Genomic DNA, 55596 nt, shown 5'->3' with positions numbered 1-55596 from the left:
GCCCAGGCCGTCGAACACGCCCTCCTCGTCCAACTGCTCAATGAGGGAGCGGGTGAGAACGATGAGCATCCGGAGACGCGTGACGGCGAACGCCCCGTTCGCGCTGGTCGCCCACCAGGCGAGCGCGTTCCCCGCGGACCACTTCTCGTGGTCCGGGTGCAGCACGTGCCCGTAGGCGACCTGCTCCCATGCCTGGGCCGCAGTGGTAGTGGTCCCGTCAGCGTGGGACACGTCCGGGCCGGTGGAGTACAGGTCGCGCAGTGCCGCGCTGACCTGCTGCACGGTTGTGCGGACGGGCCGACGAAGGGCGAACGGGATGCGCTCCTTGCGTTCGGTGTAGACGCGCTCCAGCAGCCCGGGAAGGTAGGTCGCCTCTCCAGGCGTCATGAACTTCCGGCCGAGGGAGAGGGCCAGCACGAGGACGCGGCGCGTAGTGCGGACATGGCTCACCGGTGGGGAGGCGCGCGCCGAGAGGCCGGTGGTGTAGGTCTGAAGCCGCGGTACGAGTTCTAGGAACTCCTGGCTCAGGCTCATGAACTGCTGCACGGCGTCGTCGACCGTGGGCGGTCGCCGGGGGTCTGACGGCGTGGTGGTCATGGGGCACAGCGTAGGGCGGACCGTGGGCATGGCGGCGCGCGCTGGGGCACTGCCGAGTTGCCCACAGGGTGTTCCCGCGCGCTCTCGCTGCCCGTAGCCTGGGCGTGCGTCACCGGCCCATCCCCCCTCCGAGGTCGGGGCGCGCGGGCCGCGATCCCACCGCCTAGCGGTGCGGTCCCACAGGCCGCCGGCACCATCCCGTTTCTGGTGCCGGCGGCCGCCTCACTTCGCCCCTCGTCCTATGCCTGGCACTTGCGCATAGTCTGCACTCGTGATCGGAGCGAGCGGAATGACGGACCCGGTACGTGTGCAACTCGTTGAGGCGGGAGGTCCCAACTGGATTGCTATCGGGGCGCTTATCGTCTCGGTCATCTCACTGGGACTAACGCTATGGTTCCGGTTCGACGATGGGCTCAGGCTGAAGGCGGACTTCACCACTGACGGCCGCAGGGTCCTCATCCGCAACATGAGCCGAACGCTCGAGGCGGAGGTGTATGCCGTGAGGCTCGAGCGGATCTCCTGGAGAGGGTCCCGGCCGAAGACGGTCAACGTGCGCCTCGAGACCCTTAGCAATCATCACGTCCGGGGCAAAGGGAACGGTCTTCCCTTCACGCTCGGTGTCGGCAAACGCGAGCAACTCCTTCGTGTCGATCAGCATGGCAGAGAGGTCGCAGGATCGGTGTTCAAGTGGGCGCGAGAATCACCGGGTGGCGCCCGGTGGGTTCGGGCTGTCGTTGAGCACGGGCACGGCACTAAGCGTGGCCGCTGGGTGCGAGTCGTAGAGATGCTGGCTGACTCGCAGGGCGCCTCGACGGCGACCTAGCCCGCCTCTTCGTGAGTCGAATGGACGCCGGGGCGGGCACCACTCAGGCTGCCTCATCCATGTGCAGTAGTCGGTACATGGTCGAGACGGACACGCCGGCGGCGTCCGCGATCTCGCGCGGAGTCATGTCGCCGGCGCACTTCCCGCCCCCGTGTGGCCCATGCACATCGCCTCGCCACTGCTGCTCATCCCCCGAACGGAGCCGCCCCTGATCCAGGCCCAGAGGGGGTCTCTGGGGCGTGGATCAGGGGCGGCTCGCTGGCCTGGATCTGGCGGGCCTACCTCGAGGTTCCCGTGGATCTGTGGCCCGGCAGTGGCGGCAGACTCCCCTCCCTCTGGCCCTCGTGCGGCTTGGTTTCCGCCGGGCCCCTGGCTGCCTGCTCCCGGTCTGCTCGCCCGCGCACGGCTGCGCTCTGGCTCCCGTCTACCTTCGGTGCTCCTTGGATGCTCGCCGGTCGCTGGTGCTCGTATGGCACGGCTTCCCGCTGGGGAGCTCGCGTGAAGATGTCGCAGCCGCTGGTCTACGTGTCGTGGGGCCTGGCCGGGGGGCGTCTCAGAGGCCGCCGTGCGGGGTCATGTCGATCTGTTCAACAACCCGGTTCTGGGTGGTGTCCACGACGACGGTCATGGGGCGCTCGGTCCGCGGCGCGGTGACCCAGGGGTCCTCACCGGTGGTCTCGGTGGCCACCATGAGCGCGACGTCGACGCGCTCGCCCTGAACGGTCTGCGCGCGCGACTCGAGCACCTGCACCGACGTGCTGGCCTTGGCCTGTACGAAGCGGTGCTGGGCGTCGGATTCCCAGTCCCGATCGACGTCGAGCGTCTTCAGCAGCTCAGGGCTCACCGTGGGCGCCAGCGCCTCCCGCCACTGCTGCCGGCTGGTCTGCCACGTGCGCGCGTTCATGGCCTGCGCAAACCGGCTGGCCACGTCCTCGGCACGCTTGCGGGCGTCGGGGTCCAGGCCTTGCACGGCTCGCTCCTGGGCGGCCTTCTCCACCTCGATCTGGGAGCTGCGCGCCGCACTGACCGATGACGGGCTGACCTGGGCGTTTCCAGATTTCGACGGCCCCGTGGAGGGGGTCGTTTCCCGATTCGTTTCCTGACTCGCGGCGCTGGCCGGGGCGGTGCTGGCCGACGGCTGAGGCCAGGCTCCGGCCGTCGAGCTCGCGGCCGCCGTGGGGGTGGGGGCCGGTCCCTCCGGCGCCTGCTCGCTGGGGGTGCCGGTGAGCAGCCACGCGCCGGCGCCTGCCGCGGCGAGAGCGCCGACCAGGAAGGGCCAGGCCCGCCCCGTGCGGGGCTGGGGGTCCTGGGGGTGGCGGGTGGTGTCCGTGCGGCTCACTTCTTCTCCTGGATCACGTCGAAGTAGACGGTGTCGGTGCCGGTCTGGGTGACCGGGTGCTTGCGGGTGCCGGCGGACTCGTTGATCGCGGAGATCATCATGCCGTCGCCGACGTAGATGCCCACGTGCTCCCACCGCCCGCGGGTGGGGTCCCACTTCTGGGCGACGATGTCGCCGGGCTGCGGGGTCTCGGTGCGCTTGCCCACGGTCCACGGGGCCTGGCGGGGCATGTCGATCCCGTTGTCCTGGTAGACGCGTGAGACCAGCCCAGTGGCATCCCAGGATCGGAACTCCGCGGCACCGTAGGTGTAGGTGCCGCCGATGCCGGCTTCGGCGCGGGAGACGATCTTCGAGCGCGAGAAGTCGGCCGGGATCTCCAGGCGCTTGGTGTCCTCGTCCAGGGCGTGGTTGCCCTCGGGGGCGGTGCTGGAGGTGGCGCCGGCTGCGGCCGCAGCCCCGCCGGCGCCCTGGCACATCATGGGGGTGGTGCCGGTGACCTGGCCCAGGATCTGGTTCGCCGCGTTCTCCCACTTGTTGTACTCGTCGGGGTGGCGCGAGTTCTGTACGGCCTGGGCAGCCGACCCGGGGGCCATGCCCTCCCAACCGGGGATGTCCAGCAGGCCCGGGGGCATGCCCTTGTTCGGGCCGGTTGGGCCGCCGAAGAACGCTCGTGCGGCGTACTCGGGGTTCATCAGCTCCGGCACGCTTCCCCAGCCGGCCACGGTGCGCTGCTGGAAGACGTTGACCGAGTCCTTGTTGGTGCCGGTCTTCTGGTGCGGGAAGTTCATGGACTCCGGCAGGGTCGGGTTCGCCATGTTCTGGAGCATGGTCTCCTGGAGCCCGGTCATCAGCGCCACCTGGATCCCCTTGTCCGAGATGTTGAGCTCGCGCGCCACCCCGATGATCAGGGCCGCGTTCTCCACCTGCTCCGGGGAGAGCGTCCACTCGCTGCCCTCGGGCAAGGTGATCCGCACCGGCCCGTTGACCTTGGGGGGCTGCCCGTCCGAGGCGGCGGCGCCCGCGGGCGAGGATCCGCTGGCCAGCTTGGCCGAGGGAGCCGAACTTGAGGAGGCTGCCGCCGAGCTCGAGGACGCCGCCCCCGCGGCACCGCCGCCGGCCGGAGAGGTCAGCCGGGGCATCTGGCCCTTCTCCAGGATCAGGCCGCGCTCGGCCAGCCAGGTCTGCGGGTTGGACCGCTCGCCGTTGACGTAGAGCATCAGGTGCAGGTGAACGCCCGTGGCCACGCCGGTCTCGCCAGCTCCGGCCAGGTGGTCCCCGGCCTTCACCTGCTGGCCGGGCTTGACCACGGTGGTGCCGTTGGCGATGTGGACATACCGCCACTCGATCCCGTTGCCCGAGTCGATCTTGAGGATGTTGCCGCCCTCTTCACCCTCCATGTTGGTGCCGATGACCGTGCCGCCCATGACGGCGTTGATGGGGGTGCCCTCGGGGATGCCGCCGATGTCCACGCCACCGTGGAAAAGCAAGGGCGCCTCGCTCGTGGAGCCCGGGGGGATGTACCCGGGCCCGAAGGGGTTCGGGCGCGGCCCGTAGTCGGAGGTGACCCGGCCCATCAGCGGGATGGCCAGGGACCCGTCCGCGGCAGTCAGGCCCCCCACGACACAGGAGAGAGAGGACTGCTGCATCTTCAGCTTCTGCTGGGCGCCACCGATCATCAGGATGATCAGCAGGATCAGCACCACCACGAAGGCGACGACGGCCACCACGGCGCCGGCCCCGATGAAGACGGCGCGGCGCTTCATGCGTGCTGCCCCCGCGGGCCCTGGGCGGCCCGGAGGCGCTCGCGCATCCGCTGGGTGGCCTCCGTGCTGTCCGACCGCGGCCGCCGCGGGGGCTGCTGGGGGCCCTGGCTCGAATCCACGACGGTGCCCTCCACGACCTCGGGCCGGCGAGGGGTCACGGTGGCCTTGCCGTCGCTGCCGACGGTGATCCGGGACTGGCGAGGCACCCGCTGGGGCTTGCCGGGGCCGGTGAGCTCCTTGCGGTTCTGGCGCTCGATGGACCAGGCCGCGCCCTGGGCAACGACGTTGACCGCCCCACCCATCGGACCACCGATGGCAGCCGCCCCGACGCCGACGGCACGCACCAGCGGAGCCGGGGGCAGCTGCCCGCCCGGACGGCGCCGGCGCGCAGGCCCGCTGCCGCCGTCGGCGCGCGCGGCACGGCCGAAGACCTGGGGGCCGCGGGGATCCGGCCGGCGCGGTCCTCCGCTGGGCGTATCGGAGCCGCCCGAGGGGCCGGCGCCGCCGCCGGTCGGCCGGGAGCGCGCAGGCCCGTCCTGGCCGCCGCCCTTGGCCAGACCGAGGCGACCGAACTTGTAGCCGCCCAGGGCCGTGCCCGCCATGCCCACCAGCGACTTCATCGGCACGCTGGACTTCTTCTCCTGGCCAGCGCCCAAGCGCGAGAGCCAGCGGGCGGTCTGGTCGCCCTTCTTCATGATCCCGTGACGCACGCGCAACACCAGCCAGATCAGCGCGATCAGCATGAGCACCAGCAACAGCATCTGGAGGGTCACACCGAGGGCTGCGGTGGTCAGCAACATGCTGGCCACCAGGCGCAGGGACACGGCCACGAGCACGATCGCGGCCACGATGACCACACCGCAGGCGATCACGCCGACGAACGCGCCGAAGAACTCCTTGCGGGAGGTGCCCGGCAGGATCGAGATCATCACGGCCAGCGCCTGGTAGACCCCGTAGAACAGGGCGATGAGCACGGCCAGGAACAGCACCACCGCCATGGTGGCCACGAGCACGGCGAAGGCTGCCGAGCCCAGGTTGGTCATGAGCATGGGGGCGACCTTGGTGAAGGAGGTCGACTCGGACCAGCTCTTGGCCGAATCACTGCACCCCTTGACCGGGTCCATCACCGACTTGGACTCCACGTCCATGGGGTCCGCGGCCTTCATCGTCTCGGTGAAGGTGCTGGCGCAGCTGCCCTCGAGCAACTGGCCGAAGGCGACGGCCTGGGAGGGCCCGCGCAGCATCGCGTCCGTCAGGTCGGCCATCACGGACTGGCCCAGGGCCGAGGAGGCGTCCGCGCCGCCGTCCATCGCGCCCTTGCCTCCGGTGGCCTCCACGGCGATCTGCGCCGCGGTCTGCTGGGAGGTCTGGAGGACGCCGTCCGGGCCGGTGATGTAGGCGACCGGGTTCAGCGCGATGTTCGTGGCGACCACGACCATCATCACGGAGACGAACATCTCCCCCCAGGCCGCGCCGCGCTTGCGCATGAAGAACAGCAGGCCGATGGTCGTGCCGGAGATCATCGCCGCCAGCGGGATCCAGTGGATCTGCGCGACCAGCTGCCCGAAGTTCTGGCCGAGGACCTCCATCGGGCCGGAGAACCAGGAGACCCACTGGAAGCCGAGCAGGGTGTGCAGCAGCCACATGCACGTGGTCACGCACATGTAGTGCAGGCCCCAGAAGAAGTCGAGCACGGAGACCAGCGCGTCGCGGGCGGGGTTGATGTCAATGCCGCCGGCGCCGTGGTCCAGGGGCAGTGCCTCGTACTTGGAGATGGGCACACCGGAGGAGTCGGTGACCTGCTGGGACCACTCCTCCAGGCCCATCACCCCCGACTGCGCCGGGGCTGCCGGGGCCGCAGAGGCGGCCGGGGCGGCCCAGAGCATGGTCAGCAACACGGCAGCGCTGACGCCAGCTCGTCGCATCCATCCGCGTGCGCTCATGCGTGCACCAGCTCCTTGGCGGTCTCGGTGGAGGCTCCGCGCTTGGGCGGGGAGCTCATCACGGCCTTGAAGCGGGCCGGCGAGAGCGGAGGAAGCACCTTGATCTTGGCGACGTTTCCGTAGGCGTCACGCATCAGCGCCTCACCGCGGCGCTCGGGGGCCACCTCCTCGTTGTCGTCCAGGGGGGAGAGCCCGGAGGTGACCAGCTCGACCCACTCGTCCTGCCCCATGTCGGCCATCCAGTCGAGGTTGCGCTGGGCCATCTTGGAGTCGCGGGAACGGCAGACGATGCGCACGGGGATCAGCGCCTGGAGCTGCTGGGATCCGAAGTCCGTTGACGCGTCATGCGAGCCCAACGCCACGGCGGCCTTGTGCTTGCGGCCGTAGCGGACCACGTTGGACAGCTCCAGCTCGGTCTCCGGGGAGCCGGTGGCGTGGTGGGCCTCGTCGACGATCATCAGCGACTCGATGGAGTCGTCGGCGTAGAGCACGACGCGGCTGATGGCCACGATCAGGGCATAGAGGGCGCGGCCGATGACCTTCTCCACCGGCAGCTCCGCCTTCAGCGCGGCGGACTCCAGCTCGTGGCGTCGGGGCAGCTCCACGCCGCGGGTGCAGAAGGTGAGGAAGCGCGAGGACAGGTCCAGGGTCGGCAGGGACTCGTCGAAGAGCAGGGGCCCGAACTCGGTGGACTGCACGTTCTGGAGGCCGAACGCGATCGCGCGGGTCTGTTCCGGCTCCTCCCCCGCCAAGCCCTGGCCGGAGAGCAGGTGGGCTACCAGGGACCCCATGGAGGTGATCTGGTGCTCCTGCGCGTAGTCGGGGTGCAGCAGCTGGCCGAGCAGCCGGCCCTCGGCGGAGTTCGAGCCGAAGCCCAGCAGCACGGAGACCAGGGAGCGGGTCACGCGCGCGGCGACCTTGCCCGGGAACAGGCGCAGGGGGTCGATCGACCAGCGGGTGTCGCCGAGCTCGACGACGGTGGGCTGGGAGCCTTCGCGTTCGGTGAGCAGTCGACCCAGGGCCGCCCACTCGGTGTTGTCGGAGCGGTCGATGGCCACGATCTGGCCGCCGCGGTCGAAGACGTTGCCGGCCACGATCTTCAGCAGGGTGGACTTGCCGGAGCCGTTCTCGCCGGTGACGGCGAACGAGCCGGACATGTCGGCCTCCATGAGGCCGCCGATGTTCATGAACACCGGACTGCGGCGCGAGGAGGAGATGTTCGTGCCCAGCCGGAATCCGGTGCGGGTGCCCAGCGCGTCGGTCACCAGGGGCACGCCGAAGGCCAGGTGCCGGCCGGTGACCAACAGCTCGAGCTTCTTCACCACGGAGGAGGCCGGCGTGCCTGGCAGGCACGCCCACCACAGCGACTCCTGGTAGCCCAGGGGCGTGATCACCTTGAAGTCGCGGGCCGAGTAGGCCGCCTGGATCATCTGGGCCTGGTCCTGGGCCTGTTCGGGGGTCTCGGCGCCGACGATGAACATCACCGCGACGTCGACGGAGACCTCGGCCTCCGAGGAGTTCAGTGCGGCGTGGTAGGCCTTGAGGTCCTCGGCGATCGCGTCCAGGCGGGTTGATCCGCCGGTGATCGCGTGGGAGTCGCCCTCCTGCTGGTTGTACTCCTCGTTGAGCTTCTCCTCGGCACGCTTGTTCCGTGCGGCGGCGCGCTTGGCCGGCAGCACGTTCATGCGCATGATCCAGTCCGCGTTGACGCTGAGGGAGTCGATGTAGGAGACGTACTCGTCGTCGGGGAAGGTGAAGCCCTCGCGGGGGCCGGCGGTCAGGGCCATCACCACCTGGTACGAGGCCTGTCCTGCGGTGGTCTCGGAGGCGATCTTCACGTACCGGCGGCCGAAGGGGTTCAGCCGTTCCTTGGCGCTGACGTCGGACTGGCCGCCCTCGTCCACGAGCGGCTCGGGAATGCTCGCCCCGGAGGTGAACGCCTGCACGTCCTCTCCGCCGGCGGGCGCGGTGGGATCCGATCCCAGGCCCCGGCTCTGGGAGTGGGCGTAGATCCATGCGACCTCGGCCGGAGAGGAGGGGATGGCCTTGAAGGCGGCGGGGATGGCCCGGCCGATGTGCTCGGCCGTGCGCCCCAGAGCCTGGATCTCCGCCTCCGTGGGTCGCCAGGTGGGCAGGGCCAGCTGCTCGCGCAGCTTGCCGTCGACGGAGCGGATCAGGGTCTGGAGGCGGTCGGTGATCGACTTGGACGGTAGCGGCACGGCCAGCCAGTAGGCTCGCTCGCCCACGGGGATCGTCTCGAGCTCGTCCAAAGAGAGCTCGACCTCCTCGAGGTAGTTGGGGCACTGCTCCAGGTCGACACCGTCGAGCATGCGCTCGACGACGGCGGCGGGGTCGAGTTCGGCGCACAGGCCCATGAGCATGGCCTCCCCCCGCAGGCCCTGGAAGAGGGCCTGGTGGGCGAGCATGGCCCGCTCCTTGTGCTCGCCCTTGCCGAAGCCGTAGGGCAGCCCGTGCACGCGCCACATCGCCCACACCGTGCCCGTGGAGGTCCACATGAGGTTCTCGCGCAGGTACAGGAGGGAGTTCTTCATCGCTGGGTGTCCTTGTTCTCGGTCGTGCTCTGCTGGAGGAGCCGGGCCACGGAGGAGGTGCCCATCGGCCGATACGTCGGCGCGGGCTCGCCCTGCGGTTCGTCGGTGGCCGGCGCGCGGGCGGGAGCGGTAGGGGTGGAGGGCTTCTCGGGCATCCCTGCGGGAGCCTTCTTGGGGGCGAACGTCTCGCCGCGGTAATGCCCGTGGGACGGCTTGGACCAGGCCAAGAAGGCTCCGGTGATGACCAGGCCCAGCTCGTGGAGGTTGTCCGGGGCGAAGCGCAGCAGCCAGGTGACCGCCAAACCGGCGGCCAGGGCGCCCGCGAAGTCGAGCAGGTCGAAGCCGGTGGTCCAGGCCCCCCGGATGGCCCACAGCAGCGCCACCGTGATGGCCCCACCCACGCCCTGCACGAGGGTGTAGGGGCCCCCGGGCACCCGGGTGCCGTCGGGCAGCCGGTAGAGCGTGGTGGGGATGCGGCGGATGCTGCTGTAGAACCGTCCGGTCTCGGTCATGGCTTACTCCTGGCCGATCACTTGATGGTCGCGCCAGCCGAGTCTGCGGCCCACTGCACGCCCTGGAGCCCGCCCCAGACGAACAGGCCGGCCGCCAGCAGGCTGAGGAGCACGGCCGGCAACGTCCACTTGCTGCGGGCCGAGCCGATCAGGAAGATCACGGCGCCGATGAGGACGACCAAGAGGTTGAAGGTGCCCTGAGCCTTGGCGATCAGGTTGTTGATGGAGGTGAAGAGGTCTGCCCCGAGGACGGTGGTGTCCGCGGCGCGCACGAGGATGGAAGTAGACATGTCCTGGATCAGGGAGCTCACGTCGGTCTCGCTTTCAGGTAGGAGCTGAGGTTCAGGGGGTCGGGGTGTTCTGCGGGGTTGAGTCGTCGATCAGGGGGGCCGGATCAAGGGATGTCACCTCCCATCGGTCTTCTCGGAACTGCACGGTGACTGGCACCGTCACGGCCATTCGGGATCCGTTCTCGTCGGGCAGTTCCGCCTCCGCCTGGATCAGGGCACGCACCGAGGTGCCGGGTCGGACGGAGTCCAGGGCCTGGTCGGTGCGGATCTCCTGGACGTACAGGCGGGTGTAGGGGGCGGGGTCGATGGCGGCGAGCTTGTAGTCGGGAGCCAGGAAGCGGGAGACATCCGAACGGCCGGCGCCGTAGGCCTGGAGGAAGCCGTCGAGCATCTTTCCCAGGTCGGTATCCGGGCCGACCCGATGGGAGTAGTTCAGGGTGACGGGGTCTCCATGAGCCGGCCCCGGCACCGGGGTGGGATAGCCGATGACCTGCAACTGGCCGGGGGCCTGCTCGTGGACGGCCACTTGGTAGTACCGCAGCGTGTAGGAGACCGGCTTGGTGGTGGCCGCGGCCGCCGGAGACGGACTGGCCGCGGACGGGGACGGCGACGGCGAGGCGGAGGACGTCGGCGAGGCGGTCGCCTGCTCCAGCAGGGACAGGCTCTTGGTCGCCTCCGCTCCCTGCGGAGCGCTCGGCGCCCCGGAGCGCTGCTCCACGTGGGCGGCGACGGTCACGGAGGTGATGCTCGGGTCCTGGCCGCGCTGGACGCCGGCCACGGCGACGTCGAGCACGCCCAGCGGCTCCACGGGCAGCTGGGGGATCTTCGTCCCACCGATGTAGGGCTCCAGCAGGCTCTGGTCGTCGCGGGTGGCACGCAGCCACGCCGAGACGTAGGACGTCGCCACGCCCTCGGCTGTGGACGTGTCGGGCACCTCCACCGTCGGCGCCGGCTGGGAGGCCGTCGAAGCGGCCAGCACCACGGCCAGGCCGGACAGGCCCAGGCACAGCACCATCGCCCCGTAGAACCCGTAGAGCAGGACCCGGGAGGCCAGGCTGTTCACCTTGGACTTGGCCGGCGTCGGGCTGTTCTGCTCCGGCGCCTCCGCGGCGGGCTCGGTCTTCTTCTTGCGAGAGAGCAGTTTCACCGATCCTGCCCTCCCATCCGCCGGGCGATGAGGGTGGCCTCGCGCAGCTGGTCGGAGTCCAGGAGGCGACGCATCTCCTCCTGGCTGGCCTGGTCGAACGGCCGCGCACACAGGTCCGCCAGACCCGCCTCCAGGACGGCCTCGGCCTCCCGCATGGTCTGGCCCTCACGCACGAAGCTGGCCAGCTGCTCATCGGTCACGATCTCGGGGGTCTGCTCGGACATCACGGGGGCTCCTTGGACGGGCGATCTCTCACCGGACTAAAGGCCGCCCGCGGGAACCGATGTCCCTCCCGTGCGGGAACTTTTTCTCCGCCCCTCCCCCACATCCGCATGATTACGCCGATCTCCTGCGGTCCAGGTTCTGGAAATCCAGACGATCGGCAGATCCAGATCCAGATCCAGATTCGTTTCCCGACCTGCTCGTTTGGCTGGTCAGTGACCCGTCCGGGACGCCCGGACACCACTGATGGAGGGACCGAGTCCGATGAGCACCACCACCTACGCCCCGACCGTGATCGACCGCCTGAACGCCGAGTGGGCCGTGCGCTACGCCGAGACCTCCCACCCCTGGCCTCACGGCGCTCAGACCGGCATCGAGCTCGTCCAGACGGTGGCCCGCAGCACCGTGGAGGTCCGCGAGCAGATCATGCGCGGCCTGCTCGAGCAGGCCGCGGTCGGCGACGAGGACTGCGCCCGCGCCGTCCTCCAGCTGATGCTGCCTCGCTTCACCCTGATCGCCGGCCGTCACACCCGCATGCGCATGGCCACCATGCACGGAGACCACTCCGCCCGCGAGGAGGTCTCCGCCGCCGTCATCGCCGCAGCGTGGAAGTGGATCCGCAGGCCCTCCCTGCACCGGGCTGGCTCGTGCATCGGCAACCTCGCCATGGACGTGCTCAAGGACTCCCTGCTCGAGCGCAAGCTCTACGACGGCCAGTCCGACGTCGAGGCCCTGCCCTCCTGGCTGCCGCAGCTGGCCGAGGAGCCGGCCGACGATGAGGCCGCCGACAACGGCCGTGCCACCCGGGACCTGTGCGCCCTGATCGCCTGGGCGCGAGACAACGCCGTCTTCTCCAGCCGCGACGCCGCGGTCTTCCTGCGCTACCAGCTGGCCGACGAGGCCGAGCGCGCAGCCCTGAGCGACGAGTACGGCTACAGCGGCCGCGGCCTGTGCAAGCGCATCAACGTCCTGCGCACTCGCCTGACCCAGGCCGTGAAGGACTACGCCATGGAGCGCAGCGGGCTGGCTCCCGACTACGCGGCCCTCATGGAGCAGGCCCCGGCCGCCTGAACCCCAGACCGCGACCACCTCACCGAACGGCTATCCACGGATGCACAGCGAAACCGCCCCCCACTACAGGAGGAATACATGTGGTTTTACTACATGGGGACCCTCCAAAATCGTTGCAATCATGCCGATTCTGGCGGGGTGGCTGTCACAAGATGCACACACTGGCCGTCACAAGATGCACGTGGATAACCTCCGGCCCGACCGGCGCACCGTCACAAGATGCACACACGCGATCGGCTTGATCCCGCCGATTTCGCCCCCAATCTGCGTCCACTCCGCCGACTATGAGCCCCCGTCACAAGATGCACGTGGATAACTCCCCGGCGACCGCAGTTCTCCACACCCGCTCCGTCCCTTCCACGCCCACCCGTCATCGGGTCCGAAAGGTCACCTCAGCCATGAACCAAACGCCGGACATCACCTCCATCGACGCGGCCACGCGCCCGGCCCTCTCGCCCAGGCGCCTGCGGCTGCTCGAGCTCAGCGAGGAGATCGAGCAGAACCCCGGCGAGGTCGCCTTCTCCACCCGCATCTGGGCCCAGCTGAGCCTGCCCTACCGCGACCCCGGAGCCACGGTCCCCCACTGGAGCCGACGCAACGGAGACACCACCCTGACGCTCTCCCCCGGCCCGGCTGGCTTCCCCTTCGGCGTCCTGGCCCGCTCCCTGCTCATCTGGATGTCCACCGAGGCCGTGCGCTCCCGCTCCCGCCACCTGGACCCCGGCCCCTCCCTGCGCGCGTTCCTCTCCAGCGTCGGCACCTACCCCTCCGGGGCGAATCAGCGCCGTGTGATGGACCAGCTCCACCGGCTCAGCACGACCTCGATCATCATCGAGACCAGCCGCGAGACGCCCGGCCGGCGCACCCTCAGCGGCCAGAACATGCACGTGGCCCACCGCTACGAGCTCACGTACCAGCGTGGGGCCGACCACGCGCGCATCGAGCTCAGCGAGCCCTACTTCGAGGAGGTCATGCGTTCCCCCGTCCCGGTTCTCTCCTCCGCCCTGGCAGCCCTGGGCGGCTCCCCCATGCGCATGGACCTCTACGTCTGGCTCTCCTACCGGATGTCCACGCTCCAGCGCACCACCACCGTCTCCTGGCGCCAGCTGGAGACCCAGTTCGGCGCCCAGTACGCTCAGCCGCGCCAGTTCAAGGCCGCCTTCTTGAAGAACCTCGAGCCCGTGAAGCTGATCTACCCCCAGGCGAAGGTGGCCGTGGTGGACTCCGGCCTGCGCCTGCACCCCTCCGCCACCCACGTCCCGCGGGCAGCCCACCAGCGCCCCCGGCACCTGCGCGTGGGCTGATGCACCACGAAGGGGGGCGGCCCTGCCGGGCCGCCCCCCTGCTCATGCCGGCTCAGCTCTTCGGCAGCCAGGCGTCGTACACCGAGGCGACCATGGCGCTCCGGGAGGGGGCGCCTAGACGGGCCACCTGCTCATCCAGCCAACCCCGCTGCTCCTGATCCAGGCGCAGCTGCACCTGCACGCCCCCCTGGCCGCGCGCGGCACCTCGGCGCCCACGCGGCATCCCCCCGTCCCCACGCGGCTTGTGCCCGCAGGCCGCCAAGAGCTGATCGTCGCTGAGCTCGTCGAACGCGTCGATCAGCAGGTCCGTGTAGGTCCGATGCCGCTTGGCGGCCGCGGTCCGCAACCGATCCAGGACCGGGACGGGGAGGTAGACGGCCGTGTTGCGCACGACCAGCTCTTCCTCTTCGGGGACGTCCACACGGTCCAGCTCGACCACCTGCGCGCCGTCCTGCGGGACCGCGCGCCTCACGTCTGGCATCAGTTCCGGTGCGGTCTCCCGCGTGGCGACAGGCACCGTTTCCGGTGTGGTGTCCTGCGTGGATTCCGGTGTGACATCTGGCGTGGTTTCTGGCATGGCGTATGGCACAGAGTCGACCTTCTCCGCCGGCTTCTTCTTGCCCCGGCCACGCGCGTTGAACACAGCGCCGAGTCCGTCTGCTCGATTGGGGGTCTCCATCTCAGGCGTCCTCCTCCTCGTCCTGGCCCAGGGCGCTCAGGCGTCCCAGAATCTCCTGGGCCAATGCGGCGTAGTCCCCTGCCAGGCCATCCATGGTCGACGCATGGAAGGTCGAGGCTTCACCGGCCTTGATGCGCGCGAAGCGCTCTCGGTGAGCGCGGGCCACATCGCTCTCGAGCTCGTGCACCAGACGTCCGCTCTTGCGCAGGTCCTGGGCGGCGCCGGCGGCGTGCCGAATACGGGCGGTGAAGACGGCCTCGTCGAAGGCCAGCCCCTGGAGCATCTGCTCGAGCGCCTGGCGGGCCTCTCGCTCGATCTTCACGGCGCGCGCCTCCACGTCGAACAGCGCCAGGCCCAACAGCTGCACGTCGGGGTTCGTGGTCTCGTGAACGGCCTGGAAGCGCTCGGCCGTCACAGCGACGCCGTCAAGGGAGCGCAGATCCGTCTTGGAGACGATGACCACGCCCTCGGCGACGCTGAAGGCGGCCTCGACCAGGGCGCGGTCTCCCGGGGGCGTGTCGATGACGACCAGGTCCCACTCCTCCATGACCTGGCTCAGGCTCCGGTGCAGAAGAGCCCCGAGGGGCGGGGCGTCGTAGCCGCGTGCCACCAGCAGGCTGATGATGTCGGCCAAACGAGGGCCGCCGCGAACGACGCCCAGGCCCGGGCGCATGGGATCCGTGGAGATCGGCAGCGGCGCCCCATCTTCGAGGGCTCGACGCAGCTCGATTCCGTCCGACTTCTCTAGACCGAGGTCGGGGGAGAGGTTGCCCTGGGGATCCAGGTCGATGGTGAGGGTGCGGATGCCGGCGGCCGCGGCCAGACCGGAGAGGTTGGCGACCAGCGACGTCTTGCCGGTACCGCCCTTGCCGTTGGCGACCGCCAGGACGCCTGGGATGGCGTATGAGCGCGCAGGGGTGGACATGAGGACCTCCTAGGTTCCCTGTGATCTGACTCCTCCAGTCTACTGCATCTCTCGGGAAATACCGAGAGATTTCCCGCATTGTTATGGCGTGCAACTGGTGTAGCGGACGGTGGGGGACTGGCGTGCATACGGCGGTGGTATGGCATGAACGGCACTCCTGATGTGGTGCCGGTATGGCATGAGGTCACCGCTCGACGATCGCGCCCAGGGCCTCGATCATCGCGCTGTAGGCCTCCCGGTTGAGGCGGTAGGTCAGGCGTCGGCCCCGGCGCGCTTCGGAGGTGTCGCTGGAGGTCAGCAGGCCGGCCTCCTCGAGGGTGCGCAGGTTCAGGGAGAGGGTTGCGCGGGGGATGTCCAGGGACGTGGCGAGGTCGTGGGCGCCGAGGCCGGGGGAGCGGGCGATCAACACGAGGATGCGTATGCGCAGCGTGGAGTTGAACGCGACGACGGCCATGTCGAGGGGGGATGCGGGGGCGCTCATGCAGAAATGTCTACCGTACAGAGGGACATGAGGGGGCGGTCCGGGCTTTATGTCTGGTGAAGGACCAAGCAACCTGCCATTACGGCTGGCAGGTTTGATACGCTCCCCGTGCAGTCCCCTCAGTAGCGAGAAAGGCAGGCCAAGGTGGCTCTGAGAAAGCGGTCGCCCAAGGTGACCCCCACCGAGAACCCGCGCGTCAGCGAGGCCGGCTCCAGCGCGGCGGCTCCCGTGGGCCGTCCTGCGCCGACGCCGGTGGCCAAGCGCCGCGTGGGCGGTGTGGCTGCCGCCGTCGCCCTGGCTGCCCTGGGCGGCCTCGGCGCGTTCGTGGGGACCCAGGCCAACGAGGCCAAGCCCTACCTGGTGGTGAACGCTCCCGTGGAGCGAGGGCAGAAGATCGAGTCCTCCATGCTCTCGTCCGTGCGCGTGGCCGGCGACCCCAGCGTGCTGGTCCCCGCGACCGAGGCCCAGCAGATCCAGGGGCAGGTGGCCACGACCGACCTCCAGCCGGGCAGCACCATCACGCGCACGTCCACGGCAACGTCCTTGGGTGTGGAGGACGGCGAATCGCTGGTGGGCCTGGCTCTGGAGGTCGGGCGCCTGCCTGCCCGGGAGATGGCCGCAGGAGATCACGTCCAGGTCCTCTTCACCCCGGGCAACCAGAACACCCAGGCCGGTGACGAGAACCAGAATCACGACCCCGTCGCGGCCGTGGTCGAGGCCAGCCACCATGACCAGAACAGCGGGAAGACCACCGTGGATCTGCGCGTGAAGCAGGCTGACGCCCAGAAGGTCGCCACCTGGGGTGCCGCCGGCACCGCCAGCGTGATCATGCAGGGAGCGCAGAAGTGAGCATCCTGACCCTTGCGGCCTTCGGCGTCAGCCCGGGGGTGAGCACCACGGCCGTGGCCATGACGTTGCAGTGGCCGCGCCCTGTGCTGCTCGTGGAGGCCGACGTCAGCAAGCCCTCATCCGTGCTCGCCGGGTGGTTGCAGGGCAGCATGCCGGCCGACAGCGGCCTGATGGGCATCGCCCACAACTCCATGCGACAGGCCCTGACGGAGCAGGACATCTGGGACTACGCCGTCGACCTGGGAACGGGCCAGGACGCTGGCCATCCTTCCCGCTGGCTCCTGCCCGCCATGTCCGAGCCGATGGCCGCGCGATCCATGCGGGGCCTCTGGCCGGAGTTGATGATGGCTCTGCGCGCCGTCTCTGGCCAGGACATCGACGTGATCGTCGACGCTGGCCGCTCCGAGAACGCCCACGGCCGGGAGGCGCTCTGGCGCGACAGCGACCACCTGAGCGTCGTGGTGCGCAGCGACCTGGTCTCCGTGGCCGCGGCGCGTGCCTATCTGCCGGCCGTGCTGGAGGCCCGCGCCACCGCGGGGGCGGTGGACACGTCCTCCCTGCTCGTGGTCGAAGATCGAGCCCAGGAGTTCCCCTCCAAGGACATCTCCAAGGTGCTGGGCCTGCCGGTGCGTGGACGCCTTCCCCAGAGCCCGGAAGCCGGCGCTCACTTCGGCGGGGGCGCCCAGGCGACGTCCTGGAGGCTGCGTTCCTACACGCGGGCCATCGGTGCCGCCAACGCCTCCCTCGCGGACGCGCTGATGGCCCGCCGCCAGCTCATCGAGGCGGACATGCCCACCGAGACCGGAGGAGAGCAGCGATGAAGGATCAGACCCCTGACATGTCCCTGGACCTGCTCAACCTCCCGTTCCTGACCGAGAGCACCCCGGCCAAGCCGGCCCGGCCGTCCCTGATCCCCGCCTCCGCCGGCGCTCACCTGGCTCGCCCGCTGGGCACTACCCCGTCTCCCACCGATTCCGCTGAGCTGCCCGGGCTGTCCCGGCCGCTGACTGCTGTGCCCGAGCCGGCACCGCAGGCCGAGCAGAGCGCCCCGGCCCGGCCGAGCAACACCACGGAGCTGACGGGCTTCTGGTCGATCGTCGACGTGCTGCGCGCCAAGGCCGTGGACTGGCACGCCGAGGAGACCGCCGACCGCATCGACCTGCCCGAGAGCGAGCTGCACGCCATGGGCTGGCGGCACATCGACCGCGCGATCATCGAGCAGATGCGTGAGAACGTGCAGACCGGCGGCCGCGACGCCGCATGGACTGCCGAAGAGCAGGCGGCACTGCGCCAGGCCACCTTCGATGCGATGTTCCGTCTGGGCCGATTCCAGGCACTCGTGGACGAGCCCGGGGTGGAGAACATCCACATGATCGGTTCCGACCACGTGTGGGTGGAGAAGGCCGGCGGCAGCATGGAGCGCCGCCCTCCCGTCTTCGAGACCGATGAGCAGATGATGGCCGAGCTCCAGTTCCTCGCCGCGAACGCGGGGGAGGAGTCCCGCCCCTTCTCTGCGGCCCACCCCGACCTGGACATGGACCTGATGGGCTCGGTCCGTCTGGCCGCCACCGCCCGCCCGGTCTCCACGCGGCCCACCGCCGTATTCCGCATCCATCGGCTGGTGAACATCACCCTGGAGCAGCTGGTCGACAACGGCACCCTGAGCCCCCTGGCCGCCGAGTTCCTCACGGCGCTCGTGCAGGCCGGCAAGACGATCGTCATCAGCGGCTTCGGCGGCGACGGCAAGACGACCCTGATGCGCGCCCTGGCGGAGAAGATCGGCCCGCTGGAGCAGATCGTGACCATCGAGAAGGAGCGCGAGCTGCACCTGGACCGGCTCGACTCTCGCCTGGTCCCGCCGATCGAGCTTCAGGCTCGCCCCGGATCGGGCGAGCGCGCCGCCGACGGCAGCACCATCGGCGAGTACACGTTGACCATGGCCATGGAGAAGGCCCTGCGTCTGAACTCCGCACGCATCCTGGTCGGCGAGGTCCGCGGTTCGGAGATCGGCGCGATGATCTCCGCGATGCAGACCGGCGCGGGAACTTACTGCACCGTCCACGCCTACTCCGGCGAGGAGGCCGTGCGCCGTCTGGTCGGCCTGGGCATGAACGAGTTCTCCGAGACCTACATGGCTCGCCAGCTGGGCTACCACATCGACGTCGTCGTGCAGATGCGCAAGGTGCCTCAGCCCGATGGCTCGGTGAAGCGCAAGATCATCTCGATCTCCGAGGTGCTGCCCGGCGACACCGACAAGGGCATTTCGGTGGCCGACCTGTTCCGCATGGGTCCCGGCGACGAGAACGCCGTGCCCGTGGCCCCTCCCGTGGACAACCGCCTGCGCAACGATCTCGAGCGCACCGGCTTCGACCTGCTGCGCCTGGCCGGAGGTGACCGATGAGCTCGCTCCTGCTCCCTCTGAGCTTTGCCCTGGGCATCCTCGGCCTGGGCATGGCTGCCGTGAACTGGCTCTGGCCCGCCCCTCCCAAGGCCCCTGCACCCGATCCGCGCTGGCTCACCGCCCTCAAGGAACTCGGCCGCCGCATGGACCGCAACACGTGGATCATGGTGGGCATCGCCGCCGCCGCGGGCTTCTTCATTGCGCTGTTCACCGGCCTGCTCGTCTACCTCGTCGCCCTGCCCGGCGCCGTCATCCTCCTGCGGTTGGCCTTCGGCTCCGGCGGGGGATCAGCCCAGATCGAGAAGCTGGCGCAGATGGAGATGTGGACGCGCTCGCTCTCCGGCCTGATCGTCGCAGGAACCTCCCTGGAAACCGCACTGGCCGCTTCCATGCCCAACGCCGGCGACCTGATCCGGGACGAGATCGCCACGATGAATGCCCGCATCAAGGCCGGCTGGCCTACCGCAGACGCCCTCAAGCGCCTGGGCCTGGAATGGGGAGATCAGACCGGCGACCTGGTCGTCATGCAGCTGATCCTGGCCGCCAATCAGCGCGGCCAGGGCCTGGCGAACGCCCTGGACGACCTCTCCACCTCCGTGGAGGAAGAGGTCTCCAAGCGCCGGGCCATCTACGCCGACCGCGCCGGCGCCCGCCGTGAGGCCCGCATCGTGATCACCATCGTGGTGATTTCCCTGTGCCTGGTCCCCGGAATGGGCGGGCCCATGGCCGCCTACCAGACCCCGCTGGGCCAGGCGCTCTACCTCGTCCTGGCTCTGGTCACCGCAGGGCTCATCATCTGGATGACCCGCGTGGTAGCCCCGCCGCCGCAGGTCCGCCTGCTGACCGCTAGGAGCTCGTCATGATGATGATCATCATCGCCGGCATGCTGTTCGGCCTGGCCGCGACCGCGCTGATCTGGCCCCTGCTGCCCCAGCGTCCGCGCCTGCGCGCGGCGGCCTTCGACGGCATCGTGACCAGCACCTCCGGAGGCGGCGCGCTCTCCTGGCAGGAGCGGGCCTCGCAGTGGACGATGCGCACGCTGCCGCCGGCCCTGGTCAACGGCCTCACCGACGCCGACCTGGACATCCTGGGCACCACCCGCAGCCGCCACACCTGGGCCAAGATCTACGGCGCCACACTCGTGTTCGTGGTCTGCCTCGCCCTGAGCGTGGCCGCACAGGTGCTCTACTCCCTGCCGCTGTGGCTGTCCCTGCTGATCAGCCTGCTCGTCGCCGCCGTCGCCTGGCTGGCACCTGACTCGGCCGCCCGCAAGCGAGCGACCAAGGCACGCACTGACTTCGCACGCGCGGTCGCGGTATTCGTCGAGCTGCTGGCCTCTGAGCGCGGCCGCAACGCCCAGCCCACGGTGGCTCTGGAAAACGCAGCCGCCATCGGCGACACCTGGGCTTTCCAGCGGATCCGTCAGGAACTGGTCCGGGCTCGCTTCACCAAGGTCCAGCCCTGGACCGCCCTGGAGACCCTGGCTACGCAGCTCCACGTCCCCGAGCTCACCGATGCCGCCCGCATCATGCGCCTGAGCGGAGACAATGGGGCCAGCGTCTACGAGCCTTTGCGCGCGTTGGGTCGCAACATGCGCGTGCGGATGCTCAACGCCGAGGCAGCCCGTGAGAATGAGGCTTCCGGCCGCATGAAGAACATCATCATGTTCATCGCGTTGATGTTCACGCTAATCGTCCTCACCCCTCTGATGCTGACGCTGATGAGCGCGTGAGACGCGCGAGCTCCTCCCGGAGATCGTGATCTCCCATCCACCCACCCACCCGCATCGGGACCGTCCCGAGGCCATCTCCACCACACGAGGGGACTCACCATGAACAAGCTGATGCAGCAGTACCTGATCCTCCGTACCTGGATCCAGGACAAGCACGAGGACGAGACCGGCGCCGAGACCATCGAGATCATCCTCGGCGTGCTCGCCGCCGTCGTGCTGGCCGCCCTGGTCTGGGCCGGCATCAACACCTTCGCAACCAACAAGGTCGGCGAGCTGGGCTGACTAGACCAGCCAGGGACGGAACACCACGAGCAGGGGGGGGTCACCATGAACATCACGGCACCGCTTCGAGCGCACCTCGAGGCCCATGCACGCAACGAGACGGGTTCCTCGAACATCGCCTCGCTGCTGATCGTGCCGGTGGCCCTCCTGCTCGTGTTCCTCGTCCCCCAGGCCGGCGCCTACTACCAGGCCTCGACCGTGGCCCAGTCCGCGGCCAACGCGGCCTACGCAACTTCCCGAGTCATGGGCGGCTCGAGCGCCGAGGGCCAGGCGGCCGCCCAGCAGGTCATCTCCCAGCACTCCGGCACCCTCCAGGGCGCCTCCGTGAACATCAGCACCACCGGGGAGCGGATGACCGTCACCGTCACCGGCACCGCGCCGGCCTACACCGGGCAGTGGATCAGCCCGTCCGTCTCCCGGTCCGTGACCGGGCCCGTCGAGAGGGTGGTCAAGTGAACCTCCGCGACACGTCCCTGGCCTGGCTGCGTGATGAGCGCGGCGAGTCCGGCGTCGGGCTGCTCATCGTGGCTCCGGCCATCGGACTGCTCATCGCCATCGCCGTCATGGGCGGCCGCATCGGAGCAGCACAGACCTCCATCGAGTCGGCGGCCGGCGTCGCCGCCCGCGAGGCCACCCTGGCCCGCAACCCCGGCCAGGCCGAGTCCAATGCGCGCCAGTCCGCCCGCATGACCCTGGACCAGACCGACTTCACGTGCGGCTCCCAGAACATCACGCTGGACACCTCCGCCCTGCGCAACGCCCCCGGCATCCCCGGGTCCGTCTCCGCCACCATCACCTGCACGGTGCCGCTCTCCGACCTGGCCATCCCCGGCACTCCCGGGTCCTGGACCATCACCGCCGACGCCACGTCCCCCGTGGACACCTATCGAGAGAGGGGCTGAGCATGATCGCCCGCTTCCGCGCCTGGCTCGGCCGCGAGCACGGAGAGTCCTCCCTGCTGGTCCTGATGCTCGTCCCCATCATCGTGCTCGTCGGCTTCGGCATCGGCATCGACTGGAACGGCAAGGTGCGCGCCTCCGAGGAGGCCGTCACCATCGCCCACCAGGCCGCCCGCGCCGGCGCCAACGCTGGCACCACGGCCGGAGCCGCCCGCGGCGAGGACATCACCCTGGACAGAGCGGCCGCCGCGCGCGCCGCCCAGGGGATGATCGCCGAAGCCGGAGCCACCGGCACCGTCAACGTCACCCCCACCAAGGTCACTGTGGACGTCGACGTCCCCTACACCCCACGCTTCATCCCCACCGGCGTCCTGACCGGCCACGGCCAGGGCACCGCCCAGATCCACTCGAACACCCGCTGACCGCAAGGAGACACCATGAGCCGCGTCACCAAGACCACCGCATGCACCGGAGCCGTCCTGGCTCTGGCGCTCACGCTCACCGGCTGCAACGGCGGCGGCCAGCCGAGCGGCGATTCCACGTCCGCGAGCGCCTCGCAGTCCTCGCTGGAGCCGATCCAGGACGTGCCGTCGTCCGCAAGCGAGGCATCTTCGTCAGCTGGGAGTGCAAGCTCTAGCAGCAAGGCTTCGACGTTCGCTGCGGTGACGTCCGACCGGCCGACGAATGATGAGATGGCGAAGGAGCACGGCTTCAAGGCTTTGCAGTTGTACTACGCCATCAACGACCACTTCTTGAAGCAGAACTCTGTGGATAGGGAGCTGCTGGGTCTCGCGGCTCGGGACCCCTACCTCAGTCAGGACCTCGAGCAGCTGAAGGCCATCGAGTCATCCGGTGAGACTTACACGGGAAAGTCTCGAGTCGAACTGCTGGAAGCGATCATCGGGGGGACTAGCAACGTGGAGGGCAAGCAGGTCCCTCACTCCAACGCCCAGCTGCTGGTGTGTGAGGACAACACCTCCGTTTCCGTGAAGGACAAGAATGGCAAGCCTGTCTCTTCTGGATCGGTGCTGCGCTATCAGGCCACGTACATCGTGACCTGGCAGGACGACGACAGCTCCTGGAAGGTTGCTACTCGAGACGTGATGCGAGACGAGAAGGGGAATCCGAAGTCATGCTGATGCAGATGCGACCAGTCACCTGTCTGGGCAGTGCTCTGCTGGCGGCGGTGGCCATGATGATGGCGGCGGTCGTTGCCCCTCCCGTAGCCAGTGCCGCCGGCGACGCCGAGTGCCGATTCGGCGCTTGCACGGTGCGGGGGGAGAAGCCGGGAAGCCCTGGTGGCGGCGATCTGACGCAACCCGTCGTGGGGCCCGGGGAGAGCGAACCAACGTCGAACTACTGCCAGGCGGGCTGGACGCACGAACGTGGGGATTGCGACCAGAACATCGACCCGGCCAAGAACTGCATGTGGCGCCTCATGGAGAACCAGCCGCCGCCTCCTGACGGCAAGGACCCGTCTCGCGGCGCGTGGGAGGAATGCGTGCCCGAGTGGCAAAGCGCAACCGACGTCTTCAGGAACTACCCCCAGCGCTGGTGGGAGCGGCCGTCCGCGGCAGGAGCGGCGGATGCGGAACAGGCGGCACGTGAGCTCGTGACGCAGATGCAGCTCGAGGGGATCGAGATCGGCATGGTGCCGTACTCCGTGCAGGAGGACGGCACCGGAGCGGTCGGCCTGCCCGCGTGGATGTGGGTGGAGAACACGGAAAATCCGCGGGCGTGGGGGCCGTACACGGTCTCCAAGGAGGTGAACGGGATCGCCGTGCAGGCCACGGCGCGGCCGGTGCACGTCACCTGGGACATGGGCGATGGGACGCAGGTGGTCTGCGACGGGCCGGGCACGCCGTATGAGGACCGCTTCGGCAAGGAGGAGTCCCCGGACTGCGGGCACACGTACATGAAGATGTCGAACCCGACCTACACGGTCACGGCGATCACGGCGTGGTCTGTGGAGTGGACGGCCCAGGACCAGTCCGGGGTAATCGAGACCGTGACGCGCTCGTCGCAGGACGTGCGAATCGGGGAGTTCCACGCCCTGAACGTCCGGCCGTGAGCAATCGCCGGGGCAGACCTTTGGTCTGCCCCGGCGTGTTGTTTCCAGACACGGACTCGGACGAATCGGATTGGGATACTCTGTGACCATGCGCACGCCCTCGTCGAACCCTCGCCCCACCAGGCGCACTGGCGGTCGCCCATCCAAGGGAGACCGCTTCAGCGTGACCACCAAGCTCCCCCGGTCCTACGAGCAGAAACTGCACGCCCGCGTGGACTACCGGGGCGAGACCGTCACCGACTACGTCGCATCCCTGATCCTGGCCGACCTCGACGCCAACGAGGTCCCCGAGTCGAACGGACAGGAGGCCTTCGACGTGAAGATCGCCTGAGCATGCAAGAAGGCGGCCCCGCGCCAACGGAACCGCCTTCTTGCGACTAGCACCCCGCCAAGGGTGCCTGTCTGAAGATTTCAGTTGTTCGAGAGCTGCTTCTCACTCGCCAGTGAAGCTCTCGATCTCGGGTGGATCCCCGCCAAGGGATCCGGCTCTGTCCCTCCCTGGAAGGAGGTACGTCGCTCTTGTCGTGCCCAAGTCTACCCAAAATCCCTCTCCGCGACACGTCCCCCCTCCCGTCGGCCGTGTCCTCGGCGCCGTGCCTGGGGGAGTCCACCCTCGCCCGACTGCTGCGCCATCGCCAGAAACCAGCCCGGCCCGTGCGGGGTCGGATCACGAATCCGTGTCGTCAGAACTGGCGCCGGCCCTCGCGTGCCCGGGAGGGCGACATCGACGTGATCTTGGCCGCGGTGCCCGCCGGCTCCCGGCGTCTGGAGCACCTGGGCGACGCCGTTCCCGCCCTGCGGGCACTGCCTGCCTGGCAGGACCTCTCCCGGGTCCGTCGGCGGCTGATGGAATCTCTGGTGGGTGCGCTGGCGGCCTGCGCGGACTGGTCGAAGATGATCTCCCGCCCCGGGCACAAGCGCCTGGCGAAGATGATCGGCCGGAGCGCCTCGACGGTGACCGCGGCCATCGCCTGGCTGATGCGACACGGGGTGATCGGACGCGTCGCCGCCGGACGCTCTGCCGCCTACGCGACCCCGGACGAGCGTGGCAAGCGGATCAACGAGGCGGCGGTCTACGTGCTGTGCTGCACCGCCCACCTGGACGTGGAGAAGATCCTCGCCAGGCACCGTGCCGACGCCGCAGCCGAAGCACGGGAGCGTGCAGGTCAGCGTCGGATCCGTGGGGCTGTGGAGAAAAACTGGCACCCTTCCTCGCTAGAGGATTCACTTACTAGAACTCGTAGAGGAACCACGCACGCGCGCGACCGCGGACTCGTCGAGCTCTGGCCCTGCAACCGCGCAGTGGCCACCCGTCGTCAGCAGCTGGCCGCCGCCCGCACCGTCCAGGATCGGGCTCTGGGTCTGCGCGTGCTCTCGGCCCGGGACGTCCGCTCGCTGATCCGTCCCTTCCTCGAGGCCGGCTGGACCCCGGCCGACCTTCTCCACGCCCTGGACCACACCCCCCAGGGCGCGCACCGGCTCCACAGCCTGGACGCCGGCCAGGACACGGCTCGAGCTCGCGGCTACCTGCGGTGGCGCCTGGAGCACTGGAAGGACGCCGACGGGCTCGTGCTCGCCTCAGCCTCTGCCCGAGCTCGTGAGCGGGCGGAGGCGGCGCGCGAGGCGATGCACCGGGACCGCCAGGCGGATGCGCGAGCGCGCGCGGCGGCCGCGGGAGTGGAGTCTCCGGCTCGAATCGCGGCCCTGGCGGCTATGCGGGCGCTGTTCCGGCAAGGTGGCGCGGAGCGTGACAGCCTTGAGGCGGCCCACCTCACCGCCTAAACTGACCTTAGATCAACTTAGAAGGGACATCGGGGGGACCGCCCCAGCCTTCTACCCCGTGAAGACCTCTACCCACGCGAGCGGAGACACGCCCCATGCGCACCCTCAAAGGCCTTGCGGCCCTGCTGGCCCTGACCGCCCTGGTGGTCGGCATCCCCGCCGCCCTGATCCTGCTGGTCGGCAACCCCATCCCCAGCACTGCCGAGCTCCAGCAGGCCATGACCGGCATCGACTTCGGCGGCACGTTCCTGATGGGCACCGTGCTGCCCCTGATCGCGTGGGGCTTCTGGGCCTCCTTCATCTACTCGCTCGTGGTCGAGGTGATCAGCCTCATCCGCCGCGTCGAGACCCCCAACCTGGGCGGAGCGCTGCGCCCGCAGCAGGCCCTGGCCGGCGCGCTGATCGCCGCCGTGCTCGCTCTCGGCGGTGGCAGCCCCGCCTTCGCCCTGACCCCACAGGACACCGCCTCCGCTCCCGCCGCCGTCGCCATGGCCCAGGAGGGCCAGACCACCCAGGACACCCCGGCCGCCGCGGGGGAGCGGACCTACACCGTGCAGGAGGGAGACACGCTCTGGGGCATCGCCCGGGACGAGCTGGGCCAGGGCAGCCGGTGGGGCGAGCTCGCCGAGCAGATGCGCTCCACGCCCCAGGCCGACGGCCAGACCCTCACCGATCCCGACCTCATCATGACCGGCTGGACCGTGGAGCTGCCCGACGGCCCCACCGGCGCCGGCTCCACCTCCGCGACACCGTCCCCCTCCCAGCCGGCCCCCGCCCCGGCGCAGACCGGCACGGACGCCCAGCCGGTCCCCGCACCGGCGGCGCCGAGCCAGCCCGCCGAACAGTCCGCCGAACAGCCCGCCCCCGCTCCTGCGGCGCCCTCCGCATCGGCGTCGGCCGAACCCTCCGCCCCTGCCGACGACTCGGCCACGCCGGCCCCCGAGGCGGCCGCCGCCCCGAGCGCCGCCTCGGACTCCACGCCGGCCCAGGACGCGCAGCACCCGCTGCCCGGCGAGGCCGTGTCTGCGGCACCCTCCACGGCCCCCGCCGAGCAGGAGGGCCCCTCCGCCGTCCCCGGCGGCGCGTTCACGCAGACCGCGCCGGCCCCCGCCGATCTGTCCTCCCACCAGGAGCAGGCTGCCCCGGAGGAGGTCCCCGCATGGGCCACCATCGGCGGCATCGGCGCCTTCGCCGCGGCCGGACTGCTGGGCATCGTCGGCCTGCGCCGCCAGCTCCAGCGCCGCCGCCGCCAGCCCGGCCAGTCCGTCCCCATGCCCGAGGAGCAGACCGCGCAGCTGGAGACCCAGCTGCGCGTGGTCGCCGAGCCCGAGCAGGCTGAGGAGCTCGACGTCGTCCAGCGCTGGCTGGCCCGCTGGGCCCACGAGAACGGCCAGGACCTGCCTGAGCTGTTCCTCGTGCGCGTCTCGCCCGAGCAGATCGCCCTCTACCTCATGGCCCCCGCGCAGCTGCCCGAGCCCTTCGTGGCCGAGACCGACGACGGCGTCGTCTGGACGCTGGCCTCCGGCTCCATCGACATCGACCCCGACCTGCCCGCTGCCCCCTACCCCTCGCTGGTCACCGTCGGCCAGGACGACACTCGCTCCCAGGTCCTGCTCGACCTCGAACGCCTGGGCACCCTCGGCATCGACGGCGACCCCCAGCTGACCACCCAGGTCCTCGATGCCATGGCCGTGGAGCTGGCCACCTCCAGCTGGTCCGAGAACGTCACCATCACGCTCGTCGGAGTCGCCGACGGCCTGGCCAAGGTCGTCAGCGACGGCCGCGTCCGCCAGATCGACGACCTGGACCAGCTGATCGGCCAGCTCGACGGCAAGGCCAAGGACATCCGCCGCGCCCTCGACGAGCAGGACGCCGCCACCCTCGACCAGGCCCGCGCCGCCAACCAGGAAGAGGCCTTCGGCCCCGAGATCGTCCTGCTGGGCCTGGAGCCCACCCCCGCCCAGGCTCGTCGCCTCACCGACCTGGCCGGCGCCATCCCGCGGCTGGGCATCGCCGCGGTCACCACCGCCAACCCCCTGGCCTCCGACTGGATCCTGAACCTCGAGGACGAGGACCACGCCGACCTGCTCCCGGTCAATCAGCACCTGCGCCCGCAGAAGATCACCCCCGAGGAGGGCGAGCGGATCAAGGAGCTGCTGGCCACCGCCCTGGAGGACCCCCGCTCCACCGGCCGTGGGACGACCGCCACGATCGACATCAACACCGTCCTGGACGAGCGCCCCCACCTCAGCGCGGTGGCCGATCTCGAGGAGATGCTCCACGAGGAGGAGAACACCCAGGACCTGCCCCTGACCCCCGCGCCCGCGGTCCCCGCCGCTGAGACCGCCGAGGACGAGACCGATCCGGCCGAGGAGAACGAGGAGGACGTGCTCGCCGCCCAGACCGCCCGCCACACCCCGACCCCTGCGCCCGCCCCGCACGACACCATGGACGAGGACGAGGACGAGGAGAGCCAGGACCAGGCCGCGGCGGCCTCCGTGCCGACCGAGCCCGAGGACATCACCCCCGAGCCCCAGGACCAGACCCCGGCCGTCGTCGCAGTCACCGAGACCGCAGGACCCGCCGAGCCCGAGCCCGAGCCCGAGCCGGCCGCGACCGCCGAGCCGGCGCAGCAGGAGGCGGCCACCGATCTCCACGACACGTCCCCCGCGGAGGACGAGGACGAGGACGAGAAGGACGCCGCCCCCGAGCAGCTGGCCTCGACCGACCCGCAGAAGCAGATCGACCTGGACGCCGCACACCTGCTGGAGCAGGCCACCACCCAGGCCCCGATGATCCTGATGCTCGGCGAGCTCAAGCTCGTCGGCGCCCAGGGCCAGGCCCCCGTCACCGCGGCCACCGGCGAGGTCTCGACGACCCAGACCGCCCGCTGCGTCGCCCTGGCCGCCTACCTGGCCCTGCACCCCGGCGCGAGCGCCGAGGCCGTCCACGCCGCGTTCTGGCCCACCCAGCGCTCCGACGGCAAGTCCGCCTCCAGCAACCGCAACAAGCTCACCAGCCAGACCCGCCGCCTGCTCGGCCAGGCCGCGGACGGCACCCCCTACCTGCCCGCCGTGGGCAGCGAGGGCTACCGCGTCCACGAGGACGTGCTCACCGACTGGCAGGTCGTGCAGTCCCTGATCGGCGATGACCCCGTGAAGGCCTCCACCCCCGCCCTGGTCGCCGCCATGCGTCTGGTGAGGGGAGTGCCCTTCGAGCACGCCAAGGCCTCCAACGTCGCCTGGGCCGAGGCCCTGGTCCAGGAGATGGTCCAGACCATCTGCGACGCCGCCCACGAGCTCGTGGCCCGCTCCCTGGCCGCCGGCCACCGCGAGCACGCCCAGCTGGCCGCCCGCGTCGGCCGCGCGATCGACCCCGCCAACGAGGCCGCCTGGCGCGACGCTCTGGTCACCGAGGCCGCCGCCGGCAACCACACCGAGGTCACCCGCCTGATCGAGAAGCTCTACTCCTACCTGGAGTCCTTCGAGGAGGACCTCGAGCCCGAGGTGGAGACCACCGCCCTGATCGAGGAGCTGCGGGCCCATGGCTACCGTGTCGCCTGATCTCCACGACACGTCCCCCGCGGCCACCGACCCCGCGCCGGCGCCCTACACGGTGCCGCCGCGGACGGTGCGCACCCTGATCGGCCCCGGCGGGGCCCTGGCTGCCCTGCTGGGCATCGCCGGCGCCGCGGTCGCCGGGCTGCCCGTGCTCATGGTCCACGCCGCGCTCGCCCTGATCGCCCTGGCCTGCCTGGGCATCTACATGGCGCGCGTGGACCGGGCCCACCGGCTCATCCCGAACTGGGCCGTGGCCGCCCTGGGCGCCATCAACCTCGGCGCCGCGGTGGGGCTGCTGGTCACCGGCTACGGCGCCTGGGCCCTCCAGGGGCTGGTGGTCACCGTGATCGCCGCCGTCGTGCTGATGGTGATGCACCTGATCGGCGGCACCGGCATGGGCGACGTCAAGCTCGTCACCGTGGCCGCCCTGGCCATCGGCGCCCACGGCCCCGGTGCCTGGGTGCTGGCCATCCTGGCCAGCTACGTGCTCGCCGCCCTGTTCGGTGCGGTACCGGCCCTGCTGCGCGGCCAGCGCAAGACTCGCGTGCCCATGGCCCCGTACCTCGTCGCCGGGCACGTGCTCGCCTTGCTCGCCGTCCTGGGCTACCTGGCATCCTGACCAGGTGCCCCGCACCTTCTCCGCCCGCGACCGCCGTGCGCTGACCGGCCTGCTCACCGCCGGGCTCAAGCACGCCCAGCTCGACGACCTCACCGCGGCCCACCCTGTTCCCGGCGACCCTGGCCACGACTCCGGCAAGGCCGGTCGCGTGGGCCTGATCGTGGCCACCTGGCTCGCCAGCGGCGACCACACCGGACTCACCCGCGCCCTCGAGCTGCTCGAGACCGCCAAGCTGCCCCCGGCCCGCCACGCCGACCTCGCCCGCCTGCAACGGAAGGCCGGCCTGGACTCCACGCCACAACCCACGCCAGAAGCCGAGCCAGAAGGCACCCTCGCCGCGGATGGTGCGACGGAGTCGCCGCTGCCGGCCGCGCCGGCCGAGGAAGCGGCGCCGGCCGCATCTCCGCGACACGTCCCCCTGGTCCTCCTCCAGGACCTGGCCGAGGACCATCCCGCGGTCCAGGCCCTGCTGGCCGCCGGCCTCGAGGTCGGGCACCTCGAGCACACCTCGACGATCCCCGCCGACGCGTTGCTGCTGCACCCGGCGCATGAAATCTGACCCCGGAACGGGGAGGGACATCAGCGCCGGATGCCGGCCTTATGGGAAGTGAGGGCCGGCCACGGCCCCGACCATCTCCCTGACCGAGGAGCACCCATGTACACGATCTACACCAGCCCCGGTTGCGGCCCCTGCATGGCAGTGAAGGCCCACCTGCGCGCCCACAAGATCCCGCACACCCTCGTCGACGTCTCCCAGGACCCCGCGGCCGTCGAGAAGCTGCGCAAGATGGGCTACTTCCGCGCGCCGGTCACCGTGGACGAGGCCACCGGGGAGCACTGGCACGGCTACCTCCCCGACCGCTACGCCTCCCCGGCCCCAGAGGCCGCGCCGGCCGCCGACATGCAGGCCACGATCGACCTGGGCCCCGTCGAGGCCGGAGAGCACGTGCTCTGGGACCCCCACCAGGGTCACCTGCTGATCATCGGCGACCGCGACAGCGGCAAGAGCGTGATCCAGCGCGGGATCATGGAGACCGCGGTCTCTGTGGGCTGGCAGGCCTGGGGCCTGGGCCTGCCCGGGGAGCTGGACAAGGTCGAGGACCATCGGTACGCGCAGGTGGTCACCGCCGACGTCAGCGACCAGCTCGAGCGCATCCGTGCCGCCAGCGAGCTGATGCGCGAGCGCTACCACCTGGTGGAGGTCGCCTCCCTCGCCCAGGAGAGCCCCGAGCCCTTCCAGCCCATCGTGCTCGTCCTGGACGACTACGCCCATCTGCGCCAGCGCTGGGCCGACCTCGCCCCGGCCGGGGAGCACGAGGCCGACGTCGCCGAGAACCTCCTGCTGGGCATCCATCGCCTGGGCCGCTCCGTCGGGATCCACCTGTCCGTCTCCTGCCACGGCATCGCCCACCACCTCGGCCAGTCCCTGGCCGCCGACCTCGGGGCCACCGTGGTCTACACCTCCCTATGGCGCACCGTCCCGCTCGAGGGGCTTAGCCATGCCGGGTGAGCCGGCCTCGAGCGGGCACGGTCCTCTTGAGGAGCCGGCCATCATCCCCCACCCCACCCGCGTGGGGGTCTGGCTGATCCCGGACACCGAACAGGGGCGGGCGGTGATCGCCCAGGTGCCGCCCGCCCGCCAGCCCTGGCCGGCAGAGCGCGCCCACGCCCGCATTCTGGGGAGCAACGCACTCGGCATCCTCGCCGGCTACACGGTCTTCATGGCCGCCCTCGCGGTGATGGATCAGGATCTCGGGCTGCCGCTCTGGCCCCTCTGGCTGCTAATGGCACTGATCGCCTTCCGCGCCGTCTGGTCCCTCACCATCAAGGCAGTGAAGGCCGTCTCCCAGTGCCGGAACAGCCGCGCAAGACGACTCCTCGAGGGATCAGGGATCGCATGCCCGGCCCCGTTGCCGCTCTGGGGTCCCGAGGGTGAGCACTACGAGACCTTCCTGCACCAGAGCGCCCACGTCCCCTTCCAGCTGGATCCGGTGCCGCCGCCGAAGATGACCACGCTGGCCCACCTGCCGCCGCGGGAACTGTCGCAGGCCTGGCGTGAGGCGCGGTCACCGGACCACGCGATCTGACCCCTCGACGAACTGACCCATGCCCCAGGAACGGAGCCAACCCATGCCCACCACCACGCTCTCCCCCTCCCAGCTGCGAGGACGCTGGGCTGCCGCCCGCGGCCTCCAGCTGACCACCGACGTCGCAACGCTCGCCCTCCTCGCCAACATGGCGGCGCTGCCCGCCCTGACGGGTGCCCCCGACCCGTCCCTCGTCGCCCTGGCGGCTGCCGTCCTCGCGGCCGCCGCGCTCGCGACCCTGACCTCGCGGGCGTGGAACCGTGCGGCCCCCGCCGGATCCGCAGCCCGCGCGATCATGGCGACCGCCGACCGAGCCGTCTTCCTGCTCCGCGACGTGGCCATGGCGGTCGCCGGAGTGGTGATCGTCGCCCGGACCGGCCACGCGGGGGAGGTGATCGTGGGCCTGGCCGGCGCCGGCGCCCTGGTGCTCTGCGCAGGGGGGATGGGGCTGCGCATGGCCCGTCGGGGCATCCCCACCGGGTGGGACCTGGCGGTCCAGATGAGCTCGCTCCTGCCCTGGGCGGTGTGGACGGCCGTCGGCGCCGACCAGGGCGTGCACCTCGGCTTGACCCTGAGCTGGATCCCCGTGATCTGCTGGCTCCTCGCGCGCATCGTCAAGCAGCTGCGGGCCATCCCGGCGGCGCAGCCTGCGGCCTGAGAAGGGGGACCTGGTGCAGCTCGACGCCGACCTCCACGACACGTCCCCGCCGGTGCCGCTGCCCGGCCAGCTCGACGCGCTGGACCTGCTCCCTACCGAGGAGGCTTAGCGCAATGTAGGGTTGTCCTAACTGTCAGATCGACCGGAGGTCCCCATGGCCTACTCCAACCGCGAGCGTCCCGGAGGTCGCGCTGGCCTGCGCGACAACACCCCCACCACGTTCCGCCCCGTGGCCTACCGCAACCTCGCCGCCCGCAAGAACCTGTGGGCGGACTACACCACGGGCCGGGGCGTGTTGGACAACGGGCAGGCGGTGCCGCCGAAGATCGGCCCGCGTCGGAAGAACCCGAACCTCACCGACATGCTCGACACTGCGGCCGCCGTCGGTGCGGACCGGATCTTCTTCACGGGCAAGACCCCGGTGGTCACGCCGGGCAAGCGCCACTGGCTGCTGGTGCAGACTCCCGGCTGGCTCGACGGAGGACACAACCTCGGCTCCCCGGCCACCGGCCGTTTCGAGCACCGCCAGACCGGCAAGCGCATGCTGGTGCAGTTCGTCTCCGGGTGGTTCGGCGACGCTCCGCTGAGCCCGGATCAGGCCCGCCTGGCCTGGCAGGCCACCGAAGGCATCATCGGTGCGCACTTCCGCGGAGCCAAGCTCATGGACAGCCCCACCGCCACCGGCGCCAACCTCTGGGCCCTGACCCTGCCGAAGAACCTCGAGCCGTACCCGCTGACCGAGGACATCGCCGAGGAGCTGCACCGCACCTCCGGCCAGCACCACGTCGAGCACCTCGTGGCCGGATCCTCCTCGGACACTCACCCGGACTGCATCCCCCTGCACGACCCGGCGAAGACCCCCAAGATCGACGGCTTCGCCTACGTCGACGGCCGCTTCATGTACGGAGCCATGTGCAGTGAGCTGGGCATCGGCCCCGGGTACCGGCTGCGCCGCGACGACACCGCGGACATGCTCCGGGAGAACCCCTACGCCCGCGCTCGCGTGCACGTGCAGTTCAAGGTCCCCGACACCTGGGACCACATCGGCCTGATCGGCGTCCAGCACGAGAAGGCTTCCGAGGGCTGGTACTGGCCCAACCGCCCCGGCGCCACCGGGAGCGCCTGGATCGACGCCGCCGAGTTCTTCGTCGCCGCCCGCCACGGCTGGCAGCTGGACCCCATCGAGTCCGTCGCGTTCACCACCGATGTCCCCGGCGCCCGCGACCGCGACCGGCGCGTGCGTGCACGCCCGCTGGACACCTGGAAGGACAACCTGGTCAAGGCTCGCGCCGCCGTCGCCGGCGACCCGCTGATGGACGAGATCATCAAGACCGCCGTCTCCGCGGCACTGCGCTCGATCCTGATCAACACGATCGGCAACTTCGCGGCCCGCGGGCGCGTGCAGACCCACATCACCTTCGACCCCAAGGAGGTCCCGGCCAACGCCCCCGACGTCAAGCAGCACGGCAAGGCCTTCATCTGGACCACCAAGCCGCGCTTCGACGGCCAGGCTCAGCGCTACTACCACCCCGAGTTCGCCGTGCAGGTCTGGGGCCGGGCCCGGGCGCGCATGCTCTCCGGACCCATGGCCGGTGGCCTCCAGGGCGGGGCCCTGCACGTGCCGGCCCACACCCTGCTGGGCGTGCGCGGCGACGCGATCTACACCACCGAGGTCCCCTCCTGGTCCCTGACCGAGGAACGTGGCGGCGGCGATGACGGCCGGGTGGGACGCATGCGCCTCCAGGGCTACGTCCCCGGACCGCTGAAGATTCCCGCCGACGAGACCGCCCGCAACAGGCTGCGCGCCAAGGCCGCGCGCCTGGGCGTGGACGCCGCCTACTCCGAATACGAGATGCAGGCCGCCCCCGTCGACGGGACGGACTACCTGCCCGGCGACGACGAGCAGGAGGCCGACGGTGAGTGACCCGGCACAGCTGAGCCCCGCCGAGCTCGTCACCCGGGTGCGCTCGGCCTACGGACTCACCTGGGCCGAACTCGGCGCGGCCATGAACCGCTCCCCGCGCATGATGCAGAAGATCGCCCGCGGGGAGACCTCGGGTGAGTCCTACCGGGACGCGCTGACCGAGCTACACGAGACCGGCGCCGTCTCCAAGGCACCCCGGCGTCGACGCAACGCCGCCGGCAAGCTCGTGCCCGTGCGAGCCAAGCGAGGTGCCAAGAAGCCCACCGTGGTCCCCAAGGACACCCGGCGCGGGCCCTCCCTGACCCGCCACTCCACCACGACCACCCACCTGCCCGACGGCAACCGCATCGTGCGGATCCAGCTGCCCAAGACCGTCGGATCGCCCGAGCGCGGGGCCGGCCTGCACGCGGCCCGCATGTCCATCGTCAACGTCGCCCGCGGCGCCCGCCACCAGGACAAGCGCGTGCACATCCGCGCCACCGTGGACATCGGCGGCGGCCGCACCCGCACCTTCGACGTCGGCTCCAAGGGCGGCTACCTGGCCGCCGACGTCGTCTCCGACGTGCGCGACCGCAACGGCGGGGACATGGGCGGATGGATCGCCTCCCAGATGGGCGACCGCTACGCCCGCGACGCCGTCACGCAGGGCCAGCTGGTGGGACTGTCCGTGACCAGCTTCAACGCCGTGCGCTCCAAGGAGGAACGCGTGGCCCAGGATGAGGCCGGCGCCCGCCGGTGGGGACGACGAGGAGGACGCACCCGATGGGGATGAATCAGCACGAGAAGCCGGCCCCGCCGGCACGCCGGTGGGACGAGGCCCTGGACCCCCACGCCCACCAGGGCCCCTACCGGCCCCCCGCGGCACTGCTGGACATCCTCGCCCGCGCGGCCGGGGCCAACTCCTACGAGGCGGCCACCACCGCCGTGCGCCACCGCGCGGCCAGTGCGGCCACCGAGCTGCACGAGGCGGGCCTGGACCCGCGGGTGATCGGCCTGATCGCCGAGCCGCGGGTCAACGAGCTGCTGGGCGTGGCCGAGCGCTCGGCCCGCTCCCTGCGCCAGCGCGACCGCCAGTTCCCCGAGCCGGTCACCCGCGGCCGGCTCTGGTGCGAGCCTGACGTCGTCGACTACCTGGCCTTCAAGCACGAGACCTCCCCCCGCCCCGGAGCGCTGCACAGCGCGCGTGTGGCCCAGCGTGAGCAGGCCCAGACGCGCGGAGCCCGCCCCTAGACTGACCGGCATGAGCGAGGACTTCACCGACGGCACCGGCCTCTGCCCCCACTGCGGGCACCATGTGGCCGCGACCTACGCCGGCAAGATCCAGGTCAGCCCGCGGTGGGACATCAACTACGCGCGACGCTCCTCCGTGGATCCGGCCTCGGCGGCCCGTATGCCCGAGGCGAGGGACACGATCGCGGGCTACGCCTGCCAGTTCTGCCAGGGACCGATCGCCTTCCTCGAGCACTGGCAGAAGGTCGAAACCGACGCCGCCGGGCATCCGCCTCTGGAGCGCGTCAGACGGACGATGATCGTCCCGGCCAAGCCCCCGCGGCAGCTACCCGAGGCCGCCCCAGCGGGCGTCGCCTCGCTCTACGAGGAGGCCAGCATCTGCGAGGACGCCGGGGCACTGCGCGCCGCCGGCGTGCTCTACCGCGCGGCCACCGAGGAGATGGTCAAGGACCAGGGCGGCACCGGCCGGGACCTCAAGGCCAAGATCAACAGCCTGACCCCGCGGCTGGACGCCGAGGTGCTGGAGGACCTGCACGAGTCCCGCATCGTGGGCAACGACAGCATCCATGCCGGCGTGCAGTACGCCGCCGAGGAGATCGCCGACGTCGCCGAGCTGCTCTGGGAGGCCGCCTTCGTCCTCTACGAGCAGCCGGCCCAGAAGGCCAGCATGCGCGCGGCCCGCAAGGCCCGCCACGACGCCGCCCGCAGCCCGCGCGCGGCATCGTGATCCCGGTCTACGAGCCGCCGGCCTTCCGCAGCCCCGAGGAGGTCCACTCCGCGCTCTACCAGGACGCCCCCTACGTGCGGGTCATGCTCCCCGACCGAGGACGGGTCGATGCGATGGCTGCCCGCTGGTCGAGCACCCATGTGCTGATCGCCTGGGAGGAGCCGCCCGACACCGAACGGTTGCAGGCATGGGTGCCCGCTGGGTGGGTCACCCGCATTCGGGCAGAAGAATCGGCCTGGCGCGCCCCCTACGGGCGCACGCACGGCTAGGGTGTGTCTGAGAAACCGTCCAGTCGGGTATACCCACTAGGCGCATGTGTCAGAGCCAGTTGGGTGCTGCTGGACAGAGGTGCCAGGGTGCGATCTTGCTTGACAGGGTTGCCCATCATCGCGCTCGACGGATTCGTCGATCCGGCCTTCTCCAACCGCGCGCTGGCTCGCTTACCCGTTGGGCTTGGCCTCGGATTCATGGACGTCATTCTGGAGTAGCGCGATGATCTGCTTTGCGGTTTCACTCCGGTGGTCCTGTGAGATGGGCCTGCTTCCGATCAGGTCGTTGACCCAGAGCCCGTCAGCAGCGAGCAGGGCGAGCGAGGTCATCTGGTCGCGCTCAGCTTCGTCTCGTTCGCTACGTCCGGTCCATCGGTCGATGAGGTCTTCCCAGATCGCCTTGTGCTGGGTGTCCTGGCTGTCGAGAATCATCTGGAACTCGGCGCGGGAGGCGGCTGTCGAACAAGTGAGTATGTAGGCGGTCAGGCGCTCCATCGGCGTTGCCTCAGCGGTCGGCTTTCCACAGGCGATCTCTAACTGCCGCTCCCAGCGATCAGCGAGTCTCTGGTGGATCGCAGCGATCAAGTCGTCTCGTGACGGGAAGTGGTAGATGATCCCGGCCCTGGTGATCCCTGCAGCGGCCGCGACAGAGTCAAACGTGACTGCTGTGATCCCGTCTTCCTCGATCACTTGGATCGCGGCGTCGAGGATCATGGTCTTCTTGCTCTCACGCACCATCATGCGCCCCTCCGATTGGTTCAGTGGTTTTCGGCGTACTCCATTGCCTCGCTGCCGCGCCCGTAAGCGCGGAGCAGCCGATTGGTCAGAGCGGCTCCACTAGCCAGCATGACAGCGAGGACGATCATCGTGACCAAATAGGCCGTGTCGTAGGCGGAGGTGGCGGCTGCGATCACGTCGAGATCTCCGTCGGCGATCCCGAGGGCATCGGCAATGCTCTCCCCCGCTGCGGCGGGAGTGCCATCCGGGAGTCGGACGACTGTGGCGTAGACGAAGGTCAGGAGGCTCCCGAGGAGTGCTACAGCCGAGAGGGAGCCCATCTCATAGGAGACTTCTTCGATCGAGGCCGCCATGCCGGCCTTTCGCGGAGGCGCGTTGCCCATAATGGCGGCGGAAGCGACGGCGAAGGTGCCGCCCAGGCCGAAGCCGGTCACGATGAAGCTGACGACCAGCAGGGGTAGTGATCCGTTCGCAGAGGCCAGCACGGCGAGAGCTAGTCCTAGGGCGGCGATGGCGAGGCTGCCGGAGATAATGATCCGCAGGCCCACGATGTGCAGGATCGCGGCCCCTAGGACACCTGAGGGCAGGGCGCCAAGCGCGATGGCTGCGACTAGCAGGCCTGCTTGCAGGGGGGTGAAGCCCTCGACGAGCTGGAAGCGCTGTGTGGTCGCGAGCTGGGCGCCAGCGATGGTGAACATCGCGAAGAAGGCTGCCAGAGAGCCGCCAGCGAAGGCGCGGTTGCGGAAGATGGAGAACTCGATGAGTGGTTCTTCCAATCGGCCCTGGCGTCGCACGAAGAGGACGAACCCGATGACTGCTGACGCCAGCGCCCCTGCGATCAGAACCCAGTTCTGTGGAATATGGGCCAGTTCCTTGATGACGAGCACGGTGCCCACCAGCCCGACCATCGCATAGAGGGATGAGACGAGATCCCACTTCTTCGACGGATCGGGATGGTTGTGCGGCGCGATGATTGCGGTCGCCACAAGTGCGATGGCAACAACGGGGACATTGATGAGGAAAACAGATCCCCACCAGAACCGTTCGAGAAGGGCGCCGCCGAGAATGGGTCCGAGCGCTGCCCCCGCGATCGACAGGCTCCCCCAGATGGCGATGGCGATGTTGCGCTCACGAGGATCGTCGAACGCGAGGCGGATCAGAGCAAGCGTGGCGGGCATCATCGCTGCGGCCCCCACAGCGAGGAGTGCCCTGGCGCCGATCAGGAAGGCAGGGTTGGGCGAGAATGCCGCTGCCAGTGATGCGGCACCGAAGATCCACAGGCCGACGACGAACATTCGGCGGTGGCCGATGCGATCGCCCAGTGTGCCTGCTCCCAAGAGGAGGCCAGCCATGACCAGGGGGTAGGCGTTGATGATCCACAGTGTCGAGGATCCGGACGCGCCGAGGTCTGCGGTCAACGTAGGCAAGGCGGTGTAGAGGATCGAATTGTCGAGGGTGATGAGTAGCAGGCCGGCCCCCACGGTCATGAGCAGCCACCACCGCCGCGGCGATGATCCAACGTCGTTCACTGTTGTACCCCTGTCCTCTGCCTGTAGTCGCATCAACGAAACTATACTAACAGGTTAGTAAAGTAAACGTCAACGCTCCGACAGAGGGATGCCTCACAATCCAGCTGGGTGTTCATTGCCCCATCCCGGCGTCAAGCCGGGTATACCCCTTTACACACCCCGCCCGCCCACGAGACCATCACGTCAGAGGCGGTCCCAAACCGGGCCGTTAGACAGAAGTGTCGGAAGGTCTAAGACGTGGTTGGACAGACAGTGGCCTATGTGCGGGTCAGCTCGGCCGAGCAGAACCTGGATCGTCAGCTCGAGGCGGTGGGGGAGTGCGACCGCATCTTCCAGGACAAGATCTCCGGCAGCTCGAGGGCCAAGCGCACCGGGCTGGCGGAGCTGATGCGGTACGTCCGCGAGGGGGACCTGGTGAAGGTCGCCTCGATGGACCGGCTGGGACGGGACACCCGGGACCTGTACGCGATCGTGGATGAGCTCACCGGTAAGGGGTGCGCGGTGCAGTTCGTGTCTGAGCGGATCACCGTGGACAAGTCGGGCACCTCCCCGGTGGACGGGCTGATGTTGGGGGTCCTGGCGGCGTTCGCTGAATTCGAGCGCCGGCGGGTCAAGGAACGTCAGGCCGAGGGCATCGCCTTGGCCAAGGCTCGCGGCAAGTACGTGCAGACCCCGAAGCTCTCGGACACCGATGTGGAGCAGGCGCGCGTGATGATCGAGATGGGGATCCCGAAGGCCGAAGTGGCGCGCACGTTCGGGGTGAGCCGGCAGACCCTCTACACCTCGATTGCCCGTCGAGCATCAAACCACCAGTAGGGCAGCCTCGCTCTGGATCTCGTAACACTACGAGTCGTTCGAAGCCCTGCCTGCCCAGTTGATCGCCTGGAGTGTTAGGGCGTGTTGCTTCCTTCCAGATGCTGCTGTCGATGGCCCTTCCGTCTCCGCTCTGGTGGAGTGAAGCGCACTAGGTTTCGTTCCGAGGTCAGGACGTAACCGGCGCTACGTCGTGGTCGTGAGTGTAGGCCGCTTCGACCCCCGCTGGAGTGCGGTAGCCGAGGGGCCTCGTGGAGGCGGGTCGTGTTCCACCAGTGCACCCAGCCCACGGTGGCCCCAGAAGCCGTGCCCCGGCGGTGATGAGGGCATCCCAGTACGCCAAGCTGATGCACTGGCTGCCCCGGTCGCTGTGATGGACCAGGCCTCTTCCCGGCCACGGATGGCGCCGGTGGAGACCAGGGTGTGCCTATGTGCGAGCAACGGCACCCCTGCGGTGTGGAGGGTCGACGAGACCGCTCACCCCACGATGTGCCGGAAGTAGACGTAGGTGATGTCAGCGACCCAGAGCTGGTGCGGGCCGTCCGCGGCGAAACGGCGTACCACCAGATCTGGGCGGGCATCCTGTGCGCCAGCAGAGCGCATGGTGCCCGGCCTACGGCCCCGGCGCCTGCCCGGAGGGCCCTCGCCAGCGCCGGACAAACCCGGGTCGATTCGACTGCTCGTGTCGAAGTGGGCGGGTGGACATAGGGTCTGAGAAGATTAGTCAGGACTGAATGGTGAACGGAGGATGCATGGCCCGCGCAGACCTGCTCCTCGCGCTCGTACAGTCGGGTGCCGGTGGCGATGATCTGGCGTTCCGTCGCGCCGCTGAGGCGCTGATCGCAGAGGAAGAGAACAAGAAGCACGGCGTTCTGGCATCCCAGCTCACTGATGCACTGACTCGCAGACGGCCGAACACTGGCACGAACGTCACCTCGATGAGTCGTAACGAGGCGTCCAATGGTCTGTTTTACGAGCAGGAGCCCGAACGACGGGTCACTGACTTGGTTCTTCCGACCGAGGTTCGCCAGGCCGTCAACCAGCTGGTGGAGGAACATCACCGTCGCGACCTGCTGCGTAGTCACGGGGTAGAACCGCGGCATCGGCTCTTGTTCGTGGGGCCGCCCGGCGGCGGCAAGACGTCACTGGCCGAGGCGCTTGCCACCGAGCTCGCAGTCCCGTTGCTGAGTGTCCGCTACGAGGGGCTCATCGGCAGCTTCCTGGGTGAGACCGCGTCCCGCATGGAGACCCTGTTCGCCGCGGTCCGGGTGCGGCCCTGCGTTCTTTTCTTCGACGAGTTCGATGTCGTGGCGAAGGAACGAGGCGACACTCACGAGACGGGTGAGATCAAGCGTGTCGTCAGCTCGCTTCTGATGCAGATCGACAAACTTCCCAGCCACGTCATCGTGATCGCGGCGACCAACCATGCGGAGCTTCTCGACCGGGCGGTGTGGCGTCGGATGCAGCTGAGGCTCAACCTGCCGAACCCGACTCGGGCAGGCAAGGTCGAATGGCTGCAAGCATGGTCAGCGAGGACGGGCGTGGAGTTCGGCCTTTCTGCGCGAACCATCGCTGACCGGCTCAGCGGCGTCAGCTATGCCGAGCTGGAGGAGTTTGCGCTGGACGTGCAACGCCGCTCAATCCTCTCGGGCCCGGAGCCGGACTCTCAAACGGTCACTCAACAGCTTCTCAAGCAGTGGTCTGCGCGTGCTGACGTGAGTGGACAATGACGCCACCCGCTGATGGTGTCTCGACGTCGAGACCGGTGATTCTGGGGACCATCTCCCCACCGCGCACATTCAAGCCAACCGGTGGAGGGAGTTCGCGGGTCACCTTCCGCAAGGAAGGTGAGCGTCTCGGCCGGATCGATTTACGATTCGAGGAAACCGTTGCCGCGTTCGGCGGGGAGATCCAACTCGCGGAATCGATCCAAGCCGCGGACCCTCAACTCGTTCTGGTCTTTGAAGCCCTCGATGAGCAGATCGATCTGACTGCGGTCGCCCGAAGGCTCGGGTTAGAAATCCTGGTCGAGTCCGAAGGTGCGATGGAACCCACTGATGAGTATCAGCTCATCAGCAAGAAGCCGCGCAACCCATTCATCCGCTCCTGCCTTCACGCCGTGTGCCTCAACGAGACGGCGCTCAAGAATCTGCTCTCCCTGTGGAGGAAGTGGAAACAGAATCAGTCCCTCGGCCACGGGTACTCGCCGCTGCGAGAGCTGTTCGCGCACCTTAAGGACGTACGCCCGTGGGGGCCGCAAGACCGTCTAAAGATGCTCGACTGGGACGAGCACTTCGCTGGACGGATCACCGATCAACCACACGCGATCGAGATTGAACTCTGGTACCGACACTCACCCCAGAAACGCCTCGCCAGCCAACGGGAGGTCACCGCCCTGGTCGAGCAAGCCGGAGGCCAAGTACACACCTCGGCGGTCATCGAACAGATCGGTTATCACGGCCTCAAGTGCACGGTCCCCACCGACGTCCTGCTTGACCTCGCTCGGGGCAACTTCGGCTCCGTCCACCTCGTCCGCTCTGCCAACGTCATGTACCTGCGAGTCACCGGCCAGGGACTCCCAATCGCCGGCCCACCTATCGACGCCGTGTCGGGTGGGGACAGTCCTCTCCCCGCCTCCGAACCGGTGGTGTGTCTCCTCGATGGCGTTCCCGCGGCGAACCACCCGCTGCTGCAAGGCAGGGTCATCGTCCACGACCCGGACGACCTCCTCAGCAACGCCACCGTCGATGAACTCAAACACGGGACCTGGATGGCCTCGGCAGCAGTATGGGGCGACCTGGGCTCGAACGAGCCGGCCGCGAGGCGCCCCGTGCTAGTCCGGCCGATCCTGACACCGTCAGATGAGACGGCGGATCGCAGTGAAGAACTGCCCGCCACGGAACTCGTGCCCGATCTGATGTGGCGTGTATTCCGGGAGCTCTTCGAGGGCAAAGGCACGGAAGCCCCAGCCGGTTCGCAGATCGCCGTCGTCAATCTCTCGGTCGGAGACCCAGCCTCGCCGTTCGACTCGATCCTCTCCTCCTGGGCGCGGATCATCGATTGGCTCAGCTACGAGTACGGCGTGCTCGTCATCGTCTCGGTGGGAAACCACCCAAGACTGCGCTTGACCCCGAGCAACTCGCGGGAGATCGCGGGCCTCACAGGTGAAGAACGGCGGCAATCCGTCCTCAACGCACAGGAGCGCGAGCAGAACAACCGCCGCCCGCTCGCTCCGGCCGAGTCGATCAACGCCCTCGCTGTGGGTGCCCTCCACAACGACGCCTCCGGCACGAGCCCACAGGGATACGCACTCGATCCGACCGACGGGTTGCCAAGCCTCAGCCCCATCTCGGCCACAGGAAGCGGGTATCGCCGGAGCATCAAACCCGACCTCGTCGCCAACGGCGGCCGCGTGATCTTCCGAGTTCCACCGGTACCCGAAGAGGCGATCTCCTTCGCCAACCTGTCCGCGCTAGGACCAGGGATTCGGGTAGCGACGCCGACACAGAACAAGGAAGCGTTCATCGCCGGGACCAGCCCGGCCGCCGCACTGGTGACACGACAAGCGGCGCGTATTCACGACCTCGTTGACGAGATCACCGCGGGACGTTCTATCACCCGGCGCCAGCGAGCCTCTGCGATCAAGGCACTTCTTGTGCATGGTGCGGACCTCCCGCCGGACCTCTCTACCCAGCCATTGGCTCGCGAATCCGCGCTGGGTAACGGCATCATTCAGCGGGATTACACAGATGGGTGCGCCACCAATGAAGCGGTCGTGCTATTTGTCGGTTCAATTGGCGCCGCACAGGAGCAAGAACTTTTGTTCCCGCTCCCGGATGGGCTCGGGATCCGCGAGGCCAAGCGCATCGACGCAACCCTGGCATGGCTCAGCCCTGTCAACTGGCGACACAGGCAGTACCGAAAGGCCTCGCTCGCGTTCGTGAAACCCGCGGGATCGATACCCAAGCTCCCAACACCCAGAGGCCTTTCTTCTGACACTTCGACCCGAGGGGCTGCGACGGTGCAGCATCAGTCATGGGAGCTGACCAGCTCTTTCGGCGCAGGTCAAGGATCGAACATGGTCGTTCGAGTCAAGTGCTTAGAGCAGGCCGGCGGCTTGGCTGGGGAACAGGTGGATTTCGCCGTCGCGCTCTCGCTCTGGGTCGCTCCGACCGTGAACGTGGACATCTACAACCAGGTCAAGACGCAGATTGAGCCCCGAGTCGCTGTCCGGCCGCGATAGACACGGCGGTGAAATGACAATGACCGCGGATCACACCGCCTTAGTGCTGGTTCTGAGCCGGCTGGCGTCTCCGCCTACCCGCAGGCAGTGGCAGACTTCGGATGATGTAGGCGTGACCATGTATGTCGCAGACGGCGGCGCACGTTGACTCGCCGCCGCGGCCATGCTGCCGGACATCCCTTTGAAGCGCCCTGGGTTTCGTTCCGAGGTCAGGACGCAACGGGCGCTACGTCTCGGTCGTGAGTGTAGGCCGCCTCAACCTCCGCTGGGGGGCGGTAGCCGAGGGCCTCGTGGAGACGCTGCGTGTTCCACCAGTGCACCCACCCCATGGTGGCCAGCTCGACCGCCTCGGTCGACTCCCACACCCGCTTGGAGTGGATGAGCTCGGCCTTGTAGAGCCCGTTCACGGTCTCCGCGAGGGCGTTGATGCTCCTATAGTTGTCAACTCGCGATCTGACCGGTGCGAGGGTTGGTCTTCACGAGGTGGTATACCTCGCGGATCACGTACTGGGCTGTCACCGAGCGCACCATCTGGGGTAATCCCACCTTCGTCTCCTTCCGCTGAGCCCAGCGACTACCCGCGGCGCGCACCCCACCATCGAGTGGGGTGCGCGCCGTTTTGTCGCCCTCGCCTGCGGTTAGGAGGAGTGCGGATCCGTGGGCGCTAAGTGTGCAAGGGACGTTCGGATTCACCTCGATGCACCGACGGGCTCTCCAGTTGGATCGTGGCGTGCTCGAACGCGATCGGGAAGTGCGTCCTGACGCAGACATGGACCTCTTCGAGGATCCGCAGTGCGTGGGCTGATTCGAAGCACTCCTCCCCGACGACGACGTGAGCCGAGAAGATCGGCAGATTGCTCCCGATCGCTGAGGCGTGCAGGTCGTGGACGTCCTGGACGTGGTCGAGAGCGAGGATGTGCTCGCGCACCTGATCGAGATCCACTCCCTTCGGGGTGTACTCCATGAGGATCCGCAGTGTTTCGGCCATGATGCGGAACGCCCGAGGCACGATCAGCGCGGCGATGAACAAACCAGCCAGTGCATCGGCCTGTTGGAATCCGGTCAGCTGGATCACGATCGCGGCCGTGATCACGCCGAGCGAACCGAGAGCGTCATTGAGAACCTCGAGGAACGCGGCACGCATGTTGAGGCTCGAGTCCTTGCCTCCGGCCAGGATGAGGATCGCGGCGATGTTCGCGACCAGGCCGATCACACCGAAGATGAGCAGCTCTCCTGAGGGGACGTCCGGGGGGTCGGTTAGTCGCGAGATACCCTCGACGGCGGTGTAGGTGCCGACCACGATCAGGAGCGTGGCCTGGGCCAAGGCTGCCAGTACCTCGATGCGAGCGAATCCCCAGGTTCGGCTGCTGCTGGCCGGGCGCAACATCATGGTCGCCGCGATCAGCGCGACCAGCAGTCCGGAGGCGTCGACGAGGGCGTGCGCCGTGTCCGTGAGCAGGGCAAGACTTCCGGTGACGACGCTCCCGATCGCTTGCGCGAGCACGATGACGGAGGTGATGGCGAAGGCGATGGCGAGTCGCGTCCGGGCGGTGCTCGACCCGCTGCCGCCGTGCGAATGGTCGTGTCCTGAGCTCATCAGAGGTCCCCGTCCTCGAGGTTCTCGTGATCGCGGTGGTTCTTCAGGGAGAGGGTGGTCCCGGAGGTGTCGAGCAGGTCGTCCGCCACCTCGAGCAGGCCCTTTAGTCGGGGCAGATCGGCGAGGGTGAACCAGGAAGCGCGGCCTTCAGTGCGCGCGGTGACCAGACCGCAGTCGCGCAGGCACGAGAGATGCTTGCTGACGGTCGACTGGGCAAGGTGCATGTGTTCGACAAGGTCGCGAACTCGGTGCTCACCGGTCGAGAGGTGCTGGAGGAGAGCCAAGCGTGTGGGTTCGGCGAGGGCATGGAAGAGCGCGGCATGACTGTCTGCCACCTCGAACTGAGGCTCGGCCGGGATCGCATCAATCGTCATATGGCGATGATATCGCCATTTGGGGTTCCGTAAAGGGGTGGGACGGGACGAGTCGATCCTGATAGACGCGCGAAGGGGTCGCTCGTGGCACGTCGATACACTCGATGTGAAGCGCCCTGGGTTTCGTTCCGAGGTCAGGACGCAACGGGCGCTGAATCCTGGTCGTGAGTGTAGGCCGTCTCAACTTCTGCGGGAGTGCGGTAGCCGAGGGTCTCGTGGAGGCGGGTGGTGTTCCACCAGTGCACCCACCCCATGGTGGCCAGCTCCACCGCCTACACGGACTCCCAGATCCGCTTGGAGTGGATGAGTTCGGCCTTGTAGAGCCCGTTCACGCTCTCGGCCAGGGCGTTGATGCTCCTATAGTTGTCAACTCGCGATCTGACCGGTGCGAGGGTTGGTCTTCACGAGGTGGTATACCTCGCGGATCACGTACCTCTTGAGGCAGCGAATGATGTCTCGCTTGGACTTGCCCTCCGCGGTGCGTCGTGCCACGTAGGCGATCGTGGGCTCATGGAAGCGCATCCGCACGATGACTGTCCTGTAGATGGCTGCGTTCAGCTGACGGTGACCGCCATGATTGATCCGATGTTTTCCGCTGCTCATCCCTGAGCCTGTAGGCACGGGGCTGATGCCGGCGAGCTTGGCGAATGCTGCCTCGCTCTTGATCCGTTCGGGATTGTCCCCGGCCACGATGAGGATCTCCGCTGCCGTGTCCACGCCGATCCCGAACTGGTCGAGCAGGTGCGGCGCACGCGCGATCACGAGCCCCTTGATCATGGCCTCGAGCTCGAGGATCTCCTCGTTTAACGACAGCCACCGCCTGGCCAGCGACCGGAGCACATGACGATTGGCCTCCTCCGGCGTGCTCAGCGCGCGGGGGCGCAGGGAAGCGCAGCGGCGGGCGATCATCTTCTGCGTCTTCCCCTGCAGTACCTTGCGTAGATTTTCTTCGGCGTGCACGAGCATCGCCTTCAACGTGATCATCGCTGCAGAGCGGTCTTTGACCGCAGTGTCGTGAGCGACTTTGAGCTGACGGATCATTTCCACGCTCCCGTCGGCGCTCTTGGGCGTGGCGGTAGCGAAACCCGCGAGGACTGCGCGGGCCGCGTTCTCAGCGTCCAAGGTGTCGGACTTCCCGTTCAACCGACGCAGGCGTCGGTCTGGGCGCGAGACTTCCACGACCTTGTGCCCCTGGCGACGGATGTACGAGGCCAGACCAGCCCCGTAGGAGCCTGTGCCCTCGATGCCGAACGCGATGATGGTGCCGTAGTCCGCGGCCCATTCCAGTAGCTGCTGGTAACCGGCACGGTCGGTGGCGATCGTGCCGGTCGCGAGAATCCCACCGATCGAGTCCATGACGGCGGCCACGTGGATGTGCTTGTGGGTGTCCACGCCGATCACGACGTGACCGGAACGGGTGGGGGCGATCTGGCTCATGTACGAGGCTGTCCTTCGGCTACGGGTGCGGGGGCGGCACCGACGCCGGTGGGCGGACAGGACTGTCACGGGGACACGGTCACGAAAATGCTCCAGGCTCCTATCAGGTCACGCCCGGACCGGCGGCAGTGGTCGTACGTGCCCGGCCGCGGGCCCGACAGATCAACGCCAAGACACCATGTGGGTCAATCGTAGAGATGGGTCAGAGCACCACGGCCAGGACTTCCTCATCCTCGCGGAATCCGGCCCTCAGAGACTGACAGTCATAGGAGTCGCCCACGGTGCCCACCGAGGCGCTCACCCCGGCGGTGATGAGCGCGTCGGAGTAGGCCAAGCTGACGTACTGGGCGCGTCGGTCCGAGTGGTGGATCAGGCCTTGGCGGCCACGGCTTGCACCGGTGCTCAGGAGAGCGTGTTCGAGGGCCAGTAGCGGCAGCCCCGTGGTGTGGAGCGAGGCCGAGACGGCCCAGCCCACGATGCGGCGGGTGAAGACGCCGGTGATGAACGCGACGTAGCAGAACCCGCCCAGAATCCTGACGTAGGTGATGTCAGCGACCCACAGCTGGTGCGGGCGCTCGGCGGTGAAGTGGCGTTCGACCAGATCCGGCCGTGCATCCGGCATACCGGAAGGACGCGTGGTGACCGGCTTGCGGCCACGGCGCACCCCCTGCAGGCCGGCGGCCTTCATCAGACGGGCGATCTGGTCCCGGCCTACCTGCCAGCCGGCACGGGTCATCGCGTGGTGCATCTTGCGCACCCCGTAGACGCTGTAGTTCTCCGCATGGATCCGCTTGAGCTCCTCCAGGAGCAGGACGTCTCGCAGGGCCCGCGCGGAGGCAGGTCGTCTCTTCGCGGCACGGTAGGTGATGAACCCACATTCCGTCGCACCAAGGGTGCGGCAGATGGCCTCGACCCCGAACTGATCGCGGTGTTCGTCGATGAACGCGATCATCTCGTCGTGGGGCGGTCGAGTTCCGCTGCGAAAAAAGCCGAGGCGGCTTTGAGGATCTCGTTCGCGCGCTTGGCTTCAGCGAGCTCGCGTTTGAGGCGCTTGTTCTCCTGCTGCAGATCCTCTCCGGCCGGCGCCTGGGTGATCTCGTGGCCGTGGCGGTTGCACCACATCCGCAGCGTCTCTTCACCGACTCCGACCTGCGGGGCGATGGCTCGGATGGAGTGCGAGCGAGGCCCTCCTTGAGCGGCTTGGCGTTCCAGGACCATCCGCACGGCGCGCTCACGCAGCTCGGGGCTGAACTTCTTGGGCATGTTCCGATTCTCCTTCAGTTGGATCGGAACGAAACCCAGGGCGCTTCACATCAGGTGTTGAAGGCCTGTCGGCTCGTGAAGGTCCGCTGCTGCCACTGGATCCGTCGCGGCTCGGGCAAGCGTCCTGGCCCTGCCGTTCATGATGATCTGGTTCGTCGTGAGTTCCGCGCTGAGAAGCCGAACCAGCTGTGGCTCACGGACATCTCAGAGCATTGGGCCGGGGATTCCAAGCTCTATCTCTGCGCGGTCAAGGACGTGTTCTCGAACCGGATCGTGGGCTACTCGATCAATCGGCGGATGAGCTCGCAGCTGACCGTGGACGCCCTGCAGATGGCTCTGGCCCGGCGTGGAGGCAAGGCCGAGGTGCAGGGTTGCCGGGTGCATTCGGACCGAGGATCGCAATTTCGAGCCAGACGATTCGTGGAGACGCTCCGGGTCAACGGCCTGGTCGGGTCGATGGGCAGGGTCGGTGCTGCTGGGGACAACGCGGCAATGGAATCCTTCTTCGCGCTGTTGCAGAAGAACGTGCTGAACCGGCGTCGCTGGCAGTCCTTCGACCAGCTCCGGCTCGCGATCGTGAGCTGGATCGAGCGGACCTATCACCGCCGTCGTAGGCAGGCCCGTCTCGGGAAGCTCACCCCTGTCGAGTTCGAGATGGTTCAATCAGTCCAGGCGGCTGCCGCCGCCTGATAACTCGTGTCAAGCAAACTCACGGCAGACCCCTCGGCCGCTGGCGTCCTTAGGTTTCTGCTTCAGTAGGCCGGTGCGGCCTTGTACAGGGATTGGGCGTCTTGGGCTGCGTGGACGCCGGCCTGGACGACGTCGTTCTTCATGTCCAGCACCCTCAGCTGCCCCTCGATCTGCGCGACGGCCTCGATCCGGCCGAAGGCGTCCCCGTGTGCTTGGGCGTAGTCGGCCAGGCCTCGCAGCTTGGGTAAGGCGTCGGCCAGGTGCGTGCCGTGGGGGTCCACGATGTCCGCGCGGATCGTGCCGTCCTGGTTGGTATGGAAGAAGAGGAAGTCCGGTCGCAGCGCCTGCCACTGGCCGGTGCCGTCCTGGTAGGGGATCGCCAAGGACTGCTTGGAGGCCCGGGAGGGGTTGCGGTACCAGCCCCGGAAGGAGGGCTGGGCTGCCTCGGAGTCCAGTACCTGCCGCTCCCAGTCGTTCAGATCCACAGGTGCGGTGCCGTCCTCGGCGGCCATCAAATGCAGAGTGCGTTTCGGCAGAGGACGCTCGCTGCCATCAGGGAGACGCTCTTGCTGGTCGGTCTGGGTCAGCTTCGGGCGGGTCAGGTCTACACGTTCAGGCCGACGGGCCATCTCCCGCACCCGGTCATATACCGCCTGGCGCTCATCGGTCAGGCCGTTGATCTGCACGCGGTACTGGCTCAGCCAGTCCTGCACGAGCTTGTCGGCCTTGGCCTCCAGGTCGGCGACGACCTCGGAGGTGCGGGCCAGGGAGGCGATGATGATGTCTCCTTCGCGCAGGTCGAGCTCCTCTTCGTCCTCGGGGACGATGTGATCGATGTAGGCCCCGGCGATCCAGCCGGTGAGGGTGCGGGCCGCCGCGGCAGCGGCCTCCTCGATGGCCCGGTCATCGGCCAGCAGTTCCAGGCTGGTGGTGCTCAGGGTTGTGGTTCCCAGCCGGCCGGTCAGCCGCTGGGCCGACAGGGTGAGCACATCCTGGCGGGCCGCGGTGATCTGCTCGGAGTACTGGACCCTGCATCCGTCCAGGAGCTTGCACATTGTGTGCGCGGCGGTCTTGACCGCCCCGGGCAGCAGCTCGTCGTGGGAGAGGGCGTTGGCCAGGATGTCCAGGCGCTTGAGCGGTTTGGTGGCGCCCTGGGGGATGTTCATCGAGGGCAGGGCGTCGAACACCGCCCACACGTCTTCTCCCACCGCCGGGTTCGGTGTCAGGGTGACCGGGTCGAACAGCACCCGCCGGGCGGCTGCGCTGGCGGGGTCGGAAGTGGTGTCGTCCATGTCGGACTGTCCGCGCATCAAGGTCTGGGCGATGGCGGTGGAGGTGGTCTTGTCGAAGTGGGGCAGGAAGCAGTCGATGGAGTTGAGCACCTCGTTGCCCGGGATGCGTCGGGCCAGGGGGGTGCGGACCATCCGGCCCAGCAGCTGGTGGACGTAGGTGGCGTCCTTGTAGGTGCGGAAGGACATCAGCACCTCCGCCCTGGGGCAGTCCCATCCGGTGGAGATCGCCTCCATGGCCAGCAGCACCCGGATGTGCGTGGTTTCCTGCACTCGCTGTGGGGCGATGTAGTTGACGATCTGGCCGGGCAGGTGCCGGTCGGTGTGGGTGCCGAAGACGTGGGCGATGTCCTGGGGCCGCAGCTCGGGCCACTCCTGGTGGATGACATCCAGGATTCGCGAGAGGTGCTCGTCGCTGGGTTTGTCTACGACCTGCACGACCAGTAGCGGCACCACCGGGTTCGGTTCGCCCTGCTCGGCGGCGTAGGCGGCCCAGGCCCTGGTGGAAGCCTTCGTGCGGGCCACGGCCTCGCGCAACAGCGTGGTGTCGAAGGCGCCGGCTTCCTCGGGGATGGTGAGGACCACATCGTCCTTGAGTAGCCCGGAGGCCTGCACGAGCGCGGGGTCGACTTGCACGGGGGAGAGCGCGTCCCGGTCGGTGGCATGGGCCATGGCCTGGGTAAAGCGTTCCACGGTGGCGGAGATCCCGAGCACGATCGGCATGGCCGGGGCCAGGGCGGTGCCGTTGATCAAGCGCTGGACGATGGTGGCCCGTTCCTGGTCGTTCTTCTTGGTGGTCTTCATGCCCCGGTGGGCCTCGTCCAGGATGAAGTAGAGGGTTCGTCCGGGGGTGGCCACGGTGTTGGCGATGACGTCGTAGATGGTCCGCTGGGCCATGTCGGGGGCGGCCATCACCGGGGTGGCGGCGTTGGTGGGGTCCTGGGCCCCGCGCACCAGGCGGGCTCCTTCACGCAGCTTCTGGGCGTTGAGGAAGTACACCTGGCCGGGGGCGAAGGTGGTCTCGGCGAAGGAGTTCTCCACGGTGCGCAGCCGGCCGTCTAGCTCGGAAGATGCGGCATGGATCCGGGCGCGGGACTGATCGTTCAGGTCCGGGTCGTCGGAGAACCAGAGAACGGTGGCCCCGGGGTCGGGGGCGATGTCCTCGGTGTACTGGTCGGAGCCGAAGAACAGGGCCTCGATGATGGCTGCGGCCATCACGGTCTTGCCGGCTCCGGTGGCCGCGGCCAGGGAGAACTGGGAGAGGACGCCGTCGTCCTGGTAGTTCTTCCTGGCCCGATGCAGCCGGTTCAGGACTTGCTCGACGGCCTGGGCCTGGTAGTCCTTGAGGGTGTAACGCATGGGGGTCAGGCCCTCCGGTTGATCTGGAAGTTGTGCAGGTAGGACTCGTACAGGCGCACCGCGGTGGTGTGTTCGGGCAGCTGTCGGGCCACGGACTGGAAGGCCACCTCGGAGTCGGTCACGATGAACGCCATCCCTACCTGGGGGTCAGCCTCTAGGGCGGCCAAGAACTCGGGGGCGTGGTCGATGTCCTCGAGCACACCGTAGGCCTGAGCCACATCCCAGCCCCGTTCCGGAAGGCTAGAGATGATGCGACCGCGTGAGCCGGCCTTGAACCAGAGCATCGGCGCGACCCGGGCGAAGGCACGGTTGCGACGCACCTGCCGGGGCGCCTCATAGGTCAGGGTGAAGAACGCCGCGTTCTCCTCGAACCCATCCGCCATGGGGAACTCGTCCGTGAACTTGTACGCGCCCTTGACCGGGTCCCCGGCCGGGGTCTCGCCGGTGATGGCCGCGGTGATGCGGGGCTTGGTGATGTAGTCGCAGATGCCCCACCGCTCCCACTCCGGGTCGCCCGGGCGCAGGCCCTTCTTGCGCAGGCCCTTCTGCTCCTCGGCGGACACCTCGTTGTTCGTCACGCTGATGCACTGACGGCGCCCGCCGTCCTGCTTGTTCAGCCGCATGACAGCGTGGGCGGTCGTCCCAGACCCAGAGAAGAAGTCCAGGACTACGGCATCGGGCTTCGACGAAAGAATGAATCTCAGCGAATCCTCGACCGCATAAAGCGCCTTGGGGTAAGGGAAGGGCCTCCCAGGAAGGAGCGCCTTATTCAGTCGCGTGCCGTATTGGGTTGCATCATGTCCAGAGATTCTCCACTGAGTGCCCGGAACCAGGAGTCTGTCTCCGGTTTCAGCCCTGGAAGTTATGACGGAACCGTCTTCCCTCCGGCCCGTAACAGCATAATGGCCCGACTCAATCTTCGCCCGCTCACCCTCAGAAAGGTAGTAAATCGGCGTTCGCTCGCCCTTCTTAGACCCCAGACGGATACCGCCGGCCGACAGTACCGCGCGTGCCGTAGAAGGCTGGAGGCGCCAACGGCCTTCCGAACCGTCCTGCCTGATGGGCCAAACGGCGAAGGTTCCCGTCGGAGCCACGATGGAGTTTCTGTCCGTTCCTACCCCGATGGGATCGCCGACGCTGTGAATGGTCTTGCCGTCCTCATTTACAAAGAAGGCATAGAAGGTATCCGGGTGCCCTGCCCTAGTTGGACTAGCCCCAGACTTTCTTAGAAGGTCCCACCGAATGTCGCCGAGATGCGTCCTTCCCTTAGAGGTGACCCATTGCTCCCCGAGCGCAATAGGCCTTACGCCAGCCCTGCCGAAGAATGCGTAGAAGTAGAACTCGTCGGCGCGGCCGAATAGCCCGTTTCTCGCAGGAGGGGCAGGGTTGATCTGGGTGGACACCATCTGAATCCGCGCCTCGGGGAAGGTCTGCTCCAGGAGCATTCCCAGGCGGAGGTACTCCTTCTCGTCGATGGTGACGATCAGGACCGAGTCCTCGGGGTTGAGGAGTTCGCGGGCGATCTGGAGGCGGCGCTCCATGAAGGACAGCCACTTGGAGTGGCGGTAGTCGTCGTCAGCCTCGACGTAGTCGTTGTTGTACTTCCAGTCCTTCGCCCCGGTGTTGTAGGGCGGGTCGATGTAGATGCAGTCCACCTTGTGGCGGTGGGTGTATGTGAGCATCTCGAGGGCGTGGAAGTTCTCGGCGTTGATGACCGTGTGGAACGGTTTGTCCCCGCCGTTTTCGACGCGGCCTGTCTCGACCAGGCCCGGGTAGATCGGGTCCTCGAACCGGGCGACGACCACCAGGTCCTCGAGTGCTGCTGTCGAGGTGACCGGCTCGCGGACCTCGGGGTCGACGTCTGCTTCGGTCAGATGGGCTTGCTTGCCGTCTGGGGTGCGTTCGAGGTCGGTGACGACCCAGTGACGGGTGTCCCCGATGGTGAGGCTCCCGCGCGGGGGCAGCACCCGGACGGTGTCTCCGCGGCGCACGGGGCGGCCGGGCAGCTCCACGGCCTCGGGCTGGTGACGCTCAAACACAAGACCGAACTGGCTGCGCTGGGTGAGCTGGCGGAACTCAGCTTCCAGGTCTGCGGCCAGCTGTGGGTCGGTCTTGCGGGCCTGGGCGAGCAGGTCAGTCAGTCGAGACACGGGTGTTCTTTCTCTGGGCCGAGTGGCATGGGGCGCTGTCCGCGCTAATCCTGCCCATCCTAGGGACCGGGGATCTCGTGCCGAGCAGGGGCTTCACGCGAGCTTAGGATCAGCTGCGATGCGACTTCGCATCGCGTCATCCGCTCGAGTAAGGAACTCGCCCATGTCACGACGCTCTCTGGCTTCTCTGGCCACTGCTGCTGTTTTCGTCGCCACCGCTGTCCTCGGGGGTGCGGGCCCGGCGGCGGCCGGCGCCACGTATTCGGCCCCATTGCGCACGGCTGTGGCGTCGTTGCCGGTGGCGGCGGAGAAAAATGCCGGTTATGACCGGGCTGCCCAGTTCGGGGACTGGAAGGATGCGAACAGGGACTGCCAGAACACGCGGGCGGAGGTGTTGATCGCAGAGTCCAAGACCACCCCGAAGTTCACGACGGCCCGTAAGTGCACGGTGGCCACGGGCAAGTGGGTGAGCAGCTGGGATCTGCGCACGCACACGTCTGCATCGACGGTGCAGATCGATCACATGGTGCCTGTGCATGAGGCGTGGGGCTCGGGAGCCCGGTACTGGACCAAGGCCAAGCGGGTGGCGTTCTACAACGACTTGGGGGATGCCCGGTCGCTGAACGCGCAGACCTCGGCGTTGAACTCTGCCAAGCAGGCCCGCGGTCCGGAGCAGTGGCTGCCGCCGAAGAACCAGTGCCAGTACATCGCGGACTGGACCGCGGTGAAGATCCGCTGGGGGTTGAAGGCTGACGCCACGGAGAAGGCGTTTCTGGTGAAGAAGGCCGCCTCCTGCGCGAACACCACCCTTAAGGTGACCCGGTACTGAGGCTGCACGGCCGCAGTGGTGCCCATCCCCTGGCCGTTGACGGCTGCGGGTGTGGGCGTTGGTCCACCCGGGGGCCGGCTCGAGGACTTGTGTTCGTACCCATGTCTGTCACGGCCACCCCTGAGATCCACAAGCGAATCGTGGGCGTGTTGCGCTTTTACCTGCACGGCGAGGACGACTGAGACGGCGCCGAACTACCTGAACGGAGAACGACCATGACCGAGAGCACGGGTCTTGAACACGCGGTGCTGGATCCCGGGCAGACGCCCCTACACGCCCGCGTCCTCGAGAGGGGGTGCTGAGGATGTCGCGCGCACCGGGGCGCAGGAGTGGATCGCTGAACGTGGTCGATTGGGTGCTGGGGGTGTGCGGGGTGGTGGCTGCTTTCCGCGCTGTGGTTGCCCAAGATCGAGCACCACGGCCCGCTGACCCACTGCCCGATGATGTGGTGGCTGAAGCGTCCCGGGTTTCGTGCCGCTCCTATGTGGGTGCCAGCTCTCGGTTGAGGGCGGCGTAGTAGGCAGTCTCGTACTCGGCCGGGGTGGTC

55 protein-coding genes, 2 pseudogenes and 1 other annotated feature (1 of these 58 only partly in view) are annotated in these 55596 nt (G+C 68.6%); of the genes and pseudogenes, 32 read left to right on the top strand and 25 right to left on the bottom strand.

Translation table 11 applies throughout. The features are described from left to right. Nucleotides 1-597: the 5' portion of a hypothetical protein gene (locus ACI2K6_RS16030; protein WP_098471886.1), read on the bottom strand. Its footprint begins 105 nt before the window's first position; the window shows 597 of its 702 coding nt (coding positions 1-597); it begins with the start codon at nt 595-597; its stop codon lies off the left edge, out of view. 271 nt (nt 598-868) lie between these two features. Here ACI2K6_RS16030 and ACI2K6_RS16025 point away from each other — a divergent pair, with 271 nt between their 5' ends. Beyond that, nucleotides 869-1420, top strand: coding sequence for a hypothetical protein (locus ACI2K6_RS16025; RefSeq protein ID WP_143741624.1), 552 nt, complete (start codon nt 869-871; stop codon nt 1418-1420). 43 nt (nt 1421-1463) lie between these two features. On the opposite strand, the gene ACI2K6_RS16020 is transcribed toward ACI2K6_RS16025, so the two are convergent. The 9 genes from ACI2K6_RS16020 to ACI2K6_RS15980 form a co-directional block, all read right to left on the bottom strand. Next, entirely contained in the window at nt 1464-1586 is a 123-nt protein-coding gene (locus ACI2K6_RS16020) for a helix-turn-helix domain-containing protein (RefSeq protein ID WP_135019337.1), read from the bottom strand. A 387-nt stretch (nt 1587-1973) separates the two neighbouring features. Further along, nucleotides 1974-2759, bottom strand: a complete 786-nt coding sequence (locus ACI2K6_RS16015; RefSeq protein ID WP_098471888.1) for a hypothetical protein — start codon at nt 2757-2759, stop codon at nt 1974-1976. Next, a complete protein-coding gene (locus ACI2K6_RS16010; RefSeq protein ID WP_396747819.1) occupies nt 2756-4522 on the bottom strand; it encodes a peptidoglycan DD-metalloendopeptidase family protein in 1767 nt (588 codons plus the stop codon). The genes ACI2K6_RS16015 and ACI2K6_RS16010 overlap by 4 nt, the downstream gene beginning before the upstream one ends. Further along, nucleotides 4519-6465 (bottom strand): hypothetical protein, encoded by a 1947-nt coding sequence (locus tag ACI2K6_RS16005; protein ID WP_143741625.1) that lies wholly within the window; start codon nt 6463-6465, stop codon nt 4519-4521. The genes ACI2K6_RS16010 and ACI2K6_RS16005 overlap by 4 nt, the downstream gene beginning before the upstream one ends. Beyond that, nucleotides 6462-9017, bottom strand: a complete 2556-nt coding sequence (locus ACI2K6_RS16000) for an ATP-binding protein (protein ID WP_098471891.1) — start codon at nt 9015-9017, stop codon at nt 6462-6464. The genes ACI2K6_RS16005 and ACI2K6_RS16000 overlap by 4 nt, the downstream gene beginning before the upstream one ends. Continuing rightward, nucleotides 9014-9529, bottom strand: a complete 516-nt coding sequence (locus ACI2K6_RS15995) for a hypothetical protein (protein ID WP_098471892.1) — start codon at nt 9527-9529, stop codon at nt 9014-9016. Before ACI2K6_RS15995 ends, ACI2K6_RS16000 begins: the two co-directional genes overlap by 4 nt. Nucleotides 9530-9546: 17 nt before the next feature. Continuing rightward, nucleotides 9547-9819: a hypothetical protein gene (locus ACI2K6_RS15990; protein ID WP_143741626.1), complete on the bottom strand. Its 273-nt coding sequence runs from the start codon at nt 9817-9819 to the stop codon at nt 9547-9549. Between the two features lie 52 nt (nt 9820-9871). Continuing rightward, a complete protein-coding gene (locus ACI2K6_RS15985) occupies nt 9872-10966 on the bottom strand; it encodes a conjugal transfer protein (protein WP_098471894.1) in 1095 nt (364 codons plus the stop codon). Then, nucleotides 10963-11190 carry a hypothetical protein gene (locus ACI2K6_RS15980; RefSeq protein ID WP_031943872.1) on the bottom strand — a complete coding sequence of 76 codons (228 nt, stop codon included), beginning with the start codon at nt 11188-11190 and terminating at the stop codon, nt 10963-10965. The genes ACI2K6_RS15985 and ACI2K6_RS15980 overlap by 4 nt, the downstream gene beginning before the upstream one ends. Nucleotides 11191-11452: 262 nt before the next feature. Here ACI2K6_RS15980 and ACI2K6_RS15975 point away from each other — a divergent pair, with 262 nt between their 5' ends. After that, complete coding sequence (locus ACI2K6_RS15975) at nt 11453-12259, top strand: hypothetical protein (protein ID WP_031943871.1); 807 nt, start codon at nt 11453-11455, stop codon at nt 12257-12259. 398 nt (nt 12260-12657) lie between these two features. After that, the gene (locus tag ACI2K6_RS15970; RefSeq protein ID WP_396747822.1) at nt 12658-13563 is read left to right on the top strand and encodes a replication protein RepA; all 906 of its coding nucleotides are present in this window, start codon (nt 12658-12660) and stop codon (nt 13561-13563) included. Nucleotides 13564-13615: 52 nt separating this feature from the next. Here the strand turns inward: ACI2K6_RS15970 and ACI2K6_RS15965 are convergent, their stop codons facing one another. From ACI2K6_RS15965 to ACI2K6_RS15955, 3 genes are all read right to left on the bottom strand, one after another. Then, nucleotides 13616-14242: a hypothetical protein gene (locus tag ACI2K6_RS15965; protein ID WP_098471896.1), complete on the bottom strand. Its 627-nt coding sequence runs from the start codon at nt 14240-14242 to the stop codon at nt 13616-13618. A 1-nt stretch (nt 14243) separates the two neighbouring features. Next, complete coding sequence (locus ACI2K6_RS15960; protein ID WP_061873039.1) at nt 14244-15167, bottom strand: ParA family protein; 924 nt, start codon at nt 15165-15167, stop codon at nt 14244-14246. Nucleotides 15168-15351: 184 nt separating this feature from the next. Continuing rightward, on the bottom strand, nt 15352-15648 hold the full coding sequence (locus tag ACI2K6_RS15955) for a helix-turn-helix transcriptional regulator (protein WP_098471897.1): 297 nt from the start codon (nt 15646-15648) through the stop codon (nt 15352-15354). Between the two features lie 144 nt (nt 15649-15792). Between ACI2K6_RS15955 and ACI2K6_RS15950 the strand changes: the two genes are divergently transcribed. From ACI2K6_RS15950 to ACI2K6_RS15835, 24 genes are all read left to right on the top strand, one after another. Then, nucleotides 15793-16497 carry an SAF domain-containing protein gene (locus ACI2K6_RS15950; RefSeq protein ID WP_098471898.1) on the top strand — a complete coding sequence of 235 codons (705 nt, stop codon included), beginning with the start codon at nt 15793-15795 and terminating at the stop codon, nt 16495-16497. Continuing rightward, the gene (locus ACI2K6_RS15945; RefSeq protein ID WP_098471899.1) at nt 16494-17318 is read left to right on the top strand and encodes a hypothetical protein; all 825 of its coding nucleotides are present in this window, start codon (nt 16494-16496) and stop codon (nt 17316-17318) included. Before ACI2K6_RS15950 ends, ACI2K6_RS15945 begins: the two co-directional genes overlap by 4 nt. Beyond that, nucleotides 17315-18898: a CpaF family protein gene (locus tag ACI2K6_RS15940; protein ID WP_098471900.1), complete on the top strand. Its 1584-nt coding sequence runs from the start codon at nt 17315-17317 to the stop codon at nt 18896-18898. Before ACI2K6_RS15945 ends, ACI2K6_RS15940 begins: the two co-directional genes overlap by 4 nt. Beyond that, on the top strand, nt 18895-19761 hold the full coding sequence (locus tag ACI2K6_RS15935) for a type II secretion system F family protein (RefSeq protein ID WP_144826663.1): 867 nt from the start codon (nt 18895-18897) through the stop codon (nt 19759-19761). Before ACI2K6_RS15940 ends, ACI2K6_RS15935 begins: the two co-directional genes overlap by 4 nt. After that, nucleotides 19758-20630, top strand: coding sequence for a hypothetical protein (locus tag ACI2K6_RS15930; protein WP_061867358.1), 873 nt, complete (start codon nt 19758-19760; stop codon nt 20628-20630). Before ACI2K6_RS15935 ends, ACI2K6_RS15930 begins: the two co-directional genes overlap by 4 nt. Before the next feature lie 99 nt (nt 20631-20729). Continuing rightward, nucleotides 20730-20912, top strand: coding sequence for a hypothetical protein (locus ACI2K6_RS15925; RefSeq protein WP_098471902.1), 183 nt, complete (start codon nt 20730-20732; stop codon nt 20910-20912). Between the two features lie 45 nt (nt 20913-20957). Continuing rightward, the gene (locus ACI2K6_RS15920) at nt 20958-21368 is read left to right on the top strand and encodes a hypothetical protein (protein ID WP_031943861.1); all 411 of its coding nucleotides are present in this window, start codon (nt 20958-20960) and stop codon (nt 21366-21368) included. Continuing rightward, on the top strand, nt 21365-21814 hold the full coding sequence (locus ACI2K6_RS15915; protein ID WP_031943860.1) for a TadE/TadG family type IV pilus assembly protein: 450 nt from the start codon (nt 21365-21367) through the stop codon (nt 21812-21814). Before ACI2K6_RS15920 ends, ACI2K6_RS15915 begins: the two co-directional genes overlap by 4 nt. Nucleotides 21815-21816: 2 nt before the next feature. Next, nucleotides 21817-22233 carry a pilus assembly protein TadG-related protein gene (locus ACI2K6_RS15910; protein WP_049159529.1) on the top strand — a complete coding sequence of 139 codons (417 nt, stop codon included), beginning with the start codon at nt 21817-21819 and terminating at the stop codon, nt 22231-22233. 15 nt (nt 22234-22248) lie between these two features. Further along, the gene (locus tag ACI2K6_RS15905) at nt 22249-22950 is read left to right on the top strand and encodes a hypothetical protein (RefSeq protein WP_098471903.1); all 702 of its coding nucleotides are present in this window, start codon (nt 22249-22251) and stop codon (nt 22948-22950) included. Continuing rightward, nucleotides 22944-23882 carry a hypothetical protein gene (locus ACI2K6_RS15900; protein ID WP_098471904.1) on the top strand — a complete coding sequence of 313 codons (939 nt, stop codon included), beginning with the start codon at nt 22944-22946 and terminating at the stop codon, nt 23880-23882. The genes ACI2K6_RS15905 and ACI2K6_RS15900 overlap by 7 nt, the downstream gene beginning before the upstream one ends. 163 nt (nt 23883-24045) lie before the next feature. Further along, on the top strand, nt 24046-24213 hold the full coding sequence (locus ACI2K6_RS15895; protein WP_031943856.1) for a hypothetical protein: 168 nt from the start codon (nt 24046-24048) through the stop codon (nt 24211-24213). 398 nt (nt 24214-24611) lie between these two features. Then, a complete protein-coding gene (locus ACI2K6_RS15890; RefSeq protein WP_098471905.1) occupies nt 24612-25664 on the top strand; it encodes a hypothetical protein in 1053 nt (350 codons plus the stop codon). A gap of 95 nt (nt 25665-25759) precedes the next feature. Further along, nucleotides 25760-29227, top strand: coding sequence for a hypothetical protein (locus ACI2K6_RS15885; RefSeq protein WP_396747827.1), 3468 nt, complete (start codon nt 25760-25762; stop codon nt 29225-29227). Continuing rightward, the gene (locus ACI2K6_RS15880) at nt 29208-29843 is read left to right on the top strand and encodes an A24 family peptidase (RefSeq protein ID WP_143741627.1); all 636 of its coding nucleotides are present in this window, start codon (nt 29208-29210) and stop codon (nt 29841-29843) included. Before ACI2K6_RS15885 ends, ACI2K6_RS15880 begins: the two co-directional genes overlap by 20 nt. A gap of 4 nt (nt 29844-29847) precedes the next feature. After that, nucleotides 29848-30402, top strand: a complete 555-nt coding sequence (locus tag ACI2K6_RS15875) for a hypothetical protein (protein ID WP_087114229.1) — start codon at nt 29848-29850, stop codon at nt 30400-30402. A gap of 96 nt (nt 30403-30498) precedes the next feature. Next, entirely contained in the window at nt 30499-31353 is an 855-nt protein-coding gene (locus tag ACI2K6_RS15870; RefSeq protein ID WP_098471907.1) for a glutaredoxin family protein, read from the top strand. Then, the gene (locus ACI2K6_RS15865; RefSeq protein WP_098471908.1) at nt 31343-31930 is read left to right on the top strand and encodes a hypothetical protein; all 588 of its coding nucleotides are present in this window, start codon (nt 31343-31345) and stop codon (nt 31928-31930) included. The genes ACI2K6_RS15870 and ACI2K6_RS15865 overlap by 11 nt, the downstream gene beginning before the upstream one ends. Before the next feature lie 43 nt (nt 31931-31973). After that, nucleotides 31974-32588, top strand: coding sequence for a hypothetical protein (locus ACI2K6_RS15860; RefSeq protein WP_087114232.1), 615 nt, complete (start codon nt 31974-31976; stop codon nt 32586-32588). 154 nt (nt 32589-32742) lie between these two features. Next, entirely contained in the window at nt 32743-34512 is a 1770-nt protein-coding gene (locus ACI2K6_RS15855; RefSeq protein WP_179205923.1) for a hypothetical protein, read from the top strand. Then, on the top strand, nt 34505-35284 hold the full coding sequence (locus ACI2K6_RS15850; RefSeq protein ID WP_087114233.1) for a hypothetical protein: 780 nt from the start codon (nt 34505-34507) through the stop codon (nt 35282-35284). Before ACI2K6_RS15855 ends, ACI2K6_RS15850 begins: the two co-directional genes overlap by 8 nt. After that, a complete protein-coding gene (locus ACI2K6_RS15845; protein WP_134377206.1) occupies nt 35281-35742 on the top strand; it encodes a hypothetical protein in 462 nt (153 codons plus the stop codon). The genes ACI2K6_RS15850 and ACI2K6_RS15845 overlap by 4 nt, the downstream gene beginning before the upstream one ends. Before the next feature lie 10 nt (nt 35743-35752). Beyond that, nucleotides 35753-36469, top strand: coding sequence for a DUF4145 domain-containing protein (locus ACI2K6_RS15840; RefSeq protein ID WP_396747830.1), 717 nt, complete (start codon nt 35753-35755; stop codon nt 36467-36469). Continuing rightward, complete coding sequence (locus tag ACI2K6_RS15835) at nt 36466-36738, top strand: hypothetical protein (protein ID WP_031943844.1); 273 nt, start codon at nt 36466-36468, stop codon at nt 36736-36738. Before ACI2K6_RS15840 ends, ACI2K6_RS15835 begins: the two co-directional genes overlap by 4 nt. 171 nt (nt 36739-36909) lie before the next feature. Here ACI2K6_RS15835 and ACI2K6_RS15830 read toward each other — a convergent pair whose 3' ends face one another. Continuing rightward, nucleotides 36910-37479 carry a TetR/AcrR family transcriptional regulator gene (locus ACI2K6_RS15830; protein ID WP_101963410.1) on the bottom strand — a complete coding sequence of 190 codons (570 nt, stop codon included), beginning with the start codon at nt 37477-37479 and terminating at the stop codon, nt 36910-36912. 17 nt (nt 37480-37496) lie between these two features. Further along, on the bottom strand, nt 37497-38963 hold the full coding sequence (locus ACI2K6_RS15825) for an MFS transporter (RefSeq protein WP_036316244.1): 1467 nt from the start codon (nt 38961-38963) through the stop codon (nt 37497-37499). 279 nt (nt 38964-39242) lie between these two features. On the opposite strand from ACI2K6_RS15825, the gene ACI2K6_RS15820 reads away from it, so the two are divergent. Further along, a complete protein-coding gene (locus tag ACI2K6_RS15820) occupies nt 39243-39821 on the top strand; it encodes a recombinase family protein (RefSeq protein ID WP_173150617.1) in 579 nt (192 codons plus the stop codon). Nucleotides 39822-40295: 474 nt separating this feature from the next. Here ACI2K6_RS15820 and ACI2K6_RS15815 read toward each other — a convergent pair whose 3' ends face one another. Continuing rightward, entirely contained in the window at nt 40296-40421 is a 126-nt protein-coding gene (locus tag ACI2K6_RS15815) for a hypothetical protein (protein ID WP_404568978.1), read from the bottom strand. A gap of 149 nt (nt 40422-40570) precedes the next feature. Between ACI2K6_RS15815 and ACI2K6_RS15810 the strand changes: the two genes are divergently transcribed. Together ACI2K6_RS15810 and ACI2K6_RS15805 are read left to right on the top strand one after the other, a co-directional pair. After that, on the top strand, nt 40571-41548 hold the full coding sequence (locus tag ACI2K6_RS15810; RefSeq protein WP_173150616.1) for an AAA family ATPase: 978 nt from the start codon (nt 40571-40573) through the stop codon (nt 41546-41548). Then, nucleotides 41545-44061, top strand: coding sequence for a S8 family peptidase (locus tag ACI2K6_RS15805; protein ID WP_173150615.1), 2517 nt, complete (start codon nt 41545-41547; stop codon nt 44059-44061). Before ACI2K6_RS15810 ends, ACI2K6_RS15805 begins: the two co-directional genes overlap by 4 nt. Nucleotides 44062-44270: 209 nt before the next feature. Here ACI2K6_RS15805 and ACI2K6_RS15800 read toward each other — a convergent pair. From ACI2K6_RS15800 to ACI2K6_RS15770, 7 genes and pseudogenes are all read right to left on the bottom strand, one after another. Continuing rightward, nucleotides 44271-44519, bottom strand: a pseudogene (locus tag ACI2K6_RS15800) (integrase core domain-containing protein); the annotation flags it as partial. Nucleotides 44520-44725: 206 nt separating this feature from the next. Continuing rightward, nucleotides 44726-45658, bottom strand: a complete 933-nt coding sequence (locus ACI2K6_RS15795; protein ID WP_041103451.1) for a cation diffusion facilitator family transporter — start codon at nt 45656-45658, stop codon at nt 44726-44728. Further along, nucleotides 45658-46032 (bottom strand): helix-turn-helix transcriptional regulator, encoded by a 375-nt coding sequence (locus ACI2K6_RS15790; RefSeq protein ID WP_041103453.1) that lies wholly within the window; start codon nt 46030-46032, stop codon nt 45658-45660. The genes ACI2K6_RS15795 and ACI2K6_RS15790 overlap by 1 nt, the downstream gene beginning before the upstream one ends. A 134-nt stretch (nt 46033-46166) precedes the next feature. Continuing rightward, nucleotides 46167-46382, bottom strand: a pseudogene (locus tag ACI2K6_RS15785) (integrase core domain-containing protein); the annotation flags it as partial. Nucleotides 46383-46398: 16 nt separating this feature from the next. Continuing rightward, a complete protein-coding gene (locus tag ACI2K6_RS15780) occupies nt 46399-47469 on the bottom strand; it encodes an IS110 family transposase (protein WP_041103455.1) in 1071 nt (356 codons plus the stop codon). Between the two features lie 202 nt (nt 47470-47671). After that, entirely contained in the window at nt 47672-48421 is a 750-nt protein-coding gene (locus ACI2K6_RS15775; RefSeq protein WP_396747836.1) for an IS3 family transposase, read from the bottom strand. Beyond that, nucleotides 48359-48460, bottom strand: a sequence feature (AL1L pseudoknot). (Overlaps the previous gene by 63 nt.) Continuing rightward, nucleotides 48418-48732: a transposase gene (locus ACI2K6_RS15770; RefSeq protein WP_088477477.1), complete on the bottom strand. Its 315-nt coding sequence runs from the start codon at nt 48730-48732 to the stop codon at nt 48418-48420. (Overlaps the previous feature by 43 nt.) Before ACI2K6_RS15770 ends, ACI2K6_RS15775 begins: the two co-directional genes overlap by 4 nt. Before the next feature lie 6 nt (nt 48733-48738). Between ACI2K6_RS15770 and ACI2K6_RS15765 the strand changes: the two genes are divergently transcribed. Beyond that, nucleotides 48739-49422, top strand: coding sequence for an IS3 family transposase (locus ACI2K6_RS15765; protein WP_396747846.1), 684 nt, complete (start codon nt 48739-48741; stop codon nt 49420-49422). A gap of 62 nt (nt 49423-49484) precedes the next feature. On the opposite strand, the gene ACI2K6_RS15760 is transcribed toward ACI2K6_RS15765, so the two are convergent. Further along, nucleotides 49485-52070, bottom strand: a complete 2586-nt coding sequence (locus ACI2K6_RS15760) for a DEAD/DEAH box helicase (protein WP_396747840.1) — start codon at nt 52068-52070, stop codon at nt 49485-49487. A 5-nt stretch (nt 52071-52075) separates the two neighbouring features. Next, a complete protein-coding gene (locus ACI2K6_RS15755) occupies nt 52076-54220 on the bottom strand; it encodes a site-specific DNA-methyltransferase (protein ID WP_396747843.1) in 2145 nt (714 codons plus the stop codon). Between the two features lie 163 nt (nt 54221-54383). Here ACI2K6_RS15755 and ACI2K6_RS15750 point away from each other — a divergent pair, with 163 nt between their 5' ends. Further along, nucleotides 54384-55049 (top strand): HNH endonuclease family protein, encoded by a 666-nt coding sequence (locus ACI2K6_RS15750; RefSeq protein WP_098471929.1) that lies wholly within the window; start codon nt 54384-54386, stop codon nt 55047-55049. Nucleotides 55050-55596 lie beyond the last annotated feature (547 nt).

This window comes from Microbacterium sp. NPDC006705 (genome assembly GCF_044903545.1).
GTDB classification, from domain to species: domain Bacteria; phylum Actinomycetota; class Actinomycetes; order Actinomycetales; family Microbacteriaceae; genus Microbacterium; species Microbacterium plantarum.
This window is presented reverse-complemented; position numbering and strand designations above follow the sequence as displayed.

Excerpts from the sequence above, each read along its gene's own strand:
- ACI2K6_RS16010 (WP_396747819.1), bottom strand. The coding sequence starts at position 4,522 with ATGAAGCGCCGCGCCGTCTTCATCGGGGCCGGCGCCGTGGTGGCCGTC.
- ACI2K6_RS16005 (WP_143741625.1), bottom strand. The coding sequence starts at position 6,465 with ATGAGCGCACGCGGATGGATGCGACGAGCTGGCGTCAGCGCTGCCGTG.
- ACI2K6_RS16000 (WP_098471891.1), bottom strand. The coding sequence starts at position 9,017 with ATGAAGAACTCCCTCCTGTACCTGCGCGAGAACCTCATGTGGACCTCC.
- ACI2K6_RS15995 (WP_098471892.1), bottom strand. The coding sequence starts at position 9,529 with ATGACCGAGACCGGACGGTTCTACAGCAGCATCCGCCGCATCCCCACC.
- ACI2K6_RS15990 (WP_143741626.1), bottom strand. The coding sequence starts at position 9,819 with ATGTCTACTTCCATCCTCGTGCGCGCCGCGGACACCACCGTCCTCGGG.
- ACI2K6_RS15980 (WP_031943872.1), bottom strand. The coding sequence starts at position 11,190 with ATGTCCGAGCAGACCCCCGAGATCGTGACCGATGAGCAGCTGGCCAGC.
- ACI2K6_RS15975 (WP_031943871.1), top strand. The coding sequence starts at position 11,453 with ATGAGCACCACCACCTACGCCCCGACCGTGATCGACCGCCTGAACGCC.
- ACI2K6_RS15970 (WP_396747822.1), top strand. The coding sequence starts at position 12,658 with ATGAACCAAACGCCGGACATCACCTCCATCGACGCGGCCACGCGCCCG.
- ACI2K6_RS15965 (WP_098471896.1), bottom strand. The coding sequence starts at position 14,242 with ATGGAGACCCCCAATCGAGCAGACGGACTCGGCGCTGTGTTCAACGCG.
- ACI2K6_RS15960 (WP_061873039.1), bottom strand. The coding sequence starts at position 15,167 with ATGTCCACCCCTGCGCGCTCATACGCCATCCCAGGCGTCCTGGCGGTC.
- ACI2K6_RS15955 (WP_098471897.1), bottom strand. The coding sequence starts at position 15,648 with ATGAGCGCCCCCGCATCCCCCCTCGACATGGCCGTCGTCGCGTTCAAC.
- ACI2K6_RS15940 (WP_098471900.1), top strand. The coding sequence starts at position 17,315 with ATGAAGGATCAGACCCCTGACATGTCCCTGGACCTGCTCAACCTCCCG.
- ACI2K6_RS15935 (WP_144826663.1), top strand. The coding sequence starts at position 18,895 with ATGAGCTCGCTCCTGCTCCCTCTGAGCTTTGCCCTGGGCATCCTCGGC.
- ACI2K6_RS15930 (WP_061867358.1), top strand. The coding sequence starts at position 19,758 with ATGATGATGATCATCATCGCCGGCATGCTGTTCGGCCTGGCCGCGACC.
- ACI2K6_RS15925 (WP_098471902.1), top strand. The coding sequence starts at position 20,730 with ATGAACAAGCTGATGCAGCAGTACCTGATCCTCCGTACCTGGATCCAG.
- ACI2K6_RS15920 (WP_031943861.1), top strand. The coding sequence starts at position 20,958 with ATGAACATCACGGCACCGCTTCGAGCGCACCTCGAGGCCCATGCACGC.
- ACI2K6_RS15910 (WP_049159529.1), top strand. The coding sequence starts at position 21,817 with ATGATCGCCCGCTTCCGCGCCTGGCTCGGCCGCGAGCACGGAGAGTCC.
- ACI2K6_RS15905 (WP_098471903.1), top strand. The coding sequence starts at position 22,249 with ATGAGCCGCGTCACCAAGACCACCGCATGCACCGGAGCCGTCCTGGCT.
- ACI2K6_RS15900 (WP_098471904.1), top strand. The coding sequence starts at position 22,944 with ATGCTGATGCAGATGCGACCAGTCACCTGTCTGGGCAGTGCTCTGCTG.
- ACI2K6_RS15885 (WP_396747827.1), top strand. The coding sequence starts at position 25,760 with ATGCGCACCCTCAAAGGCCTTGCGGCCCTGCTGGCCCTGACCGCCCTG.
- ACI2K6_RS15880 (WP_143741627.1), top strand. The coding sequence starts at position 29,208 with ATGGCTACCGTGTCGCCTGATCTCCACGACACGTCCCCCGCGGCCACC.
- ACI2K6_RS15870 (WP_098471907.1), top strand. The coding sequence starts at position 30,499 with ATGTACACGATCTACACCAGCCCCGGTTGCGGCCCCTGCATGGCAGTG.
- ACI2K6_RS15865 (WP_098471908.1), top strand. The coding sequence starts at position 31,343 with ATGCCGGGTGAGCCGGCCTCGAGCGGGCACGGTCCTCTTGAGGAGCCG.
- ACI2K6_RS15860 (WP_087114232.1), top strand. The coding sequence starts at position 31,974 with ATGCCCACCACCACGCTCTCCCCCTCCCAGCTGCGAGGACGCTGGGCT.
- ACI2K6_RS15855 (WP_179205923.1), top strand. The coding sequence starts at position 32,743 with ATGGCCTACTCCAACCGCGAGCGTCCCGGAGGTCGCGCTGGCCTGCGC.
- ACI2K6_RS15845 (WP_134377206.1), top strand. The coding sequence starts at position 35,281 with ATGAATCAGCACGAGAAGCCGGCCCCGCCGGCACGCCGGTGGGACGAG.
- ACI2K6_RS15840 (WP_396747830.1), top strand. The coding sequence starts at position 35,753 with ATGAGCGAGGACTTCACCGACGGCACCGGCCTCTGCCCCCACTGCGGG.
- ACI2K6_RS15830 (WP_101963410.1), bottom strand. The coding sequence starts at position 37,479 with ATGATGGTGCGTGAGAGCAAGAAGACCATGATCCTCGACGCCGCGATC.
- ACI2K6_RS15825 (WP_036316244.1), bottom strand. The coding sequence starts at position 38,963 with ATGACCGTGGGGGCCGGCCTGCTACTCATCACCCTCGACAATTCGATC.
- ACI2K6_RS15815 (WP_404568978.1), bottom strand. The coding sequence starts at position 40,421 with ATGCGCTCTGCTGGCGCACAGGATGCCCGCCCAGATCTGGTGGTACGC.
- ACI2K6_RS15810 (WP_173150616.1), top strand. The coding sequence starts at position 40,571 with ATGGCCCGCGCAGACCTGCTCCTCGCGCTCGTACAGTCGGGTGCCGGT.
- ACI2K6_RS15805 (WP_173150615.1), top strand. The coding sequence starts at position 41,545 with ATGACGCCACCCGCTGATGGTGTCTCGACGTCGAGACCGGTGATTCTG.
- ACI2K6_RS15795 (WP_041103451.1), bottom strand. The coding sequence starts at position 45,658 with ATGAGCTCAGGACACGACCATTCGCACGGCGGCAGCGGGTCGAGCACC.
- ACI2K6_RS15790 (WP_041103453.1), bottom strand. The coding sequence starts at position 46,032 with ATGACGATTGATGCGATCCCGGCCGAGCCTCAGTTCGAGGTGGCAGAC.
- ACI2K6_RS15780 (WP_041103455.1), bottom strand. The coding sequence starts at position 47,469 with ATGAGCCAGATCGCCCCCACCCGTTCCGGTCACGTCGTGATCGGCGTG.
- ACI2K6_RS15775 (WP_396747836.1), bottom strand. The coding sequence starts at position 48,421 with ATGATCGCGTTCATCGACGAACACCGCGATCAGTTCGGGGTCGAGGCC.
- ACI2K6_RS15770 (WP_088477477.1), bottom strand. The coding sequence starts at position 48,732 with ATGCCCAAGAAGTTCAGCCCCGAGCTGCGTGAGCGCGCCGTGCGGATG.
- ACI2K6_RS15760 (WP_396747840.1), bottom strand. The coding sequence starts at position 52,070 with ATGCGTTACACCCTCAAGGACTACCAGGCCCAGGCCGTCGAGCAAGTC.
- ACI2K6_RS15750 (WP_098471929.1), top strand. The coding sequence starts at position 54,384 with ATGTCACGACGCTCTCTGGCTTCTCTGGCCACTGCTGCTGTTTTCGTC.